54 protein-coding genes, 1 tRNA gene and 1 pseudogene (1 of these 56 only partly in view) are annotated in these 57,273 nt (G+C 59.3%); 33 read left to right on the top strand and 23 right to left on the bottom strand.

From position 1 onward, the window contains the following. A protein-coding gene (locus tag AC1DXW_RS11490) for a glutathione S-transferase family protein (RefSeq protein WP_477752536.1) crosses the window boundary here: on the top strand, positions 1–296 show its 3' end. It extends 337 nt beyond the left edge of the window; only the last 296 of its 633 coding nucleotides appear in the window; its start codon lies off the left edge, out of view; its stop codon occupies positions 294–296. Further along, complete coding sequence (locus tag AC1DXW_RS11485; RefSeq protein ID WP_477752535.1) at positions 293–1,237, top strand: Nudix family hydrolase; 945 nt, start codon at positions 293–295, stop codon at positions 1,235–1,237. The genes AC1DXW_RS11490 and AC1DXW_RS11485 overlap by 4 nt, the downstream gene beginning before the upstream one ends. Positions 1,238–1,354: 117 nt before the next feature. On the opposite strand, the gene AC1DXW_RS11480 is transcribed toward AC1DXW_RS11485, so the two are convergent. The 3 genes from AC1DXW_RS11480 to AC1DXW_RS11470 are packed head-to-tail and all read right to left on the bottom strand — an operon-like array spanning position 1,355 to position 4,938. Continuing rightward, complete coding sequence (locus AC1DXW_RS11480) at positions 1,355–1,936, bottom strand: cob(I)yrinic acid a,c-diamide adenosyltransferase (RefSeq protein ID WP_477752534.1); 582 nt, start codon at positions 1,934–1,936, stop codon at positions 1,355–1,357. 2 nt (positions 1,937–1,938) lie between these two features. After that, positions 1,939–3,975, bottom strand: coding sequence for a sensor histidine kinase (locus AC1DXW_RS11475; RefSeq protein ID WP_477760017.1), 2,037 nt, complete (start codon positions 3,973–3,975; stop codon positions 1,939–1,941). A gap of 45 nt (positions 3,976–4,020) precedes the next feature. After that, complete coding sequence (locus tag AC1DXW_RS11470) at positions 4,021–4,938, bottom strand: putative 2-dehydropantoate 2-reductase (protein ID WP_477760016.1); 918 nt, start codon at positions 4,936–4,938, stop codon at positions 4,021–4,023. A 135-nt stretch (positions 4,939–5,073) separates the two neighbouring features. On the opposite strand from AC1DXW_RS11470, the gene AC1DXW_RS11465 reads away from it, so the two are divergent. Continuing rightward, entirely contained in the window at positions 5,074–5,559 is a 486-nt protein-coding gene (locus tag AC1DXW_RS11465; RefSeq protein WP_007977344.1) for a YajQ family cyclic di-GMP-binding protein, read from the top strand. A gap of 137 nt (positions 5,560–5,696) precedes the next feature. Next, the gene (locus tag AC1DXW_RS11460) at positions 5,697–6,539 is read left to right on the top strand and encodes a mechanosensitive ion channel family protein (protein ID WP_108215091.1); all 843 of its coding nucleotides are present in this window, start codon (positions 5,697–5,699) and stop codon (positions 6,537–6,539) included. Between the two features lie 139 nt (positions 6,540–6,678). Here AC1DXW_RS11460 and AC1DXW_RS11455 read toward each other — a convergent pair whose 3' ends face one another. Continuing rightward, a complete protein-coding gene (locus AC1DXW_RS11455; protein WP_477760015.1) occupies positions 6,679–8,007 on the bottom strand; it encodes an OprD family porin in 1,329 nt (442 codons plus the stop codon). A 913-nt stretch (positions 8,008–8,920) separates the two neighbouring features. Here AC1DXW_RS11455 and AC1DXW_RS11450 point away from each other — a divergent pair. Next, positions 8,921–9,346 (top strand): HIT family protein, encoded by a 426-nt coding sequence (locus tag AC1DXW_RS11450; protein ID WP_477752529.1) that lies wholly within the window; start codon positions 8,921–8,923, stop codon positions 9,344–9,346. Positions 9,347–9,349: 3 nt separating this feature from the next. Continuing rightward, positions 9,350–9,556: a SlyX family protein gene (locus tag AC1DXW_RS11445; protein WP_477752528.1), complete on the top strand. Its 207-nt coding sequence runs from the start codon at positions 9,350–9,352 to the stop codon at positions 9,554–9,556. A 63-nt stretch (positions 9,557–9,619) separates the two neighbouring features. Here the strand turns inward: AC1DXW_RS11445 and AC1DXW_RS11440 are convergent, their stop codons facing one another. Further along, a complete protein-coding gene (locus tag AC1DXW_RS11440) occupies positions 9,620–10,222 on the bottom strand; it encodes a cold-shock protein (protein WP_008052457.1) in 603 nt (200 codons plus the stop codon). A 594-nt stretch (positions 10,223–10,816) separates the two neighbouring features. Here AC1DXW_RS11440 and AC1DXW_RS11435 point away from each other — a divergent pair. The 18 genes from AC1DXW_RS11435 (at position 10,817) to nadA (ending at position 25,233) form a co-directional block, all read left to right on the top strand. Further along, on the top strand, positions 10,817–11,152 hold the full coding sequence (locus AC1DXW_RS11435; RefSeq protein WP_477752526.1) for a ribbon-helix-helix domain-containing protein: 336 nt from the start codon (positions 10,817–10,819) through the stop codon (positions 11,150–11,152). Between the two features lie 135 nt (positions 11,153–11,287). Next, complete coding sequence (locus AC1DXW_RS11430) at positions 11,288–11,509, top strand: FmdB family zinc ribbon protein (protein WP_032829812.1); 222 nt, start codon at positions 11,288–11,290, stop codon at positions 11,507–11,509. A gap of 119 nt (positions 11,510–11,628) precedes the next feature. Next, entirely contained in the window at positions 11,629–13,404 is a 1,776-nt protein-coding gene (gene aspS, locus AC1DXW_RS11425) for an aspartate--tRNA ligase (RefSeq protein WP_477752525.1), read from the top strand. Between the two features lie 128 nt (positions 13,405–13,532). Continuing rightward, complete coding sequence (locus AC1DXW_RS11420) at positions 13,533–14,279, top strand: YebC/PmpR family DNA-binding transcriptional regulator (protein ID WP_046042206.1); 747 nt, start codon at positions 13,533–13,535, stop codon at positions 14,277–14,279. Between the two features lie 140 nt (positions 14,280–14,419). After that, positions 14,420–14,944, top strand: a complete 525-nt coding sequence (gene ruvC, locus AC1DXW_RS11415) for a crossover junction endodeoxyribonuclease RuvC (protein WP_008015799.1) — start codon at positions 14,420–14,422, stop codon at positions 14,942–14,944. Positions 14,945–15,057: 113 nt separating this feature from the next. Next, positions 15,058–15,666: a Holliday junction branch migration protein RuvA gene (gene ruvA, locus AC1DXW_RS11410; protein ID WP_008052450.1), complete on the top strand. Its 609-nt coding sequence runs from the start codon at positions 15,058–15,060 to the stop codon at positions 15,664–15,666. After that, positions 15,667–16,728 (top strand): Holliday junction branch migration DNA helicase RuvB, encoded by a 1,062-nt coding sequence (gene ruvB / locus AC1DXW_RS11405; protein ID WP_008015800.1) that lies wholly within the window; start codon positions 15,667–15,669, stop codon positions 16,726–16,728. Between the two features lie 127 nt (positions 16,729–16,855). Beyond that, positions 16,856–17,323: a tol-pal system-associated acyl-CoA thioesterase gene (gene ybgC, locus AC1DXW_RS11400; protein WP_057713518.1), complete on the top strand. Its 468-nt coding sequence runs from the start codon at positions 16,856–16,858 to the stop codon at positions 17,321–17,323. After that, positions 17,313–18,008 carry a protein TolQ gene (gene tolQ / locus AC1DXW_RS11395; protein ID WP_007897030.1) on the top strand — a complete coding sequence of 232 codons (696 nt, stop codon included), beginning with the start codon at positions 17,313–17,315 and terminating at the stop codon, positions 18,006–18,008. Before ybgC ends, tolQ begins: the two co-directional genes overlap by 11 nt. Positions 18,009–18,031: 23 nt before the next feature. Next, on the top strand, positions 18,032–18,484 hold the full coding sequence (gene tolR, locus AC1DXW_RS11390) for a protein TolR (RefSeq protein ID WP_162135951.1): 453 nt from the start codon (positions 18,032–18,034) through the stop codon (positions 18,482–18,484). Further along, on the top strand, positions 18,484–19,563 hold the full coding sequence (gene tolA / locus AC1DXW_RS11385) for a cell envelope integrity protein TolA (RefSeq protein ID WP_046042213.1): 1,080 nt from the start codon (positions 18,484–18,486) through the stop codon (positions 19,561–19,563). The genes tolR and tolA overlap by 1 nt, the downstream gene beginning before the upstream one ends. A 17-nt stretch (positions 19,564–19,580) precedes the next feature. Further along, positions 19,581–20,861, top strand: coding sequence for a Tol-Pal system beta propeller repeat protein TolB (gene tolB / locus AC1DXW_RS11380; protein WP_167362903.1), 1,281 nt, complete (start codon positions 19,581–19,583; stop codon positions 20,859–20,861). Positions 20,862–20,913: 52 nt separating this feature from the next. After that, positions 20,914–21,411: a peptidoglycan-associated lipoprotein Pal gene (gene pal / locus AC1DXW_RS11375; RefSeq protein WP_003178634.1), complete on the top strand. Its 498-nt coding sequence runs from the start codon at positions 20,914–20,916 to the stop codon at positions 21,409–21,411. Between the two features lie 6 nt (positions 21,412–21,417). Further along, positions 21,418–22,257, top strand: coding sequence for a tol-pal system protein YbgF (ybgF, locus tag AC1DXW_RS11370; RefSeq protein ID WP_477752524.1), 840 nt, complete (start codon positions 21,418–21,420; stop codon positions 22,255–22,257). Between the two features lie 166 nt (positions 22,258–22,423). Next, positions 22,424–23,071, top strand: coding sequence for a 7-carboxy-7-deazaguanine synthase QueE (gene queE / locus AC1DXW_RS11365; RefSeq protein ID WP_150754451.1), 648 nt, complete (start codon positions 22,424–22,426; stop codon positions 23,069–23,071). A gap of 1 nt (position 23,072) precedes the next feature. Next, entirely contained in the window at positions 23,073–23,765 is a 693-nt protein-coding gene (gene queC / locus AC1DXW_RS11360) for a 7-cyano-7-deazaguanine synthase QueC (protein WP_477760014.1), read from the top strand. Positions 23,766–23,828: 63 nt separating this feature from the next. Beyond that, a tRNA-Lys gene (locus AC1DXW_RS11355) sits at positions 23,829–23,904 on the top strand. 270 nt (positions 23,905–24,174) lie between these two features. Further along, on the top strand, positions 24,175–25,233 hold the full coding sequence (nadA, locus tag AC1DXW_RS11350; protein ID WP_007995624.1) for a quinolinate synthase NadA: 1,059 nt from the start codon (positions 24,175–24,177) through the stop codon (positions 25,231–25,233). Positions 25,234–25,330: 97 nt separating this feature from the next. Here nadA and AC1DXW_RS11345 read toward each other — a convergent pair whose 3' ends face one another. The 12 genes from AC1DXW_RS11345 to arcD all read right to left on the bottom strand — a co-directional run bounded on the left by AC1DXW_RS11345 (position 25,331) and on the right by arcD (position 39,943). Continuing rightward, the gene (locus AC1DXW_RS11345) at positions 25,331–25,819 is read right to left on the bottom strand and encodes an RDD family protein (RefSeq protein ID WP_477752523.1); all 489 of its coding nucleotides are present in this window, start codon (positions 25,817–25,819) and stop codon (positions 25,331–25,333) included. Between the two features lie 95 nt (positions 25,820–25,914). Further along, positions 25,915–26,127, bottom strand: coding sequence for a cold-shock protein (locus AC1DXW_RS11340; RefSeq protein ID WP_007931076.1), 213 nt, complete (start codon positions 26,125–26,127; stop codon positions 25,915–25,917). 403 nt (positions 26,128–26,530) lie between these two features. Beyond that, positions 26,531–27,655, bottom strand: coding sequence for a glycine cleavage system aminomethyltransferase GcvT (gene gcvT / locus AC1DXW_RS11335; RefSeq protein WP_477752522.1), 1,125 nt, complete (start codon positions 27,653–27,655; stop codon positions 26,531–26,533). 36 nt (positions 27,656–27,691) lie between these two features. Further along, positions 27,692–29,068 (bottom strand): L-serine ammonia-lyase, encoded by a 1,377-nt coding sequence (locus AC1DXW_RS11330; RefSeq protein ID WP_477760013.1) that lies wholly within the window; start codon positions 29,066–29,068, stop codon positions 27,692–27,694. Between the two features lie 130 nt (positions 29,069–29,198). Beyond that, complete coding sequence (gene gcvP, locus AC1DXW_RS11325) at positions 29,199–32,051, bottom strand: aminomethyl-transferring glycine dehydrogenase (RefSeq protein WP_477752520.1); 2,853 nt, start codon at positions 32,049–32,051, stop codon at positions 29,199–29,201. Between the two features lie 11 nt (positions 32,052–32,062). Continuing rightward, positions 32,063–32,446, bottom strand: coding sequence for a glycine cleavage system protein GcvH (gcvH, locus tag AC1DXW_RS11320; protein WP_007982298.1), 384 nt, complete (start codon positions 32,444–32,446; stop codon positions 32,063–32,065). A 455-nt stretch (positions 32,447–32,901) separates the two neighbouring features. Further along, complete coding sequence (locus AC1DXW_RS11315) at positions 32,902–34,410, bottom strand: sigma-54-dependent transcriptional regulator (RefSeq protein ID WP_477752519.1); 1,509 nt, start codon at positions 34,408–34,410, stop codon at positions 32,902–32,904. Between the two features lie 218 nt (positions 34,411–34,628). After that, positions 34,629–34,991 carry a DUF5064 family protein gene (locus AC1DXW_RS11310; RefSeq protein WP_477752518.1) on the bottom strand — a complete coding sequence of 121 codons (363 nt, stop codon included), beginning with the start codon at positions 34,989–34,991 and terminating at the stop codon, positions 34,629–34,631. A gap of 63 nt (positions 34,992–35,054) precedes the next feature. Next, positions 35,055–35,984, bottom strand: a complete 930-nt coding sequence (gene arcC, locus AC1DXW_RS11305; RefSeq protein WP_477752517.1) for a carbamate kinase — start codon at positions 35,982–35,984, stop codon at positions 35,055–35,057. Between the two features lie 188 nt (positions 35,985–36,172). After that, positions 36,173–37,183 carry an ornithine carbamoyltransferase gene (locus tag AC1DXW_RS11300; RefSeq protein WP_046042231.1) on the bottom strand — a complete coding sequence of 337 codons (1,011 nt, stop codon included), beginning with the start codon at positions 37,181–37,183 and terminating at the stop codon, positions 36,173–36,175. A 24-nt stretch (positions 37,184–37,207) separates the two neighbouring features. After that, positions 37,208–38,464, bottom strand: coding sequence for an arginine deiminase (gene arcA / locus AC1DXW_RS11295; protein WP_477752516.1), 1,257 nt, complete (start codon positions 38,462–38,464; stop codon positions 37,208–37,210). 51 nt (positions 38,465–38,515) lie between these two features. Further along, positions 38,516–39,943, bottom strand: coding sequence for an arginine-ornithine antiporter (arcD, locus tag AC1DXW_RS11290; protein ID WP_477760012.1), 1,428 nt, complete (start codon positions 39,941–39,943; stop codon positions 38,516–38,518). Between the two features lie 440 nt (positions 39,944–40,383). Between arcD and AC1DXW_RS11285 the strand changes: the two genes are divergently transcribed. Next, a complete protein-coding gene (locus AC1DXW_RS11285; protein WP_477752567.1) occupies positions 40,384–40,518 on the top strand; it encodes a hypothetical protein in 135 nt (44 codons plus the stop codon). Then, positions 40,515–41,378, top strand: a complete 864-nt coding sequence (locus tag AC1DXW_RS11280) for a DNA-3-methyladenine glycosylase family protein (protein ID WP_477752514.1) — start codon at positions 40,515–40,517, stop codon at positions 41,376–41,378. The genes AC1DXW_RS11285 and AC1DXW_RS11280 overlap by 4 nt, the downstream gene beginning before the upstream one ends. A gap of 130 nt (positions 41,379–41,508) precedes the next feature. Here the strand turns inward: AC1DXW_RS11280 and AC1DXW_RS11275 are convergent, their stop codons facing one another. From AC1DXW_RS11275 to AC1DXW_RS11265, 3 genes and pseudogenes are all read right to left on the bottom strand, one after another. Next, on the bottom strand, positions 41,509–42,858 hold the full coding sequence (locus AC1DXW_RS11275; RefSeq protein WP_477760011.1) for a CoA transferase: 1,350 nt from the start codon (positions 42,856–42,858) through the stop codon (positions 41,509–41,511). Positions 42,859–43,033: 175 nt separating this feature from the next. Then, entirely contained in the window at positions 43,034–43,789 is a 756-nt protein-coding gene (locus AC1DXW_RS11270; protein ID WP_477752564.1) for a methyl-accepting chemotaxis protein, read from the bottom strand. A gap of 102 nt (positions 43,790–43,891) precedes the next feature. Further along, positions 43,892–44,908, bottom strand: a pseudogene (locus AC1DXW_RS11265) (methyl-accepting chemotaxis protein); the annotation flags it as partial. Positions 44,909–45,531: 623 nt separating this feature from the next. Between AC1DXW_RS11265 and AC1DXW_RS11260 the strand changes: the two are divergent. After that, positions 45,532–46,404, top strand: a complete 873-nt coding sequence (locus AC1DXW_RS11260) for a hypothetical protein (RefSeq protein WP_477752512.1) — start codon at positions 45,532–45,534, stop codon at positions 46,402–46,404. Positions 46,405–46,465: 61 nt separating this feature from the next. Here the strand turns inward: AC1DXW_RS11260 and AC1DXW_RS11255 are convergent, their stop codons facing one another. From AC1DXW_RS11255 to gap, 3 genes are all read right to left on the bottom strand, one after another. Then, complete coding sequence (locus AC1DXW_RS11255; protein WP_477752511.1) at positions 46,466–47,200, bottom strand: hypothetical protein; 735 nt, start codon at positions 47,198–47,200, stop codon at positions 46,466–46,468. 240 nt (positions 47,201–47,440) lie between these two features. Further along, positions 47,441–47,905, bottom strand: coding sequence for a methylglyoxal synthase (locus tag AC1DXW_RS11250; protein WP_218427125.1), 465 nt, complete (start codon positions 47,903–47,905; stop codon positions 47,441–47,443). 88 nt (positions 47,906–47,993) lie between these two features. After that, positions 47,994–48,995 (bottom strand): type I glyceraldehyde-3-phosphate dehydrogenase, encoded by a 1,002-nt coding sequence (gene gap / locus AC1DXW_RS11245; RefSeq protein WP_477752510.1) that lies wholly within the window; start codon positions 48,993–48,995, stop codon positions 47,994–47,996. 220 nt (positions 48,996–49,215) lie between these two features. Between gap and edd the strand changes: the two genes are divergently transcribed. From edd to AC1DXW_RS11215, 6 genes are all read left to right on the top strand, one after another. After that, a complete protein-coding gene (gene edd / locus AC1DXW_RS11240; protein WP_223445794.1) occupies positions 49,216–51,042 on the top strand; it encodes a phosphogluconate dehydratase in 1,827 nt (608 codons plus the stop codon). Continuing rightward, on the top strand, positions 51,039–51,998 hold the full coding sequence (locus AC1DXW_RS11235) for a glucokinase (RefSeq protein ID WP_477752509.1): 960 nt from the start codon (positions 51,039–51,041) through the stop codon (positions 51,996–51,998). The genes edd and AC1DXW_RS11235 overlap by 4 nt, the downstream gene beginning before the upstream one ends. 176 nt (positions 51,999–52,174) lie before the next feature. After that, on the top strand, positions 52,175–52,906 hold the full coding sequence (locus AC1DXW_RS11230) for a response regulator (protein WP_223548771.1): 732 nt from the start codon (positions 52,175–52,177) through the stop codon (positions 52,904–52,906). A 31-nt stretch (positions 52,907–52,937) separates the two neighbouring features. Further along, positions 52,938–54,365 (top strand): ATP-binding protein, encoded by a 1,428-nt coding sequence (locus AC1DXW_RS11225; RefSeq protein ID WP_477755244.1) that lies wholly within the window; start codon positions 52,938–52,940, stop codon positions 54,363–54,365. Positions 54,366–54,562: 197 nt separating this feature from the next. Further along, entirely contained in the window at positions 54,563–55,822 is a 1,260-nt protein-coding gene (locus tag AC1DXW_RS11220) for a D-mannose isomerase (protein ID WP_477755237.1), read from the top strand. Between the two features lie 117 nt (positions 55,823–55,939). Beyond that, complete coding sequence (locus AC1DXW_RS11215) at positions 55,940–57,238, top strand: ABC transporter substrate-binding protein (RefSeq protein ID WP_477755238.1); 1,299 nt, start codon at positions 55,940–55,942, stop codon at positions 57,236–57,238. Positions 57,239–57,273 lie beyond the last annotated feature (35 nt).

Genomic DNA, 57,273 nt, shown 5'->3' with positions numbered 1-57,273 from the left:
TGCCGTTTGACCTGAGTCATGACGCCCCTTTGTCGCCGGTTCCGGCTGACGTTCAGGTCGACATCGAACGCATGTCGGCGCTGTGGGCCGAATGCCGTGCCGCCGCGACCGAAACCGGGCCGTACCTGTTTGGTCATATCAGTCTGGCTGACGTGTTCTTTGCACCGATCGCCGTGCGCCTGCGCACCTATCAGGTGAAGCTGTCTGCCATTGACGAGGCCTACGTCGAAACTCTCTACCAATGGCCGGCGTTCAAGGCGTGGCAGAAGACCGGACTGGAGGAGCTGCAAAAGTGAAACGAGTCCATGTCGCCGCCGCCGTCATCCGCGATGGCAGTGGCCAAATCCTCATCGCCCGTCGTGCCGACTCACAGCACCAGGGCGGCCTGTGGGAGTTTCCAGGCGGCAAGGTCGAGGCCGACGAGTCGGTCGAAACCGCACTGGCCCGCGAACTCCATGAAGAGCTGGGCATCGTGATCGGCGCGGCGCGCCCGCTGATCAAGGTCCGCCACGATTACCCGGACAAGCAGGTGTTGCTGGATGTCTGGGAAGTCTCGGCGTTCACCGGCGAGCCCCACGGCGCCGAAGGCCAGCCACTGGCCTGGGTGGCGCCGCGTGATCTGTCGAGCTACGAGTTTCCGGCGGCCAATCAGCCGATCGTCGCGGCTGCCCGATTGCCATCGCAGTACCTGATTACCCCGGAAGATCTGGAAACCCCGGCGCTGCTGCGTGGTATTCAGAAGGCCATTGCCGGCGGCATCAAGCTGATCCAGTTGCGCGCACCGAACGGTTACGATCCGAAATATCGCGACCTGGCTGTCGATGCGGTGGGCCTGTGTGCCGGCAAGGCTCAGTTGATGATCAAAGGGCCGTTCGAATGGCTGGGCGACTTCCCGTCCGCGGGTTGGCACATTACCTCGGCGCAGCTGCGCAAATACGCAGCGGCTGGCCGACCGCTACCGGCGTCGCGCTGGCTGGCGGCCTCGTGCCATAACGCTGAAGAGCTGGCGCTGGCCGAACAGATGGGGGTGGACTTTGTGACCCTGTCGCCGGTTCAACCTACCCTGACTCATCCTGGCGCCGAACCGTTGGGTTGGGAGCAGGCATCGAGCCTGATCGACGGATTCAGCAAGCCGGTGTTCCTGCTCGGAGGTGTTGGCCCGGCTGAGGTCGAGAAAGCCTGGGCTGCGGGTGCGCAGGGGGTGGCGGGGATTCGGGCGTTTTGGCCTGAGAGTTGATTCTCTAGCGAACCTACTGGCCTCATCGCGAGCAAGCTCGCTCCCACAGTGGATTTGTGGCGCTCACAAAACTTGTGGGAGCGAGCTTGCTCGCGATGAGGACCTTGCAGGCGCCGGCTAAACCTCAGGCTTCGCCGCCGGCTGCCAAAGAATCTCGGCAATTCCCTGACGCTTGGCAATCAGCCGCGCCGCCACAAACAACAGATCCGACAACCGATTGATGTACGCCAGGCCAACCCCGGCCAATGGCTCAATCGCATTCAATTGCTGACACCGCCGCTCGGCACTGCGGGCAAGGCTGCGGCAGACATGAGCCTGGGCAATCAGCGCCGAACCGCCGGGCAAGATGAAATTTTCCAGCGGTCCCAACTCTTCATTCCACACATCGATCGCGGCTTCCAGGCGTTCGATTTCCGCTGCATTCAACGCCTGATACACCGGCATCGCCAGTTCGCCACCGAGGTCGAACAATCGGTGCTGGCAAGGCGCCAAAACATCGATCACTTCCTGAAAGCCTGCAAAGGTGTGCGTTTGCGCCGCCAATCCGGCCAGCAATACGCCCACCTGACTGTTCAGCGTATCGACTTCGCCAATGGCCTCGATCCGCGGGTGATCCTTGGGTACGCGACGGCCATCGCCCAGCCCGGTCTCGCCTTTGTCGCCAGTGCGGGTGTAAATCTTCGACAAACGAAAGCCCATGGTTACCTCGATAGCAGATTGAGTTGTTGCGAGACAGGTGGTGTGCTCGCCAGGGGCAGGCGCAAGGTGAAGCACGTGCCTTGGCCCAGGGTCGATTGCACTTCCATCTGCCCCTTGTGGTTGTTGGTGATGATGAAGTACGACACCGACAGCCCAAGTCCGGTGCCCTGGCCGATCTCCTTGGTGGTGAAGAACGGTTCGAAGGTCCGTTTGCGCACGCTTTCGCTCATGCCGATGCCATTGTCCTCGACCTGAATTTCCGCCCACGGCGGATTCAGCCTGGTGCGCAGAATGATCCGTCCCGGCTCGCTGCCGTCTTCACGCTGGTGAATGGCTTGCGCGGCGTTTTTCAACAGGTTGAGCAGCACTTGCTCCAGTTCGTTGGCGGTGCCGGGGACCGGGCCCAGCGCCGGATCGAACTGGCGAATGATGGCCTGGCCCTTGAAATCGAAGCCGATCGCCAGGTCGAAGTCGTTACTGGCGATCTCCACCGCTTGGTCGATCAGGGCGGGCAGATCGCACGGAGCCATCTGGCGGGTGCTGCGACGGCTGAAGCTGAGCATGTGGGTGACGATTTTGGCGGCCCGGGCACCGGCCTGCTGGATGCCGTCGAGCAACTGCGGCACTTCGCGGTTTTGCAGATACTGATTGACCGTCGTCAGTTCGATGCCGGCCTGTTCGGCCACTTCAAGGTTCTTCGGCAGATCGGGGGACAGGCGTCGGCGAATGTTTTGCACGTTGTGCAGGATTGCACCCAGCGGGTTGTTGATTTCGTGGGCCATGCCGGCGGCAAGGCCACCAACAGAAAGCATTTTCTCCGACTGTACCATCATCTCTTCCAGGGACAGGCGCTGGGTGATGTCGTCGATCCGGATCACTACGCCACGCCCGGCGCCGCCCATCAATGGATAAAAGGTCAGGGCATAGTGGCGGGGCTCGTCATCCTTGAGCCAGGTGACACGTTCGATTTTGGCCACCGTATGCTGCTCGACCGTTTGCTTGAGTTGTGGCAAGAACGGCTTGAGCGGTTCGAAGGCGAGGAAGATGGGCTGGTTCAGGGCTTCGTCGAGGCGCGTACCGGAAAGTGCGCTGGCTTCCTGGTTCCACTGCGTCACGTAAAGCTGTTCATCGAGGGCGATCAGTGCCGACGGCATGGAGTCGATGATGCTGTTGAGGTAGTTCTGGAAGCCGGTGAGCTTTTTCTCGATCTTGCTGCGCACCTGGACTTCAAGCTCCAGTTTGCGGTTGGTGTGCCGGGTTTCTTCCGCCAGACCCTGGGCCTGGTCGTAGGCTGCCTGGGAGTCGTCCCGGGCCCGCTTGAGTTGCTGCTCCCGGGCCTCGATTCGCGAAAGCATGGTGTTGAACGCCTCGGCGAGGCTGCCGATTTCATCGTGGTTTCCTCGCGAAGCACGCAGTGCGTAGTTTTCTTCACGGGTTACCTGCCGGGACAACTCTTCGAGTTGGTGGATCGGCCGGGTAATCAGGCGCTTGATCTGGCGGGCAATGATCAGCCACAGCAGCACGCTGAAGATCAGAATGCCCAGGCTGGCCGTCAGGGTCCCGGTGTAGAACGCCACGGGCAGTTCGCTCGTGGCCACCAACAGCAGGTGCCCTGGTGCAGTGCCGGGGCGGGGCAGGGTGATGACTTGATTGGTGCGAAACTCGGTGGCCTGCCAGTCTTCGATATGCCGGAAACGCTTCGGCAGTTCCAGGTTGTCGCCATGCTGCAATTGCGCCAATTGCTCGCCCTTTGCGTCATACAGGACTGCCGCGCGCAACGGCGAATAGCTGTTGAGTTCGTTTAGCAGGCGCTCGGCGCTTTGTGGTGACTCCAGGGCTTCGGAGGCCAGGCTCGGGTTGGATATCAGCCGGCCGATGGTCTGCAGGGCCTGGGGTGCCATGCTTTCCTGGGAGATGTAGTACGCGGCGCTGATAAAGGTCAGGTTGGCAACCAGCAGGACGGTGACCATCAGTACCAGCAGGGCGGCTAGCAGTTTCTGGCCGACGGGCAGGTTTTCAAGGCGCTGGCGCAATGGCATCGGATTCATCGCTGAAAAGGAACAAGTGGCCAGCGTAGCCGCTGCTCAGTCACTGGGCAATCCAAGGCTTTGCAGGCGAGCGATCAACCTTGACTCAAGCTGATTGAGGTGAGGCAGGTTCAATTGATGACGCCCGGCCACTTTGCAGGCGTAGCCCAACAGGTAGCTGATTTCTGTGCGGCGCTGGTTTGTGACGTCCTGATGCATCGAGGAGTAGTTGTCTGCGGTGGCGTGAATCACCCGTTCGACTTCCTGCTGCAGGTTTTCGGCCGCTGCCGGCTGACCACAACGCTCAAGCAACTCCACCAGTTCGCCGCACAGAGTAGCGACTTCGCAGTGATGTTGCTGCAAACCGCCGTTGCGGCAATCGTGCAGCACCGTCAGCGGATTGATCGCACAGTTAAGGGCGAGTTTGCGCCATAACCTGGTCAGGATTTCGGTGCTCCACTCGTGGGGGATGCCGGCAGCGCTCAGGTCATCGAGCCAGATCGGCGCCACCGGATGGCTCGCATCCCCCAGCCAGGTGAAGCCATGCCCGGCAAACACCACGCGCCAATCGCCATCGCGGAAGGCGCCTTCGGTGCTCGATGCATAGATGCAGCGTGCCTGAGGCACCTGTGCCGCCACCGCGTCCTGACTGCCCAGGCCATTTTGCAGCAGGATCAGTTCGGCACCTGGGGCCAGACGTGGCGCCAGTCGGGCCACCGCGCTTTCGGTATCGTAGGCCTTGCACGCCACCAGCAGGCGGTTGATCGGTTGGGTGCTGTCGGCTGTCTCGGCGGGCACGGCATAGTGTTGCGCCTCGCCGTGTTCCACCAGTGTCAATCCACCGACCGCCTCATAGGCCTGCAGCCTCGCGGTGTCCCGCAGGATCAGCCTCACCGGCACTCCAGTCCGTGCCAGACGTGTCGCCCATAAAGTGCCGAGGCTGCCGGCGCCCAGAACATGCCAGGTGGTAGACATCAGCTTTTTGCTCTGTTTAAGGCGTGCATCGGCAGCTCACAGTGAATGATGGGAAAGACCCGTTATAATCAGCGCGGATTTTAACCGCAAGCCAGGCGTGCTCCATCAGTGCGCCTTTAAATTTGGAGAGATTACATGCCGTCGTTCGACGTGGTATCCGAACTGGACAAACACGAAGTCACCAACGCGGTCGAGAACGCCGTCAAGGAACTCGATCGTCGTTATGACCTGAAAGGCAAAGGCAGCTTCGAGTTCAAGGAAAAAGACCTGACCGTCAACCTGACCGCGGAAGCGGATTTCCAGCTCGAAGCGATGATTGAGATCCTCAAGCTGGCGCTGGTCAAGCGCAAAATCGACGTGCAGTGCCTTGAAGTCAAGGACGCGTTCGCGTCGGGCAAGCTGATGAAACAGGAAGCCGTCCTCAAGGAAGGTATCGACAAGGAACTGGCGAAGAAAATCGTCGCTCACGTCAAAGATGCCAAGCTCAAGGTCCAGGCTGCCATTCAGGGCGAGCAGGTTCGTATTACCGGCAAGAAGCGTGACGACCTGCAAGAAGCCATTGCGGTGCTACGGGCCAAGGAATTCGGTATGCCACTGCAGTTCAACAACTTCCGCGACTGACCCTTGAAAGCGGGAACCTCTTGGCGTTTGCGACGTCGGAGGCCCAAGCAACGGCAGAAACGATTGAGCCCGTCGCGGCTCGATCTTTCTGCCGCTTTTTTTACGCATGCCGGGTAGCCGGAAACAGGAGAGAGTAGATGGACTTAAATGCCGAGGTAGACAATCTGGTCAAGGTATCCCAAACCTGGATCCCGATGATCATGGAATACGGCAGCCGTGTACTGCTGGCGGTCATCACCCTGGCCATCGGCTGGTGGCTGATCAACAAGGTCACGAAAAAGCTCGGCGGCCTGATTGCATTGCGTAATGCCGACCTGGCGCTGCAAGGCTTTATCAGCAGCTTGGCAAACATCATCCTCAAGATCCTGCTGATCGTCAGCGTGGCCTCGATGATCGGCGTGGAAACCACTTCGTTTGTCGCGGCGATTGGTGCGGCAGGCCTGGCCATTGGCTTGGCCTTGCAGGGCAGCTTGGCGAACTTCGCCGGCGGCGTGCTGATTCTGTTGTTCCGCCCGTTTCGTATCGGTGACTGGATCGAGGCTCAGGGTGTCGCCGGTACTGTCGACAGCATCCAGATTTTCCATACCGTACTGCGCACCGGTGACAACAAAACTATCATCGTGCCCAACGGTAATCTGTCGAACGGCATTATCACCAACACCAATCGTCAGCCGACCCGCAAAGTGGTGTTTGATGTAGGCGTCGATTACGAAGCGGACTTGCAGAAAGCCCGAGAAGTGTTGCTGGAACTGGCCAAGGATCCGCGTGTATTGATTGACCCGGCACCTCAGGCAGTCATTTCGACATTGGGTGACAGTTCTATCACTGTCTCCCTGCGTGTCTGGGTGAAGACGGCGGATTATTGGGATGTGATGTTCATGTTCAACGAACTGTCCCGTGATCGTCTGAGAGAGGCCGGCATCGATATTCCATTTCCACAGCGGGTTATTCGCGTGGTTCAGGAGTCGGCGGTGCAGTAAGAGGTGTGCGGTTAGTGCCTGACTTCTTGGTCAGGCATGTACTGCAGAGTCTGTTTGGTTAAATGTTGTACAGCAAACAACGAAAAAGGCCCATCGAAGATGGGCCTTTTTTTGATTACCGCGAACTAACTTTCTGCGATTACAGAATGTTGAGCGGGTAGTCGGTGATCAGGCGGAACTCAGAGATATCGCCTTCGCCTTCGTCAGCATTGGCGGTGTGCCATGCTTGACGGATGCGGAACGACAGATCTTTGGCTGGGCCGGATTGAACGACGTACTTGGCTTCCACGTTGGTTTCGTGGTGTTTGCCGTCTGCACCGTACAGACCGGTGTAGGTGCTGTTCGATGGAGTGTTGGTACCATCGATGTTCCAACCATTCACGTAACGGACCATGAAGCTCAGGCCAGGTACGCCGTACTCGGCCATTTTCAGGTCGTAACGGGCTTGTACCGACTTCTCGCCAGGGGCGTTGAAGTCAGAGTACTGAATGGAGTTGGCGAGGAAGATCGAGTCGCCACCACGGTTGTTGTCACCCACACCGATGTAGTCGAACGGGGTATCGCCGTTGACCTTCTGGAACGCCAGGGTCAGGGTGTGTGCTTTCAGGAACGAGTAAGCAGCGGCCAGGGAGTAGGCGGTGTTGCTGATGTCGCCTGCTTTAGCGTTACCGGTATCCTTGGTGTTGTAGATGTTACCGTCGAAGTTGATCGAGTTATCGCCGCCCAGTGCGAGGGTGTAGTTCGCGTTGGCGTAGTACTGGTTCCAGACGTCTTCGAGCTTGGCACCGTAGAGCGATACGCTCAGGTCCGGGGTAATGCCGTACTTGCCACCGAAGTAGTCGATGGAGTTGGCTGTCACGCCAGCGTAAGTAGCGAACAGTTCGCCGTCACGAGCGTTGCGGTCCTGGCTGGTTGCCGAGTAGAAGTGACCGGCTTCGAGGTCGAGGTCTTTAACTTCGCTGCTCTGCAGCTGGATACCGCTGGCAGTCTGGTGAAGGATACGGGAACCGCCTACAGCGAACACCGGAGAGGTGCTTGGCTGCATGTCGCCGATTTTCAGCTCGGTCTTGGAGATGCGGAACTTGGCGGCAGCGCCGGCTTTGCCCTGGCTGTTGTTGACTTCGCCATCAGAGTCCACGGACATGTTGCCGGAACCTGCATATTTGTCGGAACCGTCCAGCTTAATGGCCAGTTGGCCCCAAGCTTCAACGCCAACACCGATCAGACCTTGGGTGTAGCCCGAGCTGTACATGCCCTGAATGCCCTGGGTCCAGTCTTTGTCATCGACTGCGCCGTTTTTCTTGTTACGGTTGTAGTAGTAGTTGCGAACCAGCAAGTCGAGTTTGCTGTCTTCAACGAAACCTTTGGCTTCGGCCTGGTCGCTTACGAAAGGTGCGGCTACTGCCAACTGAGTACTGGCTGCTGCTGCAACTGCCAGTGCGATCATGCTCCACTTCATCACGCGCATCGTGATTTGCTCCTTTGGTTTTAGAAGAGTACTGCCGTCCCACCTGATTTATTATCTGGGCGGCTCTTTCTTTTTGTGTCGGCGCAAACTTATATCACGCCGACAATGTTGGCGATACTTGCGTATCTAACCTTTCGCCTTCTTTACGACCCTGTCGCAAACAGCGTGGTAGATGTCGCAAATTTTCCGCTCCGACGCAACAGGGCTGACAGCTTTTATGCTGTTTTCTGAGTCTTGGCGCCGGTAAAAAGAGTCCTGGTGAAACGTTTGAATCTCCATCGGGCTACCTTGCCACTGTTTTTTTTGCCTGAGGGCCTCCGCTTCCAGCGGGTGTCACATCAGGCGATGTTGGGTATGAATGCAACAAGCGTGCACAAATTCGAATTTTGTTGCAGCTTTTTTCAAAATGATTGTCTGGCGCTGTAAAAACCTCATGAAACCGGGGGGGCAAGCGCGTTTAGTTTGGGCTTGACGCCTTGCCTGGCATCATGTTGCACCCTTCTGGTCGACTGCCTTACAAACAAAAATGTTACCGGTTCACCCCGCCAGTGAGTAGAAGGCGGATGTCGAAGCACTCAGCGTAGACCCACTGTGCGGTTTTGGTGCAAAAAATTTTTTAACCTTGTAATGAATTCATTCCTGTTGACCGCTTGTCTGGCGCGAACTCTTCGTTGCTAATCAGTCATTTCGGCGTTTTTTGCCGGCTGATCGGTTCTGTAGTGGTGCGCAGCAGCGAAAAATGTCTCATTCGGGGGCGGGGTGTCAGCTTTTCGCAGGCGCTCGTGACCTCTGTGCCAGGTTCGTCGTGAAGCATGCGCCGTTCGCAGGTATGCTGCCGTCCGGTCGTTTGGCGCGCCGTCCCGTCAGGATGGGCGCTAAGCTGAAAAATGATGGCCCGGCGGGAGTACGCGCAGTGTTCGCTTTAGATCCACGACTTCAACAAGACACGTTACCGATTGGGGACTTTCCACTCTGCCGGTTGCTGCTGTCCAATGATTCGAACTATCCCTGGTTCATCCTGGTGCCTCGTCGTGAGGCTATCAGTGAGATATTTCAGTTGGATGTCGCAGACCAGCAGCAGCTTTGGCAGGAGACGACGGCGCTGTCGCAAGCGCTCAAGGACTCGTTCAATGCGGACAAATTGAATGTTGCGGCGCTGGGTAATGTCGTCAGTCAGTTGCACATGCATGTGATTGTGCGCAAGCGCGAAGATGCCGCCTGGCCAGCGCCGGTTTGGGGTAAACATCCGGCAAAATCCTACAGTTCGGAGCAAATCGCCGCCATTCGCGAACGTTTGCGCCTGATATTGACCGATGATTTTACGTTTCTGGAGGGCTGAACCATGATCCTGGAAGAACGCGTTACCGATCTCGAAAGCCGTCTGGCCTTTCAGGATGACACCATCCAGGCATTGAATGATGTACTGGTCGCGCAGCAGCGGGTGGTCGAGCGTCTGCAACTGCAAATGGCTGCGCTGCTCAAGCGGCAGGAGGAAATGGTCGGCCAGTTCGAGTCGTTCGAGGAGGAAGCGCCGCCGCCGCACTATTAAGCAACACGCAGGCATAAAAAAACCGCGGACAGCTCGGCTGTGCGCGGTTTTTTTCGCCTTGAATCAGCGACGTGGCAGTGCGGCGATCACATCTTCGGCTTGCAGGCCCTTGTCACGATTCATGACAGAGAACTCCACGCGCTGGCCTTCTACGAGGACGCGGTGACCTTCACCGCGAATGGCCCGAAAGTGGACGAAGATATCGTCGCCGGAGTCGCGGGAAATGAAACCGAAGCCTTTGGACGTGTTGAACCATTTGACGGTGCCGGTATCGCGGTTGCTCATGTCGTAGCTTGGCGAGGCGGCGGCCGGTGACGATTTGTAGAAGCTGATACCCAGATGCAGGGCAACAGCGATCAGGGCTGCGACCAGGCTGAACAAGACGGCAGGTTGACCGGCGATGACAGGCATCGGTGCGATCAGCGTCAGGGTTTGCAGGACCACACTCAGAACCAGCAGGGCGCTGACCAGGTTTTGCAGTTGGTGGCGTGGACCTTTGTTCCAGTAAGGGATGACAGGTGCAAGCGTGAGGTTGAGCAGGCCGAAAAAGGCCAGGTACAGCGCGTCAGGTTGTTGCAGGTAAGGTAAGGCTTCGGATTGCAGGCTAGGGATGAAGGACAGCAGCAAGGCCGCTGCGCCTATCAACAGATGGACGATTTTCAACATTTTAATTAACTCACGTTAAGACAGCTCACAAGGAAGAGCTGATGGCGCACGGTTCGCTTCAAGATAATAAAGAGGCGTTGGACACGTGCCCGGTATCAGCCTATGCGCCATACCCGGAAAAATAGGCACTGGCGACACGCTGTCTATTTAACAGCAAAGCCGCAGGCTACTCAAATCAGGGCGTCCGGCGGCTCGTTTGAGGCAATTTGCCGTGGGTTGGTCGAAGTTCAAAGGCTGTGATGCGACGGCAGGCTTGCTAGAGAGGTTGGGCGCCTGTTGGATGAAGCTCGTCACCTTTAGGGAGGGGGGTAATCGGTCGATGCAGCCGATTGGCTAAATCTTTCAGTGGGTGTTTCTTAGTGTTCGCGCTCTTCTTTCCTACATCATTCAATCCTGTGTTTCTGAAGGGGGCGTCACTTCACTGCGTGGGAAATTGTCCGGAGTAGGGCGTTTTCCAGGATCTGCCAAGAGTTGTTGGCTTGTCCTACGTCGAAGGTCGGGAAGTCGTCTGGCTATACCTCTGCACCTGCGTTTTTATATGTCGACAGACAGTTGTTCTTAACGAAACCAGGATGGCAAAGGAGTGTCAGCGTTATGGTTTATGAACGGCAAGAAGAGGGGCGATACGGTTCGCACAGGGATGTAAGGGTCGATCCGTTTGTTCGCGAGTTCGATATGGGGTTGGCCCAGCCCTTGTCCCGCTCCGTACGATTGAATGGCTTCGCAACCTGTTTACGGCTTGAACAGGTTTATTGGGATATTTTGGGGGCGATGGCCCGGGCCAATGGTTGCTCGGTCAGTAGTCTGTTATCTCATGTGGATCGCGAAGTTCACTTGCGTCACGGCGGGGTAAGGAACTTCAGTGGATTGGTGCGGGTTGTCTGCGTCGTGCACAGCCTCAAGGAAGGGAGGGGCGTCGTCACGCCCTAGCCTGGGCGACGAAAGCTGCAGAGTGTCGGTCTGTGCAGTCTTACGGCTGCACAGGCCGCATTTAATGGATATAATCCCGCTCTTTGCCGCAAAACCCTGCGTGTGCGGTAGCAATCTGATCGCCGAGACAACTCCATGCCGATGTACGATTATCAATGTGCTTCCTGTGGTCATCAGTTGGAAGCCATTCAAAAGATCAGCGATGCACCGCTGGTCGACTGCCCTGCCTGTCAGGCGCCAGAGCTTAAAAAGTTGCTGTCCATGCCGGGCTTCCGCCTCAGCGGCACGGGTTGGTACGAAACCGATTTCAAGACCGGTTCCAAGAAGAACCTGGCCGGCGGCGACAAAGCTGACTAAGGTCTGGAACCTGAGTTGAACGACACGCGTGCTCTTGCATCACCCGGCGACTTTTTTAAAGGCGGGGCTGCTGTAGGATCTCCACCGAATTTCGAATTACGAGAAGTGAAACCACGACCATGATGCGCAGCCATTATTGCGGCCAACTGAACGAAAGCCTGGACGGCCAGAAAATTACCCTTTGCGGATGGGTCCATCGTCGCCGTGACCACGGTGGGGTGATTTTCCTCGATATCCGTGATCGTGATGGTCTGGCCCAGGTCGTGTTCGATCCGGACCGCGCTGAAACCTTCGCCGCAGCCGATCGCGTGCGCAGCGAGTACGTCGTGAAGATCACCGGCAAGGTTCGCCTGCGTCCGGCCGGTGCGACCAACGCCAACATGGCGTCAGGCATGATCGAAGTGCTGGGCTACGAGCTGGAAGTGCTGAACGAATCGGAAACGCCGCCGTTCCCGTTGAACGAGTTCTCCGACGTCGGCGAAGAAACCCGCCTGCGCTATCGCTTCCTCGACCTGCGTCGCCCGGAAATGGCCGAGAAGCTGCGCCTGCGTTCGCGCATGACCACCAGCATCCGTCGCTTCCTGGACGAGAACGGCTTCCTTGACGTGGAAACGCCGATCCTGACCCGCGCCACCCCTGAAGGTGCGCGTGACTACCTGGTACCGAGCCGCACGCACGCCGGTTCGTTCTTCGCCTTGCCGCAATCGCCGCAGCTGTTCAAGCAACTGCTGATGGTGGCCGGCTTCGATCGTTACTACCAGATCGCCAAGTGCTTCCGTGACGAAGACCTGCGGGCCGACCGTCAGCCGGAATTCACCCAGATCGACATCGAGACCAGCTTCCTCGATGAAAAAGAGATCATGGGCCTGACCGAGCAAATGATCCGCAACCTGTTCAAGGAAGTGCTGGATCTGGAATTCGGCGATTTCCCGCACATGACCTTCGAAGAAGCCATGCGCCGCTACGGTTCCGACAAGCCAGACCTGCGTAACCCGCTGGAACTGGTGGACGTGGCCGATCAGCTCAAGGAAGTCGACTTCAAGGTGTTCAGCGGCCCGGCCAACGACCCGAAATGCCGAATCGCCGCCTTGCGCGTACCTGGCGGGGCAAGCATGCCGCGCAAGCAGATCGACGATTACACCAAGTTTGTCGGTATCTACGGTGCCAAGGGCCTGGCGTACATCAAGGTCAACGAGCGCGCTGCCGGTGTTGACGGTCTGCAATCGCCGATCGTGAAAAACATCCCTGAGGCCAACCTCAACGTGATCCTCGATCGCGTCGGTGCGGTCGACGGCGATATCGTGTTCTTCGGCGCCGACAAGGCGAAGATCGTCAGCGAAGCCCTGGGCGCACTGCGGATCAAGCTGGGCCACGACCTGGACCTGCTGACCTGCAAGTGGGCGCCAATGTGGGTCGTCGACTTCCCGATGTTCGAAGAAAACGACGACGGCAGCTTCACCGCCTTGCACCACCCGTTCACCGCACCGAAGTGCACCCCGCAAGAGCTGGAAGCCAACCCGGCTGGCGCTCTGTCCCGTGCCTACGACATGGTATTGAATGGTACCGAGCTGGGTGGCGGTTCGATCCGTATCCACCGTAAAGAGATGCAGCAGTCGGTGTTCCGTCTGCTGGGCATCAACGAAGCGGAACAGGAAGAGAAATTCGGCTTCCTGCTCGATGCCCTGAAATACGGTGCACCGCCGCACGGTGGTCTGGCCTTCGGCCTGGACCGTCTGGTGATGCTGATGACCGGCGCCCAGTCGATCCGTGAAGTGATCGCCTTCCCGAAAACCCAGAGCGCGGCAGACGTCATGACTCAGGCACCGGGCCAGGTGGATGCCAAGGCATTGCGCGAACTGCACATTCGTCTGCGCGAAACGCCTAAGGCCGAGTAAGGCTGACCTGAAGGGCGCATCTGTGGATGCGCCCTTTCTTTATAGATAGAGCTGTTCAAGATTTTTGTTTGCCGGCCGGCGCAATACAGCGCAGCGGGCAATGTTTCAAAGAGAATTCGGAGCGAGTTATGGCAGGTCATTCCAAGTGGGCGAACATCAAGCACCGCAAAGAACGTCAGGATGCCAAAAAAGGCAAGATTTTCACCAAGTGGATTCGTGAGCTGACTGTCGCGGCCCGCCAGGGCGGCGGTGATCCAGGTTCCAACCCGCGTCTGCGCCTGGCGTTGGACAAGGCCCTTGGCGCGAACATGAGTCGCGACATCATCGATCGGGCAGTCGCCCGTGGTGCCGGTGCCGCCGATACCGACGACATGGTCGAGCTGACCTACGAAGGTTACGGCCCGGGCGGCGTGGCGGTGATGGTCGAATGCATGACCGACAACCGTAATCGCACCGCAGCCGCTGTTCGCCATGCGTTCAGCAAGTGCGGTGGTAACCTGGGGACTGACGGTTCGGTGGCCTATCTGTTCGAACGCAAGGGGCAGATCTCCTTCGCGGCTGGCGTTGACGAAGACGCACTGATGGAAGCGGCCATGGAAGCTGACGCTGATGACGTGGTGACCAACGAAGACGGTTCGATCGACGTTTTCACCTCGTTTGCCGGGTTCTATTCCGTGCGTAACGCACTGGAAGCGGCGGGTTTCAAAGGTGACGACGCGGAAATCGTCATGTTGCCGACCACCAGCGCCGAACTCGATCTGGAAGGCGCCGAGAAAGTCCTCAAGCTGATCGACATGCTCGAGGACCTGGATGACGTGCAAAACGTCTATTCCAACGCGGATATCCCGGAGTCGGTGGCTGCACAGCTCGGTTGATTTGCCTTTTGTAGGAGCGAGCTCGCTCCGGGCGGCGCTCCGACGAAAAACCTGAGAGCGGCGTTCATTCAAGTCAGCCGCGTTATCGTTGACGTCCATCGCGAGCAAGCTCGCTCCTACATTCAAAGCCTGCAGGCGTTATGACTTTAATTCTTGGTATCGACCCCGGTTCGCGCATCACCGGTTATGGTGTGGTTCGCGATACCGGCCGTGGCTGCGAGTATGTGGCTTCCGGCTGCATTCGTACCGGTGCCGGCGAGCTGCATGAGCGACTGCAGATTGTTTATCGCGGGGTGCGGGAGATCATTCAGACTTACCATCCGGTGACCATGGGGATCGAAAAGGTGTTCATGGCCCGTAACGCCGATTCCGCCCTGAAACTGGGGCAGGCCCGTGGCGCCGCGATCGTGGCAGGTGCCGAGGAAAGCCTGGAAATTGCCGAATACACCGCAACCCAGGTCAAGCAGGCGGTCGTAGGCACCGGCGCGGCCAATAAGGAGCAGGTGCAGATGATGGTCATGCACATGCTCAAGCTGACCAGTAAACCGCAGATCGATGCTTCGGACGCCCTGGCCATCGCCATCTGCCATGCTCATACCCGCTCCAGCCTGTTGCCCCATGGTCTGGGCGCAGCACGCAGTCGTGGCGGGCGCCTGCGTCTCTGATAGCATCAGCAATCATTTTTATGGAGTGGGGTGTTTCGCCTGGGTTGTCGGCGGCATTCCCTCGCTCTATCAGTCGCTGGCCCAGAGCTGGCCAACGCTCAAGGATTTGTAACGTGATTGGACGTTTGCGCGGCACCCTGGCTGAGAAGCAGCCTCCGCATCTGATTCTGGATGTAAATGGCCTGGGCTATGAACTTGAAGTGCCCATGACGACCCTTTACCGCTTGCCGTCGGTCGGTGAACCGCTGACCTTGCACACCCATTTGGTCGTGCGCGAAGACGCACAGTTGCTCTATGGTTTTGTCGGCAAGCGTGAGCGCGACTTTTTTCGCGAGTTGATCCGCCTCAATGGTGTCGGGCCGAAACTGGCGCTGGCCTTGATGTCGAGCCTGGAGGTCGACGAACTGGTTCGTTGCGTACAGTCCCAGGACACGTCGGCGCTGACCAAGGTCCCGGGCGTCGGCAAGAAAACCGCCGAACGCTTGCTGGTGGAACTCAAGGATCGCTTCAAGGCCTGGGAAACCGTACCGGCCATGTTCGCCCTGGTGCCGAACCAGCCGGATGGACCGGCCCCGGTGAACACTGCAGAGACTGACGCCGTCAGCGCCTTGATTTCCCTCGGCTACAAGCCCCAGGAAGCGAGCAAGGCGGTGTCTGCGATCAAGGAGAAAGATTTGAGCAGTGAAGACATGATCCGCCGCGCCTTGAAGGGAATGATCTAAGTGATTGAAGCTGATCGTCTGATCGCTGCCACGCACAGCCCGCGTGAGCGCGAAGAAGTCCAGGACCGTGCCATTCGCCCGGTCAGCCTGGCCGAATACATTGGCCAGCCGACCGTTCGCGAGCAGATGGAGTTGTTCATTCAGGCTGCTCGCGGTCGTAACGAATCCCTGGATCACACGCTGATCTTCGGGCCGCCCGGCCTGGGCAAGACCACCCTCGCCAACATCATCGCCCAGGAAATGGGCGTGTCGATCAAGAGCACCTCGGGGCCGGTGCTGGAGCGACCTGGTGACCTGGCGGCGCTGTTGACCAACCTTGAGCCTCACGATGTGCTGTTCATCGATGAAATCCATCGCCTGTCGCCTATCGTTGAAGAGGTGCTGTACCCGGCCATGGAGGATTTCCAGCTCGACATCATGATCGGCGAAGGCCCGGCCGCGCGTTCGATCAAGCTGGATCTGCCGCCGTTCACCCTGGTCGGCGCAACGACGCGGGCGGGGATGCTGACCAACCCGTTGCGAGACCGTTTCGGGATCGTCCAGCGCCTGGAGTTCTACAACAACGCCGACCTGTCGACAATTGTCAGTCGCTCGGCAAGCATCCTTGGTTTGCCGCTGGACCCGGAAGGTGCTTTCGAAATCGCCCGCCGTGCCCGTGGCACTCCACGAATCGCTAACCGTTTGTTGCGCCGGGTGCGCGATTTCGCCGAGGTTCGCGCCAAAGGCCACATCACCAAGCCGATTGCCGACCTGGCGCTGAACCTGCTGGATGTCGACGAGCGTGGCTTCGACCATCAGGACCGGCGTCTGTTGTTGACCATGATCGAGAAGTTCGACGGCGGGCCAGTCGGGGTCGACAGCCTGGCTGCCGCCATCAGCGAAGAACGTCACACCATTGAAGATGTGCTGGAGCCCTATCTGATCCAGCAGGGCTACATCATGCGCACGCCACGGGGGCGAGTGGTGACGCGGCATGCCTACCTGCATTTCGGTTTAAACATTCCGTCACGATTGGGCGAAATGCCCGTGGTAGACGAGTTTCTCGATGCCGCTGACGATTAATTAACATTGCGTGCTGATTTTTTCGGGCAATGTAGGGTCCCAGGACCGTACTTTCACGTGAAAGCCGCAGAACAATGAAAAACAGTTGCCATGCCGGATTGGCAACCTGAGGAGTAAGCACTAGAGTATGCGCGCGCAAAACGGGCTTGAGCCTTTCGCACATCGTTGTCGCGTTTATTACGAGGACACCGATGCGGGGGGCATCGTGTATTACGTTAATTACCTCAAGTTTATGGAACGGGCTCGAACCGAGCGGCTACGAGATCTGGGCTTTGCCCAATCGCAGCTTGCCGGGGAGGACCTGTTGTTCGTCGTGCATTCCAGCGAAGCGCGCTACCACGCGCCGGCGCGACTGGATGACGAACTGCTGGTAAGCGCTGAAGTAATCGAATTGAACCGTGCCAGCCTGCGCTTCAAGCAACAGGTCAGGCGGGCAACGGATAATGCACTGCTCTGCGAAGGGCAGTTTCTGGTGGCCTGTGTGCGCACTGAAAGTTTGAAACCCCGGGCCATTCCCGAAGCTCTACGAGCGGCCTTTGCCGACGTGAGCGGCGCGGGTACACACTCAAAGCAGGAGATAAAGCGTGGAAGCTAACGTCGTCGACCATTCCTCCATGTGGAGCTTGGTCAGCAATGCCAGTATCGTGGTGCAACTGGTAATGCTGATCCTGGTAGCCGCATCGGTGACCTCATGGATCATGATCTTTCAGCGCAGCAACCTGCTGCGCGCCGGTCGACGTGCCCTGGAGAGCTTCGAAGAGCGCTTCTGGTCAGGTATCGACCTGTCCAAGCTGTACCGTCAGGCCGGCAGCAATCCGGACCCTGATTCGGGCGTCGAGCAAATCTTCCGGGCCGGTTTCAAGGAATTCTCCCGTCTGCGCCAGCAGTCAGGCGTTGACCCGGAAGCGGTCATGGAAGGCGTGGCGCGTGCCATGCGCGTTGCCATTTCCCGCGAAGAAGAAAAGCTCGAGCAGAGCCTGCCCTTCCTGGCCACCGTTGGTTCCGTCAGCCCGTACATCGGTCTGTTCGGTACGGTCTGGGGCATCATGAACTCCTTCCGCGGTCTGGCGACCGCCCAACAAGCGACCCTGGCCACTGTGGCCCCGGGTATCGCCGAAGCACTGATCGCCACCGCGATCGGTCTGTTCGCCGCCATTCCAGCCGTTATCGCTTACAACCGTTTTGCTGCTCGCAGTGAAACCCTGCTGGGCCGCTACTACACCTTCGCCGACGAGTTCCAGGCGATCCTGCACCGCAAAGTGCACACCAGCGAAGAATAAGCAGGTAATTTCCAATGGCTTTAATCGCTCGAGCTCGCAAAAAGCGCAAGCCGGTCGCCGAGATGAACGTGGTGCCTTACATCGACGTGATGTTGGTGCTGCTGGTGATCTTCATGGTGACCGCGCCGATGCTCAATCAGGGCGTGAAAGTTGATCTGCCCAAGGTTTCCAGCGAAGCCTTGCCGCAGGACAACAACACCCAGGTCCTGACCATTTCCATCAAATCCGACAAGACCTACTACTGGAACCTTGGCAGCGAAGTCGACACCGAAAAGCAGCAGGATCGGGCCATGACCCTGCCGCAGATGACTGACGCGGTGACCAAGATCATTCGCGTCGGCAACGAAGGCGGCAAGCGTACCCAGGTCTTCATCCGCGGCGACAAGAGTGTCGATTACGGCTCCGTCATGGGGGCCATGGGCGGGTTGCAGAAGGCCGGGGTCGGTAATGTTGGCTTGATTACCGAGGCGCCCTGATGCAGCAACAGCGAGAGCCGTCCGCCTCGGAAAGCTACTTCTGGCCTAGTGTCTGGGCGATTGGCTTGCACGTGCTGGTGTTCGGCATGCTGTTCGTCAGCTTTGCCTTTACCCCGGAACTGCCGCCGGCCAAGCCGATTGTCCAGGCGACCTTGTACCAGCTGAAATCGAAAAGTCGGGCGACCACCCAGACCAATCAGAAGATTGCCGGTGAGGCGCAGAAATCTGCTGCGCGTCAGACCGAAGTCGAGCAGATGGAACAGAAAAAGGTCGAGCAGGAAGCGGTGAAGGCTGCGGAACAAAAGAAAGAAGAGGCGGCTCAAAAGGCCGAAGAAGCCAAGAAGGCCGACGAGGCGAAGAAAGCGGACGAGGCGAAAAAGGCTGATGAAGCCAAAAAAGCCGACGATGCGAAGAAAACCGCGGAAGCCAAGAAGGCAGAAGAGAAACAATTGGCTGATATAGCCAAGAAGAAAGCTGAAGAAGAAGCCAAGAAAGCTGCAGAAGAAGAGGCCAAGAAAGCGGCAGCTGAAGAAGCCAAGAAAAAGATCGTCGAAGACGCGAAGAAGAAAGCCGCGGAAGACGCCAAGAAGAAAGCTGAAGCTGAAGAGGCGAAGAAGAAAGTCGCCGAGGAAGCGAAGAAGAAAGCTACTGCCGATGCTGCGAAGAAGAAATCGCAGGACGCGGCACGTAAATCCGCCGAAGACAAAAAGGCCCAGGCCCTGGCAGATTTGCTTTCCGACACGCCGCAGCGTCAGCAGGCGTTGGCCGATGAGCAGGGCGACGAAGTCGCCGGCAGTTTCGATGACCTGATTCGTGCGCGTGCAGCGGAAGGCTGGGCTCGTCCACCTTCGGCACGCAAAGGCATGACGGTCGTATTGCAAATCGGCATGTTGCCGGACGGTACGGTGACTTCGGTCAGCGTGTCCAAGTCCAGTGGCGACGGTCCGTTTGACGCCTCGGCTGTTGCAGCGGTGAAGAATATTGGACGTTTGACAGAAATGCAGGGAATGAAGCCGAGTGATTTCGCTCCGTATCGTTCATTCAAGATGACATTCACACCTGAGGATCTAGCCTTGTGAGAAACCTTCTTCGAGGAATGCTGGTCGTTATCTGCTGCATGGCAGGGATGGCGATGGCAGATGAGAAAAACATTCTGGTTACCAGTGGCAGCGATCGGGCGACCCCGATCGCCGTAGTACCGTTCGGCTTCCAGGGCGGTAGCGTGCTGCCGGACGACATGGCGGAAATCATCGGTAACGACCTGCGCAACTCGGGTTACTACTCGCCGCTTCCAAAGCAGAACATGATCAGCCAGCCGAGCCAGGCCAGCGAAATCATCTTCCGTGACTTCAAGGCGCTGGGTGCCCAGTACGTCATGGTCGGCAGCATTGTGCCGGCGGGCGGTCGCCTGCAGGTGCAATACGCACTGTTCAACGTCGCCACGGAGCAGCAAGTGCTGACCGGCAGCGTGTCGGGCGGCGTCGATCAGTTACGCGACATGGCGCACTACATCTCTGACCAGTCGTTCGAAAAACTCACGGGTATCAAGGGTGCCTTCTCGACTCGCCTGCTGTACGTAACGGCCGAGCGTTTCTCCGAGAACAACACTCGCTACACCCTGCAACGTTCGGACTACGACGGTGCCCGCGCCGTAACCCTGCTGCAATCGCGCGAGCCGATCCTGTCGCCGCGTTTCGCACCGGATGGCAAGCGCATCGCCTATGTCTCCTTCGAGCAGAAGCGTCCACGCATCTTCATGCAGAACATCGACACCGGTCGCCGTGAGCAGATCACCAACTTCGAAGGCCTGAACGGCGCGCCAGCCTGGTCGCCGGACGGCAATCGCCTGGCGTTCGTGCTGTCCAAAGACGGCAACCCGGACATCTATGTGATGAACCTGGGTTCGCGTCAGATCAGCCGCGTTACCAACGGTCCTGGCATCAACACCGAACCGTTCTGGGGCAAGGATGGCTCGACCATCTACTTCACGTCCGACCGTGGCGGCAAGCCGCAGATCTACAAGACCAGTGCCGGTGGTGGCGGTGCCGAACGCGTGACTTTCGTCGGTAACTACAACGCCAACCCTAAACTGTCGGCTGATGAAAAGACGCTTGTCATGATTCACCGTCAGGATGGCTTCACCAATTTCAAGGTGGCGGCCCAGGATTTGCAGCGCGGTAGTGTAAAAATCCTCACTGATAGCACTCTGGACGAGTCGCCTACTGTCGCGCCCAACGGCACCATGGTAATCTACGCCACCCGCCAGCAGGGCCGGGGAGTCTTGATGCTCGTGTCCATCAATGGACGCGTAAGGCTCCCGCTTCCTACCGCACAAGGCGAAGTCAGAGAACCTTCCTGGTCCCCTTACCTGAACTGACGCGGCGCTATACGTTGTACTTAACACACTGGGGTTCATTAGGAGTTTCACGATGGAAATGCTGAAGTTTGGTAAATTTGCTGCGCTGGCACTGGCCATGGCTGTAGCTGTAGGTTGCTCGTCCAAAGGCGGCGACAATGCCGGTGAAGGCGCGGTAGATCCAAACGCTGGTTACGGCGCAAACACTGGTGCAGTTGACGGCTCCCTGAGCGAAGAAGCTGCACTGCGCGCTATCACCACTTTCTACTTCGAATACGACAGTTCGGACCTGAAGCCAGAAGCCATGCGCGCTCTGGACGTTCACGCCAAAGACCTGAAAGCAAACGGCGCTCGCGTTGTTCTGGAAGGCAACACCGACGAACGTGGTACTCGTGAGTACAACATGGCTCTGGGCGAGCGTCGTGCGAAAGCCGTTCAGCGCTACCTGGTACTGCAAGGCGTTTCCCCAGCTCAGCTGGAACTGGTTTCCTACGGCGAAGAGCGTCCAGTTGCTACCGGCAACGACGAGCAGTCCTGGGCTCAAAACCGTCGCGTCGAACTGCGTAAGTAATTCGTCATGCGAACGTGCCGTCGTGCTGTAACTGTTTTGGCTCTCAGCCTCGCACCGTTTGCGGTGTGGGCTGCGGTTCCTGTGGTCGAGGACAACTCCGGCTATAACAATAGCGGGAACAGTTATCCGCCTGCGGGTTACGGTACGAACGGCGCCTATGCCGGGGGAGGGGTTTCGGCCCCTGTCTCGGCACAGGGCGAGCTGTTCAACCAACTGCAATCAATGCAGCAACAGATCGAGCGCCAGCAAGGTGCGATTGAAGTTCTGCAAAATGATGTAGCGCGCATGAAGCAGGAAAACCTGGAGCGATACCAGGATCTTGATCGGCGCATAGGAACCGGCGTTGCACCAGCCGCGAATCCTCAGAATTCTTCCACCGGTGGTGATTTGAATGCCCCCGGTGCAGCCGCAGGTGCGGCAGCTGGCGCAGCCGCCGCTCAAGCACCTGCCGCAGGTGGCGAGCCGGCAGATCCGGCGAAGGAAAAGCTCTATTACGATGCTGCCTTCGACCTGATCAAGGCCAAGGATTTCGACAAGGCCAGCCAGGCTTTCGCCGCATTCCTGCGCAAATACCCGAACAGCCAGTATGCGGGCAATGCCCAGTACTGGTTGGGCGAAGTGAACCTGGCCAAGGGCGATCTGCAAGGTGCAGGTCAGGCATTTGCCAAGGTTTCGCAGCTGTATCCCAAGCACGCCAAAGTGCCGGACTCGCTGTACAAGCTCGCTGATGTAGAGCGTCGCCTGGGTCATACCGACCGGGTCAAGGGCATTTTGCAGCAGGTGGTTTCCCAATATCCGGGTACTTCCGCTGCTCAATTGGCCCAGCGCGATCTGCAAAAAATGTAAGCCTGCTTGACCCGCTTCAAAGAAACCCGCGCTTGTCGCGGGTTTTTTCGTTAGAATTCACACCCTTTTTCTGAAACACGCTTTTTGGGATCTGCGCATTGCCGGGGTTCCTTGAAGTGCCTGACGGAGGCGGACAGCCTGTTTAGCTGTTACGCCCGTGGCGACTATGCAAGACACATTGAGAATCACCGAAGTTTTCTACTCGTTGCAGGGTGAGACTCGGACTGCCGGGCTGCCCACTGTTTTTGTGCGCCTGACCGGTTGTCCGTTGCGTTGCCAATACTGCGACAGCGCCTACGCGTTCACCGGTGGGACCATCCGCACCCTCGACGATATCCTCGAGCAGGTCGCCGGTTTTCGTCCGCGATACGTCTGTGTCACGGGCGGCGAGCCGCTGGCGCAACCCAACGCCATTCCCTTGCTCAAGCGCCTGTGTGACGCCGGTTACGAAGTGTCACTGGAAACCAGTGGCTCTATCGATATCTCGGCAGTAGATTCCCGGGTCAGTCGCGTTGTCGATCTGAAAACCCCGGGTTCGAAGGAAGCACACCGCAATCGCTACGAAAACATTGAGCTGCTCACGCCCAACGATCAGGTGAAGTTTGTCATCTGCTCGCGGGAGGACTATGACTGGTCCGTTTCCAAGCTGATCCAGTACGGTCTTAACCTGCGTGCCGGCGAAGTCCTGTTCTCGCCAAGTCACCATGATCTCAATGCCCGGGACCTGGCGGACTGGGTGGTGGCGGACAATCTGCCAGTGCGTTTGCAATTGCAGCTGCATAAATATCTATGGAATGACGAGCCGGGGCGCTGAAATGACTGAACAACTGAACACTGCTGAAAAACGTGCGGTCATCCTGCTGTCCGGTGGCCTGGACTCGGCGACCGTCGTGGCCATGGCGCGCGCCGAAGGCTACAGCTGCTACACCATGAGCTTTGACTACGGTCAGYGCTCTCACGCCGAACTGCACGCCGCCGAGCGTGTGGCGCGGGACCTGGGTGTGGTCGAGCACAAGGTGATCGGTCTGAACCTGAACGGCATGGGCGGCTCGGCGCTGACCGACAGCAGCATCGATATTCCGGAAGAGTTGGGTGAGGGCATTCCGGTGACTTACGTGCCTGCGCGTAACACGGTGTTCCTGTCCCTGGCCCTGGGCTGGGCTGAAGTACTCGGCGCACGTGACATCTTCATCGGTGTCAATGCGGTGGATTACTCCGGTTACCCGGACTGCCGTCCCGAGTTCATCGAATCGTTCGAGCGCATGGCCAACCTGGCAACCAAGGCCGGCGTGGAAGGCAATGGCTTCCGCATCCAGGCACCGCTGCAAAACCTCAGCAAGGCGCAGATCGTCCAGGCCGGCGTTAAGCTTGGCGTGGATTATGGTCTGACCGTTTCCTGCTATCAGGCCGACGATAACGGTCGTGCCTGCGGCAAGTGCGACAGCTGCCGACTGCGTGCAGAAGGCTTTGCGGCGGCCGGAATCAGCGATCCAACCCCTTATTTTTGATTTATTTCAAAATAGGTGTTGAATAGTCCTTAAAAATCAGTATTATACGCGCCACCACACAGCGGGTCGTTAGCTCAGTTGGTAGAGCAGTTGGCTTTTAACCAATTGGTCGTAGGTTCGAATCCCACACGACCCACCATTTTTGGCGGTTTAGAAAATCCGGAAGGCCCACGCAAGTGAGGATTTCCGGGTTTTTTTTTGCCCGCGATTCAAGTCAGCCTCGCTGCGGGCTGCTGCGCATGACGCAGGTCAGAATCATCTTTTGCATCCGTCGGATATTCTGTAGCCTTGCGCAGCTTCAACGCTGTCCGTGCCTGATGAATACTCACTTTCCCGGCGGTACCCTGTAGGGTCCGGAGCCGGGTGTATACTCGACTTTCGCGCGAATGCGCCTGCAGGTCTTGCGAACATGACGCAAATTTCCGAACGCCTTCTGGTTCAAGCCCACCTCGACGCCAAGCAGCCCAAGCCGCTGACCGCCGATGAAGAGGCTTATTACCGTGCCGCCATCGCTGCCGAGCTCAAGGCTCAGGACGCGGTGCTGGTGGCCCACTTCTATTGTGACCCTGTCATTCAGGCGCTGGCCGAAGAGACGGGCGGCTGTGTCTCCGACTCGCTGGAGATGGCCCGTTTCGGCAACGCCCATCCGGCCAAGACCGTGGTCGTCGCCGGCGTGAAGTTCATGGGTGAGACCGCCAAGATCCTCAACCCCGAAAAACGCGTGCTGATGCCGACGCTCGAAGCGACCTGTTCGCTCGACCTGGGTTGCCCGGTGGACGAATTTTCCGCGTTCTGCGATCAACACCCGGAACGCACGGTGGTGGTGTACGCCAACACTTCGGCTGCGGTAAAGGCCCGAGCGGATTGGGTGGTGACCTCAAGCTGTGCGCTGGAAATCGTCGAAAGCCTGATGGACAACGGCGAGACCATCATCTGGGGCCCGGACAAGCACCTGGGGACCTACATCCAGCGCCAGACCGGTGCTGACATGCTGCTGTGGGACGGTGCCTGCATCGTTCACGAAGAGTTCAAGTCCAAGCAGCTTGAAGACATGAAGGCGCTGTACCCGGATGCTGCGATCCTGGTGCACCCGGAGTCGCCGACATCGGTGATTGAACTGGCCGATGCCGTGGGCTCCACCAGTCAGTTGATCGCGGCGGCACAGAGCCTGCCGAACAAGACGCTGATCGTGGCGACCGACCGCGGCATCTTCTACAAGATGCAGCAGCTGTGCCCGGACAAGGTCTTTATCGAAGCCCCGACGGCAGGTAACGGCGCGGCGTGCCGCAGTTGTGCGCATTGCCCGTGGATGGCCATGAACACCCTTGAGCGCACGCTCAAGGCGTTGAAGGAAGGGGCGAACGAAATCTTTGTCGACCCGGCGCTGATCCCTCAGGCGATCCGCCCGCTCAAGCGCATGCTCGATTTCACCCAGGCGGCGCGGATGAAGCTGGCCGGTAACGCTTAAAAGCCAGAAAGCAAAAGATCGCAGCCTTCGGCAGCTCCTACAGGTGTAAATGAAACCCTGTAGGAGCTGCCGAAGGCTGCGATCTTTTTTGTGGGCGTTACTTGGTCTTCTTCGGAATCCGCACCAGTTCGGTATTGGAATACATGTCATGCCAGCTGCGTTTCTGTTTGTCGAACAACGACCAGAAGAATCCCAGACCAACACACAGCACCGAAGCAAGCGACACGACAAAGCGCAGCAACGCCTGCCACAGGCTGATGGATGAGCCATCGGCGTTCTGCACGCGGATGCACCAGACCTGCATGCCCAGCGTCTGACCGGACCAGGTCCAGAATTTGGCGAAGAAGCCGAACAGTACGAACAACAGCACCGTCGAGAGCAGGGGATCGCCGTCCAGCGCACCCGCTTCGGTCAGGGTGCGCATCCTTTCTTCGCCGATGATCGCCATCTGGATCATCTTGTAGATGCCGCTGGTGACGATCAGCAGGGCGGTACACAGCAGGAAATCATAGAACATGGCTGCCAGGCGACGACCCAGGCCAGCGGCAGGAAAGTCGCCCTGGGGAGTAAGCAGGTGTTTCGACATGGCAGGCTCTCGGCGAAAAAAGAAGCCATTTTACGGATTTACGTGCACAAAAAAGCCCCTGATGTCAGCATCAGGGGCTTTTTCGTTACAGAAGATTAACCTTCCGCTTGTACTTCGTCAGCCTGCATGCCTTTCTGGCCCTGCACGGCGATGAAAGTCACTTTCTGGCCTTCTTTCAGGCTCTTGAAGCCGTTGCCCTGGATGGCGCGGAAATGCACGAACAGATCCGGACCGCTTTCAGGAGTGATAAAACCAAAACCTTTCTCGTCGTTAAACCACTTGACGGTACCGCTCTGACGTTGGGACATTTCTTATTTCCTTTGACGCAAAAAATTAATGACAGCCTCCTTCTTGTGAAAGAGTACTGGGGCTGGTTGCAGGAGAGTAAGAAGACGTCGAACGGGATGTAGCTAACTTGTAGGCTACTGCCCAGGTCACGATTCCAAGCGACCCATGCAAACACAGTGAACAAACTCTACGCCAACTACGGGAGAAAAAACAAGCCCTGTGAAGGCCCCGTATTTCCTCAGGTTGATGGCAAAGTAAGTCCACTAGCGGGGGCTTATTCCCTGGTCTTGTTCAGTTGTTTTCGATCGTTATAAGCAAAGTTCATAATCGAAGCTTATAGCCAAACGATGCACTGTTATATGGCGGTTGCGTTACACATTAGTGCACCGTTAACGCAACCGCGTTACTTATAGGAACATTCAATCAGCCGCGATAGTAGCGTTGTGGAACAAATGGCATTTTGCTTACAAGCAAAGGCACCTTTTTCCCACGAACGATCGCCCAAACCGGTGTGTCCAGTGCGATATAAGCGCTGTCGACATAACCCATGGCCAGCGGCCCGCCCAGGGTTGGCCCGAAACCGCCGCTGCAGACGCTACCGATGATGTCGCCGGCTTCGTTGACGATCTCGGCGCCTTCACGCACGGGTGTACGTTCCTGTGGTAACAAACCTACACGTTTGCGGTTCACGCCTGCCTGTTGCTGGGCGAATACGGTTTCGGCGCCAGGGAAGCCACCGGCCCGTGCGCCATCAGTGCGACGTGGCTTGGAGATCGCCCACAGCAGGCTTGCCTCGATTGGGGTGGTGTCGGTGTTCATGTCGTGGCCGTACAGGCACAAACCCGCTTCCAGGCGCAGGGAGTCGCGGGCGCCAAGGCCGATGGCGGCCACTTCAGCTTCAGCCAGCAGTGCGCGAGCCAGGGCTTCGGCGTTCGCGGCGGGTACGGAAATTTCGAAACCGTCTTCACCGGTGTAACCCGAACGGCTGACAAAGCAGTCCACGCCCAGCAGCTTCGCGCGGGCGAACTGCATGAAGGTCATCTTCGCAACTGTAGGTGCCAGGCGTGCCAGCACGGTCACTGCAGCCGGGCCTTGCAGGGCGAGCAGGGCGCGCTCTTCGAACAGCGGCTCGATCGTGCACTGGTCGCCAATGTGCTTGCGCAGGTGGGCCAGGTCCTGGTCCTTGCAGGCGGCGTTGACCACCAGGAACAGTTCGTCGTTGCCCAGGTTGGCGACCATCAGGTCGTCGAGAATGCCGCCGGTCGCATTGGTGAACATCGCGTAGCGCTGCATGCCCACCGGCAGGTCGATGATGTCCACCGGCACCAGGGTTTCCAAGGCCTTGGCGGCATTGGCGCCGGTCAGGCGGATCTGGCCCATGTGCGAGACATCGAACAGCCCGGCCTGGTCGCGGGTGTGCTGGTGTTCTTTCATCACGCCCAGCGGGTACTGGACGGGCATGTCGTAGCCGGCGAACGGCACCATGCGCGCGCCGAGTTCGATGTGCAGTGCGTGCAACGGGGTTTTCAACAGTTGTTCGGTGGACATATTCAGCTCCTGAAGAAGGGTGCAGATGAGCGCGCATCAGCACTCGATAATGTTGACCGCCAAACCGCCACGGGCGGTTTCCTTGTATTTGCTTTTCATGTCGGCGCCGGTCTGGCGCATGGTGCGAATGACCTTGTCGAGGGAAACGAAGTGTTGCCCGTCGCCGCGCAGGGCCATGCGCACGGCATTGATGGCCTTGACCGAGSCSATGGCGTTGCGCTCGATGCAAGGCACTTGCACCAGCCCGCCAATCGGGTCGCAGGTCAGTCCGAGGTTGTGTTCCATGCCGATTTCCGCGGCGTTCTCCACTTGTTGCACAGTGCCGCCAAGCACTTCGCACAAGGCACCGGCGGCCATCGAGCAGGCAACGCCGACTTCGCCCTGGCAGCCGACTTCGGCGCCGGAGATGGAGGCGTTTTCCTTGTACAGAATGCCGATGGCTGCGGCGGTCAGCAGGAATCGCACCACGCCGTCGTCATTGGAGCCCGGGATAAAGCGTATGTAGTAGTGCAACACCGCTGGAATGATCCCGGCCGCGCCGTTGGTGGGGGCGGTGACCACGCGCCCGCCATTGGCGTTTTCTTCATTGACCGCCAGGGCGTACAGGTTGACCCAGTCGAGCACGGACAGCGGGTCGCGCAACGACGATTCCGGGTTCTTGCACAACTGCCGATGCAGCGCGGCGGCCCGGCGCTTGACCTTCAGCCCGCCGGGCAGGATGCCTTCATTACGGCATCCGGCGGCGACACAGTCCTGCATCACTTGCCAGATGTTCAGCAGGCCGGCGCGGGTTTCCGCTTCCGGGCGCCAGGCGCTTTCGTTGGTCAGCATCACCTGGCTGATCGACAGCCCGTATTTGACGCAATGACCGAGAAGATCCTTGGCACTTTTGAACGGAAAGGTCAGGGGGGTGGCGTCTTCGACGATGCGATCGGCGCCGGCGGCGTCCTCATCGACCACAAAACCGCCGCCGACCGAGTAGTACTCGCGGCTGCGGACTTGCAGGCCCGCTGCGTCGAAGGCGCGGAAAATCATGCCGTTGGGGTGATACGCCAACGGTTTGCGAATCATCGCCAGGTGTTCTTTCTCGTTGAACGCAATGCTGTGTTCGCCGAGCAGGTTCAAGCGTCCGTTGCTGCGGATTTCTTGCAGGCGCGCGGCGACGGTTTCCGTATCCACGGTGTCCGGGTGTTCACCTTCCAGGCCCAGCAACACAGCCTTGTCACTGCCGTGGCCTTTGCCGGTGGCGCCGAGCGAGCCGTACAGCTCGACCTTGACGCAGGTGGTGGCCGTCAGCAGCCCTTCACGGCGCAGGCCTTCGACGAAACGCGCAGCGGCGCGCATCGGACCGACGGTGTGGGAGCTGGAGGGGCCGATGCCAATCTTGAACAGGTCGAACACGCTTAACGACATGGTGGTTCTCCGGTTTCTTGTTATAGGCGTATCACGGGAGATGCTGTGCGTAGGAGCAGCCTGCGGCAGCTCCTACAGGAGATTTGCGGTGTTCTTGAGTGGGGCGGATGATTGCGCCCCACTCATTGGTTTAAGCGTAGCTTTCGATCGACGGGCAGGCGCAGACCAGGTTGCGGTCGCCGAACACGTTGTCGACGCGACCGACCGGCGGCCAGTACTTGCCTTCGATCAACGACGCAACCGGGTACACCGCCTGCTCACGGCTGTACGGGTGAGACCACTCGCCGACCAGTTCCTTGGCGGTGTGCGGCGCGTTTTTCAGCGGGTTGTCGTCCTTGTCCAGGGTGCCGTTTTCCACTGCGCGGATTTCTTCGCGGATGCGGATCATGGCGTCGCAGAAGCGGTCCAGTTCTTCCTTGGATTCGCTTTCGGTCGGCTCGATCATCAGCGTGCCGGCTACCGGGAACGACATGGTCGGCGCGTGGAAACCGAAGTCGATCAGGCGCTTGGCGACGTCATCGACGCTGATGCCGCTACTGTCTTTCAGTGGGCGCAGGTCGAGGATGCACTCATGCGCCACCAGACCGTTGCTGCCGGTGTACAGAACCGGGTAGTGCTCTTCGAGGCGACGGGAGATGTAGTTGGCATTGAGGATCGCCAGCTGCGAAGCACGCTTGAGGCCCGCGCCACCCATCATACGAATGTACATCCAGGTGATCGGCAGAATGCTCGCGCTGCCGAACGGTGCCGCGCAAACGGCGCCTTCCTTGCGCTCCATCTGTGCGTGGCCCGGCAGGAATGGCGCCAGGTGCGATTTCACACCGATCGGGCCGACGCCCGGGCCGCCACCGCCGTGGGGGATGCAGAAGGTCTTGTGCAGGTTCAGGTGCGAAACGTCGCCGCCGAACTTGCCCGGGGCGCAGAGGCCGACCATGGCATTCATGTTGGCGCCGTCGATGTACACCTGGCCGCCGTTGTCATGAATGATGCCGCAGATTTCGAGGATGCCTTCTTCGAACACACCGTGGGTCGACGGGTAGGTGATCATGAGCGCAGCGAGGTGTTCGCGGTGCTCGATGGCCTTGGCGCGCAGGTCTTCGATGTCGACGTTGCCGCGGGCATCGCAGGCGGTGACGACCACGCGCATGCCGGCCATTTGTGCGGTGGCCGGGTTGGTACCGTGGGCCGACGACGGGATCAGGCAGATGTCGCGACGGTCTTCGCCACGACTCTGGTGGTAGGCACGGATCGCCAGCAGACCTGCGTATTCACCCTGGGAGCCGGCGTTCGGTTGCAGCGAAACCGAGTCATAACCGGTGGCGGCGCAGAGCATCGCTTCCAGCTCGTCGGTCAATTGCTGGTAGCCGGCGCTTTGCTCGGCCGGGGCGAACGGGTGCAGGGCACCGAACTCGGCCCAGGTCACCGGGATCATTTCGCTGGTGGCGTTGAGTTTCATGGTGCACGAACCCAGCGGGATCATGGTGCGGTCCAGCGCTAGGTCCTTGTCCGCCAGTTTGCGCAGGTAACGCATCAGCTCGGTTTCCGAGTGATAGCGGTTGAACACCGGGTGGCTGAGGATCGGCGACTGACGTACCAGCGTGGCCGGGATGGCGCTCTGCACCGAGGCGGCGAGGGCGGCGAAGTCCGGCAGGGCCTTGCCGTCGGACAGCAGGCTCCACAGGGTTTCAACGTCGGCCTGAGTGGTGGTTTCGTCCAGGGACAGGCCCAGGCGCTCACCATCGACCACGCGCAGGTTGATGCGCTGGGCGTGCGCCTTGTCGTGCAGGGCGGCGGTTTGCGCGCCGGTCTTCACGGTCAGGGTGTCGAAGAAGCTCGCTTGCTCGACGCTCAGGCCCAATGCGCTCAAGCCTTTGGCCAGGATCGCAGTCAGGTGATGCACGCGATTGGCGATTTGCGTCAGGCCTTTTGGACCGTGGTACACGGCGTACATGCTGGCGATGTTGGCCAGCAGCACTTGCGCGGTGCAGATGTTGCTGGTGGCTTTCTCGCGACGGATGTGTTGCTCGCGGGTCTGCATGGCCAGGCGCAGGGCCGGGTTGCCGAAACGGTCTACGGAAACACCGACCAGGCGGCCCGGCATGTCACGCTTGAACGCGTCCTTGGTGGAGAAGTACGCCGCGTGCGGGCCACCGAAGCCCAGCGGCACGCCGAAGCGCTGTGCGCTGCCGATGGCCACGTCGGCGCCGAATTCGCCCGGCGCGGTCAGCACGGTGAGGGCCAGCAGGTCGGCAGCCACGGCAACGAGGGCATTGGCGGCGTGGAAGCGTTCGGTCAGCTCGCGGTAATCGAACACGTCACCGTTGCTCGCCGGGTATTGCAGCAGTGCGCCGAAGAACGGCGTCACGTCAGTCAGTTCGCGCTCGTCGCCAACCACCACGTCGATGCCCAGGGGCTCGGCACGGGTGCGCAGTACGTCGAGGGTCTGCGGGTGGCAATGCACGGAGGCGAAGAAGGCGTGGCTGCCCTTGTTCTTGCTCAGGCGTTTGCAGAAGGTCATGGCTTCGGCAGCGGCGGTGGCTTCGTCCAGCAGCGAGGCATTGGCGATCGGCAGGCCGGTGAGGTCGCTGATCAGGGTCTGGAAGTTCAGCAGCGCTTCGAGACGGCCTTGGGAGATTTCTGGCTGGTACGGGGTGTAGGCGGTGTACCAGGCCGGGTTTTCGAGCAGGTTGCGCAGGATCGGCGACGGCGTGTGGGTGCCGTAGTAGCCCTGGCCGATGAAGGTCTTGAACAGCTGGTTTTTAGTCGCGATGGACTTGATCAAGGCCAGGGCATCGGCTTCGCTCAAACCGTCTTCCAGGCCGAGGACGCTGGTGCCCTTGATGCTGTCGGGAATCACGCTGGCGCTCAGGGCTTCCAGGGAGTCGAAGCCGAGGCTGTTGAGCATGGCTTGCTCGTCACCGGCGCGCGGGCCGATGTGACGGGCGATGAATTCGTTGGCGGTGGTCAAATTTATTTGAGTCATGTCGGTGCTCCTCAGGCTTCGGCTTGGGCTTTGATCAGGCGGTCGTAGGCGTCCTGATCCAGCAGTTGGCCGACAGCGGTGGCGTCGCTTGGTTTAAAGCGGAAGAACCAGCCTTCGCCCAGCGGATCTTCGTTGACCAGTTCAGGGCTGCTGTCGAGCGCCGGGTTCACTTCCAGCACTTCGCCGTCCAGCGGCATGTACACGCCGCTGGCAGCCTTTACCGATTCCACGGTGGCGGCTTCGGCGCCTTTGTCGTAGGACTGCAGCTCAGGCAGTTGAACGAAAACCACGTCGCCCAGGGCGTTCTGTGCGAAAGCGGTGATGCCGACTGTGACGCTGCCGTCAGCTTCGGTGCGCAGCCATTCGTGATCTTCAGTAAAACGCAACTCGCTCATGGAAACTCCTAAGGGGCCAGACTCGTCTGGTGGGCGCGATTGAATGCTTGGGCGATGCCCGGGTTATGGGGGAGTACATAGCAAGAACACGGCCAACGTTGTTTTTATTGTTATTTATCAATGATTTAGGTGGTTTTGACAAAGGCTGAAATTCAATCGTTGTAGCGAAATCGATACGGCATATGTCTAGGATGAAAGCCGAGGTGGATCAAAGCCTTGCACAGCCGTGACCGGAGAGGGGTGTAGCGATATCGTTCCGCTGTAGCGCTTTCAGTACAGATGGAGGTCGTTTTTGGCGCGGTTTCATGCTGGACACAAAACCTGTGGGAGCGAGCTTGCTCGCGATAGCGGTGGGTCAGTCACCATCAATGTTGAAGTTCTGACGCCATCGTCGGAACGCCGCCCGGAGCAAGCTCGCTCCCACAGGGATCTGCGGTGGATTGGACATTGAGGCCTCAGGCCTTGCCGGGAATGCCGTACTTGCGCAACCGATGGGCGATCGCCGTGTGGGAGGTTTGCAGGCGGGTCGCCAGTTGCCGGGTCGAGGGATAGCTGATGTAGAGTTTTTCCAGCAGGGTTTTCTCGAACTCGTCCATGGCCTGTTCCAGGCTGTCGACGTCATGGTCGCTCTGGCGCGCTACCGAGGTGCCGGCGATGTCGAGGTCGCCAATGTCCACCAGGCTGCTTTCGCAAATCGCCGCGGCGCGGAAGATCACGTTCTGCAATTGCCGCACGTTGCCCGGCCAGCGGTTGCCCAGCAGCGCCGGATAAGTGCCTGGCGCCAGGCGACAGATCGGGCGCTGGATCTGCGCGCAGGCCTGCTGCATGAAATAGCGGGCCAGCAGCAGGATGTCCTGGCCGCGCTCGCGCAGGGGTGGCACTTCAACGTTGAGGACGTTGAGGCGATAGAACAGGTCTTCGCGGAACAGGCCTTCGCTGACCATTTTTTCCAGGTCGCGGTGGGTCGCGCTGAGGATCCGTACGTTGACCTTGACCTCACGGTCACCGCCGACCCGGCGAAAACTGCCGTCGTTGAGGAAACGCAGCAATTTGGCCTGCAAGTACGGCGACATCTCGCCGATTTCATCGAGAAACACCGTGCCCTGGTTGGCCAGTTCCATCAGTCCTGGCTTACCGCCTCGCTGCGCGCCGGTGAAAGCGCCGGGGGCGTAGCCGAACAGTTCGCTTTCGGCGAGGTTCTCTGGCAATGCCGCGCAATTCAACGCCAGAAACGGTGAACTGTGCCGGGCGCTGATGGCGTGGCAGGCCCGGGCCACCAGTTCCTTGCCGGTGCCGGTTTCGCCCTGGATCAGCAGCGGTGCATCGAGGGCCGCCACCCGCTGGGCGCGCGCCTTGAGGGTGCGGATCACCGGGGACTCGCCGAGCAGTGCGTCGAAACCTTCGGCGTGGTCATGGTGCAGCGCGGAAAGGCGTTCGCCGATGCGGTTCGGTTGATACAGGGTCAGCAGGGCGCCGGCGTCGGTGATCGGTGTGGCGTCGAGCAATAAGGTCTGGCCGTTGACGGTGATTTCCCGCAGCGGCAGGCGAAAGCCGTGTTCGAGCAGGGCGTCGAGCAAGGCCGGGTCGGCAAACAGCTCGGCCACGCTTTCACCGTCCGGTTCGCGGCCGTACAGGGCGATCAGGGCCGGGTTGGCCAGCAGCACCTTGCCGTCGCTGTCCAGTGCCAGCACCGGGTCGGTCATGGCTGCGAGCAACGCGTCGAGCTGTAAGTGACGACGCTGGCCGGGCAGGATGTCGACCACCGTCACCGCTTGTACGCCACGCACGCTGAACAGGGCATCGCGCAGTTCCTCGAGCACTTGCGCGCTCAGGGTCGGGGCGTCGATATAAACATTGGGCGGGACCATTTCCACCGCATCCAGGTTCAGATTGCGCCCGCCGAGCAGGGCCAGGACTTCCTGGGTGATACCGACGCGGTCGATGAAGCTGACGTGGATACGCATGGGGCGGTCTTGGGTTCTGCAGTGCGGAGGGTGGCAAGTATGCCTTGGGGCGGGCTAATGGTGAAATGTGCCGCCGATATTCAGGACGACATTATCCCCTGTGGGAGCGAGCTTGCTCGCGATGGCAGTGTGTCAGTCAACATCAATGTTGGATGACAGGCCGCTATCGCGAGCAAGCTCGCTCCCACAGTGATCGGTGGTGTTCACAGAATCCGGGGTTATTCCAGGTGCTCGGGTTTGACCGGGTCGCCCGATTTCATGTTCAGCTGCACCCGCACATCTTCGAACATGGCGTCGTAATGTTTGTGCACCGAACCGATGTTGCTATGGGTTTTCGGGACACCGTACTTCTCGGCAATCTTGGTGACGTTGCTGGCGAAGTTGTAGGCCATGTCCTTGGGCAGGAAGAACGACTCGCTCATGTCTTTGTTCTGAATGCTGCCGTGCATTTTGAACAGCATCCCTTTGCCTTCCTTGGGATCCTGGCTGACTTCATAGTCGAGGTAGATGTTGTAGCTGACGTCGTCCTTGTTCAGCGCGTGTCGCTCGATGTGCAGGTGACCCGGCTCGAACGTTGCCATTGTTGACTCTCCTTCAAAAGGTCTTGAATCAGGGCAGGCCTCAGGCCGGCCCCGCAGTTTTGTTTACTGATAGCTGATGCCCGGTGTCGCCGTGCCGATGCGTGTGCCGGCCTTGCCCTGGACGATCGCTTCGATGTCCGCGAGCGAGCCGATCACCGCCACTTTTCCAGTATGGCGCGCGAATTCGCAGGCTGCCTGCACCTTCGGTCCCATGGAACCAGCGGCGAAGCCGAGTTTTTCCATTTCGTCGGGGTGGGCCTGGGCGATGGCTTTCTGCGTGGGTTTGCCAAAATCGATGAAGGCGGCGTTGACGTCGGTGGCGATCACCAGCAGATCGGCTTCCAGCTGTTCGGCCAGCAGCGCCGAGCACAGGTCTTTGTCGATGACCGCTTCGACGCCTTCGAGTTTGCCGGGCGAGGTATACATGGTCGGAATGCCGCCGCCGCCGGCGCAGATCACGATGCTGCTTTTTTCCAGCAGCCATTTGATCGGACGGATTTCGAAGATGCGTTTCGGTTTCGGGCTGGCAACCACGCGGCGATATTTGTCGCCGTCCGGGGCAATGGCCCAGCCTTTTTCGGCGGCGAGTTTTTCCGCATCGGCCTTGCTGTAGACCGGGCCGATGGGCTTGGTGGGGTTCTTGAAGGCCGGGTCATTGGCATCGACTTCGACCTGGGTCAGCAAGGTCGCAAAGGGCACTTCGAAGTCCAGCAGGTTGCCCAGTTCCTGTTCGATGATGTAGCCGATCATGCCTTCGGTTTCGGCACCGAGCACGTCCAGCGGGTAAGGGGTGACGGAGGTGTAGGCCGCCGCTTGCAATGACAGCAGGCCGACTTGCGGGCCATTGCCGTGGGCGATGACCAGTTGGTTGCCGGGATGGATCTTGGCGATCTGTTCGGTGGCGATCCGGATGTTGACGCGCTGGTTGTCAGCGGTCATCGGTTCGCCGCGGCGGAGCAGGGCATTACCGCCAAGAGCTACGACGATGCGCATGGTGCAGTCCTTCTAGTAAAAAGGTTGCAGGCACTCTGTCTCCCGGTGGGAACCCGATCAATGTGGGAGCGAGCTTGCTCGCGATGACTCTTTCACATTCAACACATTTGTTGACTGTTACTCCGCTATCGCGAGCAAGCTCGCTCCCACAGGGGGGTATGTTCCGTCAGTGGGAGCCGAGTCAGCCGTTAGAGATCCGCCAGCGTCGACACCAGAATCGCCTTGATGGTATGCATGCGGTTTTCCGCTTGCTCGAAGGCGATGCAGGCCGGCGACTCGAACACGTCATCGGTCACTTCGATGCCGTTCTTCAGGTGCGGGTACTGTTCGGCAATCTGCTTGCCGATCTTGGTATCACTGTTGTGGAACGCCGGCAGGCAGTGCATGAACTTGGTGCGCGGATTGCCGGTGGCTTTCATCAGTTCGGCGTTGACCTGATACGGCAGCAGTTGCTGGATGCGCTCGGCCCAGGCTTCGACCGGCTCGCCCATCGACACCCACACATCGGTATGGATGAAGTCCACGCCCTTGACGGCGGCTTTCGGGTCTTCGGTGAGGGTGATGCGCGCGCCGCTTTCTTCTGCGTATTGCTTGCAGCGAGCCACCAGGTCGTCCGCCGGCCACAGGGCTTTCGGCGCGCAGATGCGCACGTCCATGCCGAGCTTGGCGCCGATCAGCAGCAGCGAGTTGCCCATGTTGTTACGCGCATCGCCGAGATAGGCGTAGCTGATCTCGTGGATCGGCTTGTCGGCGTGTTCGCGCATGGTCAGCACGTCGGCGATCATTTGCGTTGGGTGGTATTCGTCGGTCAGGCCGTTGAACACCGGCACACCGGCGAACTTGGCCAGTTCCTCAACGATTTCCTGCTTGAAGCCACGGTACTCGATGGCATCGTACATGCGCCCGAGCACACGGGCGGTGTCCTTCATGCTTTCCTTGTGGCCGATCTGCGAAGAGTTCGGGTCGATGTAGGTGACGTTGGCGCCCTGGTCATAGGCTGCAACTTCGAACGCACAGCGGGTGCGGGTCGAGGTCTTTTCGAAGATCAGCGCGATGTTGTTGCCCTTGAGATGCTGCTGTTCGGTGCCGGTGTACTTGGCACGCTTGAGGTCGCGGGACAGGTCGAGCAGGTAGCGCAATTCGCGAGGGGTGTGGTGTTCCAGGCTCAGCAGATTGCGGTTATGGATATTGAACGCCATTTTGGATCTCCTAAGGTGAACAGGTTAGTAGTCAATCGGATCGCGGATGATCGGGCAGGTCATGCAATGGCCGCCGCCCCGTCCCCGGCCGAGTTCGCCGGCGCTGATGGTGATGACCTCCACACCGGCCTTGCGCAGCAGGGTGTTGGTGTAGGTGTTGCGGTCATAGCCGATGACCACGCCCGGTTCCACGGCCACTACGTTGTTGCCGTCGTCCCATTGCTCGCGTTCGGCGGCGAAGCTGTTGCCGCCGGTTTCCACCACGCGCAAAGCTTTGAGGTTCAGGGCCTGGGCCACGGTATCGAGGAAGTTGGTTTCTTCGCGACGGATGTCGATGCCACCGGCCTTGCTTTCATCGGGGCGCAGGGTGAAGGCGACAATCTGGTTCACCACTTCCGGGAAGATCGTGACGAGGTCGCGATCGCAGAAGCTGAACACGGTGTCCAGGTGCATCGCCGCGCGGGATTTCGGCAGGCCGGCGACGATCACTTTCTCGACGGCCTTGTTTTTGAACAAGTTCACCGCCAGTTGCGCAATGGCTTGGCGCGACGAGCGTTCGCCCATACCGATCAACACCACGCCGTTGCCGATCGGCATCACATCACCGCCCTCAAGGGTGGCGTTGCCATGGTCTTTGTCCGGGTCGCCGTACCAGATCTGGAAGTCGGCGTTGGTGAACGCGGGGTGGAATTTGTAGATGGCGGTGGTCAGCAGGGTTTCCTGACGGCGCGCCGGCCAGTACATCGGGTTGAGGGTGACGCCACCGTAGATCCAGCAGGTGGTATCGCGGGTGAACTGGGTGTTGGGCAGCGGCGGCAGGATGAAGCTGGAGTTGCCGAGGAAGTCGCGGAACATCTCGATGGCCTTGCCACCGAAACTGGTCGGCAGATCATCGCCCGATACGCCGCCGATCAGGAACTCGGCGATCTTGCGCGGCTCCAGGCTGCGCAGCCACGAGGCGGTTTCGTTGATCAGGCCCAGACCCACCGAGTTGGCGGTGATCTTGCGTTCCAGAATCCAGTCCAGGGCTTCGGGGATGGCGACGATGTCGGTCAGCAGGTTGTGCATTTCCAGCACATCGATGTTGCGTTCGCGCATCTTGGTGACGAAGTCGAAGTGGTCGCGCTTGGCCTGGGCCACCCACAGCACATCATCGAACAGCAGTTCATCGCAGTTGTTCGGGGTCAGCCGCTGATGGGCAAGTCCTGGGGAGCAAACCATGACTTTGCGCAGTTTGCCGGCTTCGGAATGGACGCCGTACTTAACTTTTTCCGTGGTCATTACAGTGATCCTCCAGATGACAAAACAGGGTAGTGCTTCTAGAAACAGGAGCTAAAGGGTCAGGAAACCGTCGTAGAGACCGTAGGCCGCCACCACGGCACCGACGACCACCGCAGCGAAAACCAGCTTCTCGACGTTGGTGAAAACCGGTTTGTTGATTTCCAGCTTGGCCTTGGCGAACAGGATCACGCCGGGGGCGTAGAGCAGGGCAGACAGCAGCAGGTATTTGATGCCGCCGGCGTACAGCAGCCAGATCGCGTAGACCAGGGCCACGGCGCCGATGATGAGATCCTTCTGCCGTTCGCCCGCCGCGCCTTCGTAGCTTTCGCCACGCACCGCCAACAGCAACGCGTAGGCCGCCGACCACAGGTACGGCACCAGGATCATCGAGGTGGCGAGGTAGATCAGCGACAGGTAAGTGCTGGCGGAGAACAGCGTGATGATCAGGAAAATCTGCACCATGGCGTTGGTCAGCCACAGGGCGTTGACCGGTACATGGTTGGCGTTTTCCTTGCGCAAAAACGCCGGCATGGTGTGGTCCCTGGCGGCGGCGAACATGATCTCCGCGCACAGCAGCACCCACGACAGCAACGCCCCCAGCAACGAGATGATCAAACCGACGCTGATCAGCACCGCACCCCAGTGACCGACCACGTGTTCCAGCACGGCGGCCATTGAGGGGTTCTGCAGTTTGGCCAGTTCCGGCTGGGTCATGATCCCCAGCGACAGCACGTTGACCAGCACTAAAAACAGCAGCACGGTGACGAAGCCGATCACAGTGGCCTTACCCACATCGCTGCGCTTTTCCGCCCGGGCCGAAAAGATGCTCGCGCCTTCGATGCCGATGAACACCCACACGGTGACCAGCATCATTTTGCGTACCTGGTCCATCACGCTGCCCAGGTCCGGGTTCTTCAGGCCCCAGATGTCGGCGGTGAAGATGTCCAGTTTGAAGGCGAACAATGCAATCAACATGAACAGCAGCAGCGGCACGATCTTGGCGACGGTGGTCACCAGGTTGATGAACGCTGCTTCCTTTATTCCTCGCAGTACGAGGAAATGTACGGCCCAGAGCAGCACCGAGGCGCCGATCACGGCGGCAGGGGTATTCCCCTCCCCAAATAGCGGAAAGAAGTAGCCGAGCGTGCTGAACAGCAAGACGAAGTAGCCAACGTTGCCCAGCCAGGCACTGATCCAGTACCCCCAAGCGGACGAGAAGCCCATGTAGTCGCCGAAACCGGCCTTGGCGTAGGCGTAAACCCCGCCATCAAGGTCGGGTTTGCGGTTGGCCAGGGTCTGGAACACAAACGCCAGGGTGAGCATGCCGACGGCGGTGATCGCCCAACCAATCAGAATGGCGCCGACATCGGCACTGGCGGCCATGTTTTGTGGCAAGGAAARGATCCCCCCACCAATCATCGAACCCACGACTAACGCAACCAGCGCGCCGAGTTTCAGTTTTCCGGGAGCTTCAGACATTGCATGACTCCAATGCAGGAGAAGAGAGGCAACAGACTAATTCCGTTGACTGCTCAATCAGCTGACTTAGATCACTAAATGAGAGCGTTCCCAGTTTGTTGGCGGAGTGCCATCATTTACAATGTTGCTGCCTGTAATGCCTGTTCTAGAGGCTTTTGCAGATTATTCAAGAACTTTTTAGCATTTGTTTCGAATTATGACGCTAGTTGGTTTTTCAAAATCTGCAAATTTTATTCATGCATTTTTTGTACTGAATTGATGTATTAAAAAGACGTATAAAACAAATGATTATATCGGTGTAAAAATAGCCATTTTGTGCAAGTAAAAAAGAAGCTTGTTGGCGTTATCCAATAAACGTTATTACTCTTCATCAGTTTAGTTGCCGCCCGTTATGTGACGACTTCGCGGCAGTTGCCGCCCCCAAAAATGGAGATGCAACGATGTCGCAATCACCGAACAAGCTTCGCCTGAGCGCGTTGATCGCGTTGGTGGTGGGTTCGATGATTGCTGGCATCGCTCTGGGTTATGCGGGGCTGGCGGCCTATGGCGTGTACAGCGGCTTGTTGAGTCTGTGAAGCTGTTGCTGGCGTACCAGCCACCCTATGACTGGCCGGCGCTGCTCGGGTTTTTGTCGGCGCGGGCGATTGTCGGGTTGGAAACGGTGGTCGACGGTGTGTATTCGCGCAGCATCGGTTTGAACGGTGCTTGCGGTATGTTCTCGATCCAGCCTGGCACCTTGGATGCCCTTGAGTTGACCCTGGATTTTCCTGATCCGGGCGCCGTCCCTGCAATCGTCGCAAGCGTGCGGCGGATGTTTGATCTGGACGCCGACCTGTCCACGATTCACCGGCACCTGGCAGTTGATCCGCTGCTGGCGCGGCTGATTGCCGAGCACCCCGGGCTGCGTGTGCCGGGGGCGTGGGATGGCCTGGAGTTGGCGATCCGCGCGGTACTGGGGCAGCAGATCACGGTGGTGGCGGCGATCAAATTGGCGGGGAAACTGGTGGCGCAGTACGGCACGCCATTCCATTCACGGTTGCCGGGGTTGACCCATGTGTTTCCCGAGGCCAGCGTTTTGGCAGGCGCAGATCTGGCCGCGTTGGGCATGCCGAAAAGCCGAGGCCGGACGTTGTCGGGGGTGGCCCAGGCATTACTCGATGATCCACGGTTGTTCGAGCCCGGTCGGGAGGGAGGCGTAGCGCGGTTATTGGCCTTGCATGGGATTGGCGACTGGACGGCGCAATACATTGCGTTGCGACAGTTGCGGGAGATGGATGGATTTCCCAATGGCGACGTGGGGTTGATCAATGCATTGGCGGCGCTGGAGGGTGGGCCGGTGACGGCGCGGCAGCTTTTGGCGCGAGCCGAAAGCTGGCAGCCTTATCGAGGGTATGCGGCGCAGGTGCTGTGGACTTCGTTGAGTCGGGCGGACTGATCGGGAGCGAGTTTAGTGTTGTCTCCACTGGCGCCATCGCGAGCAGGCTCGCTCCTACATTTGATCGCGGTCGTCCGGGAGAACCCGCTCACCTGTGGGAGCGAGCCTGCTCGCGATAGCTATCTAAAAGTCACCACCACTGTGCGGGATGTGAACCCAATTCCGTGGCCGGAAGCGTCCATTGCAACGGCGTCGCTGTGATCTTCAAAGGAGCGTGCAACCGGTGCGCCGGCCCCCAAGGTGTCTGCTCCACCATCAACCCCAGATCCTGCTCATTTTCCGTATGTAACGCTTCACTCGTCCCTGGCCCATGCTCGATCAACAACTTCGCCGTACGCGCCAACGACAACCGGGCCGATCCCCCCATCCCGCGGCTCAAGCGCTCTGCCAACAACCTGATCGCACTGGCCGCCATCAAATACCCGGTGGCGTGATCGAGGGCCTGGACCGGCAACGGTGTCGGCTTGTCCGCCTGTTTCCAGCGCATGCCCGCTTCGGCAATGCCGCTGCTCATCTGCACCAGGCTGTCGAAGCCCCTTCGGTTTTGCCAGGGGCCGATCCAGCCATAGGCGTTGAGGCAAACATCGATCAGGCCTGGGTTCAGTTGCCGGCGCTCATTCATGCCCAGGCCAAGTCGCTCCAGTGCATCGGCGCGATAACCGTGGAGCAGAATGTCGGCATCCTTGAGCAGGCATTCGAATATGCCGCGGTCGGACCTGTCATTCAGATCAAGACGCGCGCAGCGTTTTCCCAATGTGACTTCCGGCACCACCCCCGGCTCGTTCCAGGTCGGCGGATCGATGCGCAAGACATCAGCGCCCAGGCCGGCCAGAAAGCGGCTGGCGATGGGGCCTGCCAGCACCCGGGTCAAATCCAGCACCTTGATGCCAGACAGTGGCCGGGCCACTGAGCCCGCCCACGGTTTGTCGCTCTGGCCAGGGTGGCTGGTGAAATGAATCAAGGGTTCGGCATTTACCGCCTGGCCTTGAGGATGGGTCTGCCATTGATCCCAGGTGCGCATTTCGGCGGCACAGCCACCGGCATCGACTACCGCCTGCTCCAGCTCGCTTTTCGCCCATCGAGCCACTTTACCGGCCATCGCTGCGCGGTCGGTACAGGCACCGAGCACGCGTTCGGCAGCGGCGCGGTGGTGGGGTGCGTTGGTGTGCAGGCGAATCCAGCCATCGCGGGTGGCGTAGTCACCGGCCACCGCATCCCACAGCGGCGGAACGCTCCAGCCGATCGGGCGAATCGAGGTTGAGAACCAGAAGGACGCCAAACGCCGGTCAACTTCAAGATCGGGCAGGCGTCCGGTTTGTTGGTGCAGCAGTTCGCTGACGACCTGGCCGGCGGCAGCGATGCTGGCGCAGGCCAGATCCGTGACGGCAAACGCCGAGGGCAGGGCGCCGCTGGACGTGAATGGAATCGGATAGTGAGGCAAACCGAGTGCAGCTTGAATGGACGTGAGCAGATCAGTCATCGAAGGGCCCTCCGGAACGAGAGCCAGATCTTAGTCCAAAACATGGCTGGATCATGTGAAACCTTGTGGGAGCGAGCTTGCTCGCGATAGCGGTCTTTCAATCAACATTGATGTTGAATGTAATTCCGTCATCGCGAGCAAGCTCGCTCCCACAGGGGGATCTTCGGTCGGTGCTTTAAACGCGAAACTGATCCATCAACTTCATCTGCTGGGTGGTCAGGGCGTTGAGCTGGCTGCTGATCTGTGCCGATTCGGTGGCCTGGCCGGTCAGGGTTTCGGTGACGGTGCGGATCGCCGAGACGTTGCGGTTGACCTCTTCGGCCACGGCGCTTTGCTGCTCGGCGGCGCTGGCGATTTGCAGGTTCATGTCGCTGATCACGGTGACCGCGTCACTGATCTTGCTCAAGGCCTGGACCGCCTGCTGAATCTGCCCGGCGTTGCTGTGGGCCTGGGTCTGGCTTGAATGCATGGTCGCGACCACGCCGCGGGTGCCGGACTGGATGCGTTCGATCACCAGGCGAATTTCTTCCACCGAATCCTGGGTGCGCTTGGCCAGGTTGCGCACTTCATCGGCCACCACCGCAAAGCCGCGACCGCTCTCGCCGGCACGGGCGGCTTCAATCGCCGCGTTGAGCGCCAGCAGGTTGGTTTGTTCGGCGATGCTGCGAATCACCTCCAGCACCGAACCGATCTGCTCGCTGTTGACCGCGAGGGCTTCGACTTCGGTCACGGCCTTGCTGACCTCTTCGGCCAGTTGATTGATATCGCGGGTGCTGCGCTCGATGATCGACATGCCGTCGCGGGCCGATTGGTCGGCACCCTTGGCAGCGTTGGCCGCGTTCGAGGCGCTGTTGGCGACATCGTGGGCGGTGGCGCTCATCTCGTTGGACGCGGTGGCGACCTGGTCGATTTCGCGGAATTGCACCTGCATGCCTTCGCTGGTCTGGCGGGCGATTTCTGAAGACTGGTCGGCGGTGCCACGGGCATCGGTGATGCTTTGCTTGATCTGCGCGATGGTCGGTTGCAGCTTGTCGAGGAAGCGGTTGAACCAGCTCACCAGTTCGCCCAGTTCGTCCTGCTTGCTGTAGTGCAGGCGCTGGGTCAGGTCGCCGTCGCCACTGGCAATCGCCTTGAGCATTTGTGCCACGCTGTTGATCGGCCGGGTCACGCCCGACGCGGTGAGCCACATCAGCAACAGCCCGAGCAGGCCGGCGATCACCGCCACCGACAGCGCCTTGATCGTGCCGCTTTGCTGGGCATCGTCGAGCACGGCCTGCAGCTTCACCGAGTCGGCCAGCAGCACTTGCCTGGGCAGGTCGATGACCACGGCCCAGGCCTTGGCATCGGCAATCGGACTCACCGGGTACACCGCGCGGATCAGGTCACCTTGCTGGAGAATCTTCGGCGCGCCAGTAGCGAGCAATTGCAGGATGTCCTTGCCATCCGCGCCCAGGGTGTCGCCGATGTTCTTGCCGACTTTACCGGCATCGACACTGTAGGCAGCCAGCACGCCAGTGCCGGAGACGATCAGCATGTGTCCGGCGCTGTTGAACAGCACGCGCTGGGAATCAACCGCCGCCGCTTGCAGGGCATCAAGGGCGATGTCGATACCGACCACGCCGATGGACTTGCCATCCACCAGCAGCGGTACGGAGATGGTGGTCATCAACACTTCCTTGCCGCCGACAGTATCGGCGTAGGGGTCGAGCAGGCAGGTGCGCTGGCTGTCCCGCGGGCAGGTGTACCAGACGTTGTACGGCGTGCCACTGAGGTTCAGGGTGGTTTTGGTCATGTCCTCTTCGACCATGATCGTGTTCAGCGGCTCACCCCCGGCGCGGCTCCAGTAGGTGGCGAAACGGCCGTTCTCGTTAGACTGGCGGGCGGCGTCGTTGGCGAACTCGCTGTCCTTGCCGTCCAGGCCGTTGGGTTCGAACGCCAGCCAGATGCCCAGCACTTTGCCGTTGCGCTCAAAGGCGGTTTTCAGGCTCTGGTTCAACTCTTCACGCAGGGCGCCGGGCGCAAGCTCGCGCTTGGCGGCCAGGGTGCGCATGTCCTTGATCTGGTCCGCGAGGGCGGTCACCACCGTCAGGGTTTCACCGAAGGTCTTCTGCACCCGCACCGCTTGCTCGGCGGCTTTGGCCTGAAGCAGGTCCTGCACACTGGCGGTAAGCATTCTGCTGCTGGAATCGTTGACCAGGTCATCGTTCTGATTGGTCTGGTAAATGTTCATGCCCACTATCAAGGCGACTACACCCAGCAGGCACAGACCGGACAGCAGGACGATTTTCAGGCGAATGGACAGTGAGTCGAACATGAGGCGAACTCGCGAATGGATGAAGTGTTGGCTGTGGGCCGTTGCGGCTCACTCGCTAAATCCATTTAGCGCCGATCAATGCACATCGGCGTGGCGCTGAGGTTACATGAGGGGTAACTCGACGAACGGTAGTGGTTGAACGTTTGCGCAGAAAAATGTGCCGAAAATGGGGGTAAAAATAGGAAAAAGCGCGGAGTCATTTCAGGGCAGTGGCGCCGAAAATGAAATTCACGAAATACATATGTACCGCTTCTCATTCAGGGCAGACCGCTTAAATGCGCAGGCCACCTCGGTGGAACGCTTGCGGAAGTTTTCGCTTCTGGCATCTGACAAAAAATAATGAGAAGGACTTCATGTGTATGACTTGTTTTAAAGGGATCGGGCTTCGCTCGGTGTTGTTGTTTTGGGGGATGTTATTGGCGGCAGGTGCGGCACCTGCGATGTCTTTTCTGAGCTCGGCAGCTGTTTCGGGTATCGCCTCTCAAATTCCCTCGGCGGCAACGGTATTGCCGGACAAACTGAACACCCTCAAGGAAAGTCTGGCTGACGAAACGGATGTGAAGCAATACAGCTTCATGGCGGTGCGGGGACAGGATGTGTGGATCCATGCGAGTGGGACGAAAGGCGGGCCATTGACGCTGGAATACAATCGAAATGGCACATGGGCCGTAATCCCTTGGGGTGTACCCTTTACGGTGTCTGGCTTACAGCCGAATGAGGAAGTTCAGGTTCGTATCTCGAAGAAGCCGTCCGCCCCGTTCGTGGCAGGTGATATCTACAAGCTCGAGTTTGGTTCAGCGCCTTACTACGCCGACAGTCGTGTCCAGGGCGATACCGGTGATCTGCGGCACTACTGGGCGACCACACAGGCCTACAGAGTCTTGAATTGGTCGGTCCGATTGAGGGATTCGACCGGGCAACCGCTCGAAGGTGCTACCGCTACCTTGATATTGAACAAGGGGGCGGGGGCGGATGATGAAAGGTTCGATCTTATAACGGACAGCACTGGTAGCGCTGTGCAAGCCCTTGAGTTGGGCAGGTGTTATGGCCAGTTGAAGTCTGATCCTTTCTGGACCAGCAGTGGCAAGTATCGCTATAAGTGGGAAGTTGAATACAACCTGGGGTATTGGTTGATCCAGGTTCAACGCAAAGAGGATTCGGGGGTGGGAGGTTACAACGTGCGGAACGTTTCATTTGCTCAGATATGCTATCAAAATATGTTGCGTAACTAGGCCTGTTATATTCCCGGTAACGCGGTAGTGCACACCCGCGTTACCGGGCTTTATCAAACGATCAGGCTTCGATGTGTAGCCCCTGCCTTTTTTCAAACGGATATTTTTCAGCGTTTTTATGCAATTGATCCAGCCAGGAGTCTGAATTTCTCAGGTCAAGCGCACCTTTGTTCAGCAATAATCCATAGTCAATCATCTTATGGAAGTTGCGCAGGTCAAGATTCACCTTGCCTTCGAACTGTGGTTTATCCATTTGGACCAGTTCGATTACGAGCTTGGCATGCTTGAGTGTCAGGGTTTGCAAACCTTTGGTCTCGTTCAACAGGGTATTCAATATCTCCTCATCCCTGGCAGTCAGTGTGTCGGGGGGCGAAGTGACTTTCAACTGACCGTCTTCGGCCACGGTGAAGCCCATTACTTTATTGGCCAAGCCAGACCATTTGCTTTGCAGGTCTTTTTTGAAATCGGAGTAAATCCCTTCCATTTTTTTTAGCGTCAAACTTGCGTAGAATTCATGATGCCTAATCATTGAATGTCTGTAGCTTTTTATCCGAGGGGGGAGGTCAGTGAACTCGTTATGTGGTTCGAGCGCATTCAAAAATTCATCCACCTCATTCAGTTTTTCGCTGCTGAGATTTCTAGCTTCACTTTGAGGAGCTCGGAGTTTCTCGATGGTCAACCTTAACCTGTCATTCATTACCGGAATGTCAACTTTCTCAGGCTGGGCTTTTTCCGTGTTCGCTTTCAATGTTTGCGGATACGGAACTTGAAAAGATGCAGCGGCACTTACATTCATGTCAGCTTCTCGTTGTGGGGTTTCATGGTGCTTAACGGCCAAACCCGGTCATGGATGACCTGATAAACACGTAGGAGAAATCCGAGCAGGAAGTAGGTACTTTCAAGTGTGCCGTTGTCGGCTGTTACAGGGCGGCTTGAGGAGACTTCAGGTGATTGCGGCAGTGATTCCGGTCGTGACCAGATCCACAGATTGCCCAGCCAGGCACTCAGGCGCGGCGAACTGCGGGCCGCAGCACATTTACGCGCGACCCTGCAAATAGGTCGCGTAATCGGGAATCCGATGGGTATGCGCCTGATCCATCAACGGGCTGCTGAGCAGGTAGTCGGCGCTGCATTCGTTGCAAGCCACCGGGATGTTCCACACCGCTGCGACCCGCAGCAATGCCTTGATATCCGGGTCGTGGGGCTGGGGTTCGAACGGGTCCCAGAAAAACACCAGCATGTCGACCCGCTGCTCGGCGATTTGCGCGCCGAGTTGTTGGTCGCCGCCCAGTGGCCCGCTGATCATGCTTTGTACCGGCAGGTCGAGGCGTTGTTGCAACAACAAACCCGTGGTGCCGGTGGCGACCAGATCATGCTGGGCCAGTCTGTCTTTTTGCCGTTCGGCCCAGTCCAGCAAGAACACCTTGCAGTGGTCATGGGCAACCAGGGCGATACGCTTGCGCGCCGCCAGGGTCTTTTGTGTAAAGCTGATGCCGATCATGGGGGGCTCCAAGGCATGAACACGATGCTGTGCATTGCACGTATCTGTAGGAGCTGCCTCCGGCAGCTCCTACAGTCGTAAGCTTCGCTTACTCGGCGTTGCACAGCGCCAGGCAGTTATCGAGCATGCGGTTGGAGAAGCCCCACTCGTTGTCATACCACGCCAATACCTTGAGCAGCTTGCCGCTGGCCTTGGTGTGGTTGGCGTCGAAGATCGACGACAGCGGGTTGTGGTTGAAGTCGCTGGAGACCAGCGGCAGGGTGTTGTACCCAAGGATCTTCGAGTGCTGGCTGGCTTCTTTCATCAGCGCATTGACCTCATCGGCCGACGCTTCGCGCTTGAGCTGCACCGTCAGGTCCACCAGCGAAACATTGATCACCGGTACGCGCACCGACATGCCGGTCAATTTGCCCGACAGTTCCGGCAGCACCAGGCCCACCGCTTCGGCAGCACCGGTCTTGCTCGGGATCATGTTCTGGGTGGCCGAACGGGCGCGGTACGGATCGACGTGATAGACGTCGGTCAGGTGCTGATCGTTGGTGTAGGCGTGGATGGTGGTCATCAGACCGCTTTCGATACCCAATTCGCGATGCAACACCTGGGCCACCGGGGCCAGGCAGTTGGTGGTGCACGATGCGTTGGAAATGATCTGGTGCGATTGGCGCAGAATGTCGTGGTTCACCCCGTAAACCACGGTAGCGTCGGCGCCTTTGGCCGGGGCCGAGATGATCACTTTGCGCGCGCCGGCTGTAATATGCGCGGCGGCTTTGGCCCGGTCGGTGAACAGACCGGTGCATTCGAACACCACATCAATTTTTTCCGCGGCCCAAGGCAGCTCGGCCGGGTTGCGGATGGCGCTGACCGAAATGCGGTCGCCGTTGACCGTCAGGCTCTCCAGATCGTGCTGGACATCGGCATCGAACGTGCCGTGAACGGTGTCGTACTTGAGCAGATGAGCATTGATCGCGCTGTCGCCCAGATCGTTGATGGCGACGATCTGCAGATCCTGACGGTAGCCCTGGGTATAGAGTGCACGCAGGACATTACGGCCGATGCGGCCAAAACCATTGATTGCGATTCGAAGAGTCATATTGCGGCGCTACCGTCGTTTTGTTGTTGGAATTACAAGATTATTCGTAAAAAAATAGAAAACAAGCCTTTTTGATGGCAATATTTTGTTCGATCTACAACGAGTGACCTGAATCAACTGGTCCGAATGGTCAAACAAACCGTCTGTCATCCCATCGACACCGGCCTTTGATCAACATAGACAATCAGGTCGCCACATCCGTTAGCCTGGAGTTCTACACATGCATCCCCGCGTCCTTGAGGTCACTGAACGGCTTATCGCCCGCAGCCGCGCCACGCGTGAGGCCTACCTTGCATTGATCCGCGGTGCGGCCAGCGACGGTCCGATGCGCGGCAAGCTGCAATGCGCCAACTTCGCCCACGGCGTGGCCGGTTGCGGCAGCGATGACAAGCACAGCCTGCGGATGATGAACTCCGCCAACATCGCGATAGTTTCGTCATATAACGACATGCTCTCGGCGCACCAGCCGTACGAAGTCTTCCCCGAACTGATCAAGAAAGCCCTGCGCGAGATCGGCTCCGTCGGCCAGTTCGCCGGTGGCACCCCGGCGATGTGCGATGGCGTGACCCAGGGCGAACCGGGCATGGAACTGAGCCTGCCGAGCCGCGAAGTGATCGCGTTGTCCACGGCCGTGGCGCTGTCCCACAACATGTTCGACGGCGCGCTGCTGCTCGGCATCTGCGACAAGATCGTGCCGGGCCTGATGATGGGCGCGCTGCGCTTCGGCCATCTGCCGATGATCTTCGTACCGGGCGGGCCGATGGTCTCGGGCATTTCCAACAAGCAAAAAGCCGACGTGCGCCAGAAGTACGCCGAAGGCAAGGCGACCCGCGAGGAGCTGCTGGAATCGGAAATGAAGTCCTACCACAGCCCTGGCACTTGCACCTTCTACGGCACCGCCAACACCAACCAGTTGTTGATGGAAGTCATGGGCCTGCACCTGCCGGGCGCGTCCTTCGTCAACCCGAATACGCCATTGCGCGACGCCTTGACCCGCGAAGCGGCGCATCAGGTCACGCGTTTGACCAAGCAGAACGGTGACTACATCCCGATTGGTGAAATCGTCGACGAGCGTTCGCTGGTCAACTCGATTGTTGCGCTGCACGCCACCGGCGGCTCGACCAATCACACCTTGCACATGCCGGCCATCGCCATGGCGGCGGGCATTCAGCTGACCTGGCAGGACATGGCCGACCTCTCCGAAGTCGTGCCGACCCTGAGCCACGTCTACCCGAACGGCAAAGCCGACATCAACCACTTCCAGGCGGCGGGCGGCATGTCGTTCCTGATCCGCGAACTGCTGGAAGCCGGATTGCTCCACGAAAACGTCAACACCGTGATGGGCCACGGCCTGAGCCGCTACACCCAGGAACCGTTCCTCGACAATGGCCAGCTGGTGTGGCGCGAAGGCGTGACCGACAGCCTCGATGAAAGCATCCTGCGCCCGGTCGCCCGCGCGTTCTCGGCAGAGGGTGGCCTGCGGGTGATGGAAGGCAACCTCGGTCGTGGCGTGATGAAAGTCTCCGCCGTGGCCGTGGAAAACCAGGTCGTCGAAGCGCCAGCCATGGTGTTCCAGGATCAGCAGGACCTGGCCGATGCCTTCAAGGCCGGTTTGCTGGAGAAGGATTTTGTCGCAGTGATGCGCTTCCAGGGCCCGCGCTCCAACGGCATGCCGGAACTGCACAAGATGACGCCGTTCCTCGGTGTGTTGCAGGATCGCGGCTTCAAGGTGGCACTGGTGACTGACGGGCGCATGTCCGGCGCATCAGGGAAAATCCCGGCGGCCATCCACGTCAGCCCCGAAGCTTATGTCGGCGGCGCTTTGGCGCGGGTGCAAGAGGGCGATATCATCCGCGTCGATGGCGTCAAAGGCACCCTGGAGCTTAAGGTGGACGCCGAAGAATTTGCAGCGCGCACGCCGGCCAAAGGTCTGTTGGGCAACAACATCGGCACCGGTCGCGAGCTGTTCGGTTTCATGCGCATGGCCTTCAGCTCGGCGGAGCAGGGCGCCAGCGCCTTCACTTCTGCCCTGGAGACGCTTAATTGAAACTGGCTTTGGTCGGTGACATCGGTGGGACCAACGCACGTTTCGCGTTGTGGAAAAACCAGCAACTGGAATCGGTCCAAGTGCTGGCGACAGCAGATTTCCCCAGCCCCGAAGAGGCAATCAGCCTCTACCTTAGTGGCCTGGGGCTGGCGCCGGGGGCGATCGGTTCGGTGTGCCTGTCGGTGGCCGGTCCCGTGAGTGGCGATGAATTCAAATTCACCAACAATCACTGGCGCCTGAGCCGCAAGGGCTTTTGCCAGACCTTGCAGGTCGAGCAACTGTTGCTGGTCAACGACTTCTCGGCCATGGCCCTGGGTATGACCCGTTTGCAGCCCGGCGAATTCCGCGTGGTCTGCGAAGGTACGCCGGAGCCGTTGCGCCCGGCGGTGGTGATTGGCCCGGGCACAGGCCTGGGTGTCGGCACCTTGCTCGATCTTGGCGAAGGGCGTTTTGCCGCGTTGCCCGGCGAAGGCGGTCACGTCGATTTGCCGCTGAGCAGTCCACGGGAAACCCAACTCTGGCAGCACATCTTCAACGAAATCGGCCATGTCAGCGCCGAAACAGCCTTGAGTGGCGGTGGCTTGCCCCGCGTCTACCGGGCGATCTGCGCGGTGGACGGGCACACGCCGGTGCTCGACACGCCGGAAGCCATCACCGCTGCCGGGCTGGCGGGCGACCCGATTGCCGTGGAAGTGCTTGAGCAGTTCTGCTGCTGGCTCGGTCGCGTGGCCGGCAACAACGTGCTGACCACCGGCGGGCGTGGTGGCGTGTACATCGTGGGTGGGGTGATTCCGCGGTTTGCCGACTTCTTCCTCGAAAGCGGTTTCGCCCGCTGCTTCGCCGACAAGGGTTGCATGAGCGATTACTTCAAGGGGATTCCGGTGTGGCTGGTGACGGCGCCGTATTCGGGATTGATGGGTGCGGGTGTGGCGCTGGAACAATCCAGCTCCGACTGAAATGCAATCCACTGTGGGAGCGAGCTTGCTCGCGATGGCGTCATTACATTCAACATCTTTGTTGACTGACACTCCGCCATCGCGAGCAAGCTCGCTCCCACAGTTGTTTCTGTGGTGTTTGTATATTTTGCGCATCAGGCATAATCCGCCCAATTCAAACAACAAGGACGCCGCCCGTGAGCTCAGTCAACAAGTCGATTTTGTTGGTCGATGACGATCAAGAGATACGCGAGTTGCTGGACACCTACCTGACCCGCGCCGGTTTCCAGGTGCGTGCCACCGCCGATGGCGCCGGTTTTCGCCAGGCGCTGAACGACGCGCCGGCCGATCTGGTGATCCTTGATGTGATGTTGCCCGACGAAGACGGTTTCAGCCTGTGTCGCTGGATTCGCCAGCATCCACGCCAGGCACAGGTGCCGATCATCATGCTCACCGCCAGTTCCGACGAAGCCGACCGCGTCATCGGCCTGGAACTGGGCGCCGACGATTACCTCGGCAAGCCCTTCAGCCCACGGGAATTGCAGGCGCGGATCAAGGCATTGCTACGCCGTGCGCAGTTCGGTCAGGAGCGCAGTGGCGGTGAGGTGCTGGCCTTCGATGACTGGCGGCTGGACATGGTCAGCCATCGGCTGTTTCACATCGACGGCGAAGAGGTGATTCTCTCGGGCGCCGACTTCGCGCTGCTGAAACTGTTCCTCGATCACCCGCAGGAAATCCTCGACCGCGACACCATCGGCAACGCCACTCGTGGCCGTGAACTGATGCCCCTCGATCGCATCGTCGACATGGCGGTCAGCCGGTTGCGCCAGCGCCTGCGCGACACCGAAAAGCCGCCACGGCTGATCCGCACCGTGCGCGGCAGCGGCTACCAACTGGCAGCCAATGTGGTTGCCAGCAATGGCCACTAAGCTATTGCGCAAGCTCGCCGCCAAGGTGCCGATGCCGCGTTCGCTGCTCGGGCGGATGTTGCTGTTGACCTTGCTGGCGGTGTTGTTCGCCCAAGCGTTGTCGAGCGTGATCTGGGTATCGCAACTGCGTGCCACGCAGCTCGAGGGCCTGGTCACCAGCGCCCGCAGCCTGGCCCATTCGATGACGGCCAGTGTCAGTTATTTTCGTTCGTTGCCAGTGGCGTTTCGGCCCTTGGTGCTCGATCAGTTGCGCAGCATGGGCGGTACCCGGTTCGTGGTGACGCTCAATGACAAACCCCTGGGCATGGAAGTGCTGCCCATCACCCCGCGCAAAGAAGCGGTGCTCAAAGCGGTGGACGAAGTGCTACGCCAGTCCCTCGGTCAGGACGCCGACATCTCGGTGACCTTCGTCAGCCCGGAAGACCTGCGCATCTTCAATGGCGGCCTGAAGCTCGATGAGTTGCCACGCTCATGGGCGCACTACGCGCTGACCCTGGAACCGGTGAACCCGCCGGTACTGGTCACGCAGATCCAGATGGCGCCGGGCGAGTGGCTGTACATCGCCTCGCTTTTGCCCGAGCCCTACACCAGTCTTGAAGAGCAGGGCCTGCCGGCGCAGCAGGTGTGGTTCATCGTCCTGACCAGCAGCTTTTTGCTGTTGTTCATCGGCCTGCTGGTGCACTGGCAGAGTCGTCCGCTCAAGCGCCTGGCGCGGGCGGCGCGGGACCTGTCGTTGGGGGCCGACGTGGAACCGGTGGCCGAAGGCGGGGGTAGCGAAGTGGTCGAGGTCGGGCGCGCCTTCAACACCATGCGCGAGCGCATCAGTCGTTACCTGACCGAGCGCAGCCAGTTGTTCAGCGCGATTTCCCATGATTTGCGCACGCCGATTACCCGACTGCGGTTGCGCGTTGAATTGCTGGAAGATGAGAAGTTGCAAGCCAAGTTCGGCCGCGATCTGGACGAGCTCGAATTGCTGGTCAAGGGCGCGCTGCAATGCGTGAAAGACACCGACATCCACGAGAACATCGAGCCGGTGGATCTCAACCATGTGCTCGATTGTCTAGTGGAACCCTATCTCGCACCGAACGGCAACGGCCGCGTGACCCAGCAGGGGCGGGCGCTGGCGGCGTACCCGGGCAAACCGCTGGCGCTCAAGCGCTGCATCGGCAACCTGATCGACAATGCGTTGAAGTATGGGCAGAACGCGCACCTGCACATCGATGACGACGAAAGCGCGTTCATCCTGCACGTCGATGATGAAGGGCCGGGCGTACCGGAGCAGCGTCTGGAGCAGGTGTTCGAACCGCACTTCCGCCTGGCCGGGCAACAGCAGGGTTATGGGTTGGGGCTGGGGATTGCCCGCAACATTGCCCATAGCCATGGCGGTGAAGTGAGTTTGCAGAATCTGCGTGAAGGCGGGTTGCGGGTGACCCTGCAGTTGCCCCGTTCGGTTGATTGAAAGATCAAAAGATCGTCCGAACGCGGCCCGAGCCTTCGGCAGCTCCTACAGAGATCGGCGTAGGAGCTGCCGCAGGCTGCGATCTTTTGATCTTTCTTTGTCACTGAGTGGTGACAAACCCCACCCCCTTCGTTACAAGCCCGCCTTCGTCCGTTGTTTATGCTGCTCCACAGTCATAACAACAAAAAAGGTACGCCATGGACACCTTCCAACCGGCCTTCAGCAGTTGGCTGAACGCACCTGCCCATCAGCAATGGCTCGCCACCGAAGGCTTGCGCCTGCTGGCCTTCGCCAAGGCTTCGAAGCTGCCTGAAGGCTTCGGCAACCTCGATGGAAAAGGCCGTCTCGCGGCTGATGCGCAAGCCCAGACCATGAACACCGCGCGCATGACCCACAGCTTCGCCATGGCCCATATTCAGGGCTTGCCGGGTTTTGCCGAGCTGGTGGATCACGGCGTTGCGGCGCTGCGCGGGCCGTTGCGTGATGCGGTGCATGGCGGCTGGTTCGCGGCCGCCGAACATCGCGATGGCAACACCGGCAAGAACGCCTACCTGCATGCCTTCGTCGCGCTGGCGGCAAGTTCTGCGGTGGTCGCGCAGCGCCCCGGTGCGCAAGCCTTGCTCGATGATGCGATCGATATCATCGATACCTGTTTCTGGAGCGAAGAAGAAGGCGCGATGCGCGAGACCTTCAATCGCGACTGGAGCGAGGAGGAGGCGTACCGAGGCGCCAACAGCAACATGCACGCCACTGAAGCCTTCCTCGCCCTGGCCGATGTCACTGAAGACAACCGCTGGCTGAGCCGCGCCCAACGGATTGTCGAGCGAGTGATCCATGGTCACGCCGCTGCCAACGATTACCTGGTGATCGAGCATTTCGACCGCGACTGGCAGCCGCTGCGGGACTACAACCACGACAACCCCGCCGACGGCTTCCGCCCGTACGGCACCACCCCGGGCCACGGTTTCGAGTGGGCGCGATTGTTGCTGCACCTCGAAGCTTCGCGGGTGAGAGCAGGGATGCTCACGCCGGGCTGGCTGGTCACCGACGCGCAAAAACTCTTCGAGCACAATTGCCGTCACGGCTGGAGCATCGACGGCGCGCCGGGGATTGTCTACACCCTGGACTGGGACAACAAAGCGGTGGTCCGCCATCGCCTGCACTGGACCCATTGCGAAGCCAGTGCCGCCGCCAGTGCGCTACTCAAACGTACCGGCGATGAGCAGTACGAGCACTGGTACCGACTATTCTGGGAATTTTGTGACAGTCATTTCATCGACCGCTGCGATGGCAGCTGGCATCACGAACTCGACCCGCTGAACCGCCCGAGTGCCGATATCTGGCCCGGCAAACCTGACCTTTACCACGCCTGGCAAGCCGTATTGATTCCGCGCCTGGCGCTGGCGCCGAGCATGGCCACGGCGCTGGTGCAGTTGTCCCAGAGCGGTTCTATGTAACCATGCGGTGACATTCGCGCATCCCTTCGTTACCTGCGAGGGGATATCCCCTGTTTAAACTCCTATGCAGCGCAAGCAATAGACTTGCATGCATAACAACAAGAAAGGTGCTCCTGGATGAATGCGATTTCTCGCCTCGCTACTGTCATTTCTCTCGCTTCCCTGTCTGCGCTCCCCCTCAGTGTTCTTGCCGCTGAATCCAAAGGTTCCGTTGAAGTCGTTCACTGGTGGACCTCCGGTGGTGAAAAAGCAGCAGTCGATGTCCTGAAGGCTCAAGTCGAAAAGGACGGCTTCACCTGGAAGGACGGCGCAGTCGCCGGTGGCGGCGGTTCCACGGCCATGACCGTACTCAAAAGTCGCGCCGTAGCCGGCAACCCGCCGGGCGTCGCGCAAATCAAAGGTCCGGATATCCAGGAGTGGGGTAGCACTGGCCTGCTCAGCACCGACGCGTTGAAAGAAGTATCCAAGTCGGAAAACTGGGATGGCCTGCTGTCGAAGAAAGTCTCCGACACCGTCAAGTACGAAGGCGATTACGTGGCCGTGCCGGTGAACATCCACCGCGTCAACTGGCTGTGGATCAACCCGCAAGTATTCAAGAAAGCCGGGATCGAAAAAGCCCCGACCACCCTCGAAGAATTCTATGCCGCCGGCGACAAGCTCAAAGCCGCCGGCTTCATCGCGCTCGCCCACGGCGGTCAGCCTTGGCAGGACAGCACCGTGTTCGAAGACGTGGTGCTCTCGGTCATGGGCGCCGACGGTTACAAGAAAGCCCTGGTCGACCTGGACCAGAAAACCCTGTCCGGCCCGCAGATGACCCAGTCGTTCGCCGAGCTGAAAAAGATCACCGGCTACATGGACCCGAACCGCGCCGGTCGTGACTGGAACATCGCCGCCGCCGACGTCATCAACGGCAAGGCCGGCATGCAGATGATGGGCGACTGGGCAAAAAGCGAGTGGACTGCGGCGAAGAAAGTCGCCGGCAAGGACTACCAGTGCGTAGCGTTCCCGGGCACTGAAAAAGCCTTCACCTACAACATCGACTCCCTGGCGGTGTTCAAGCTCAAGGCCGATCGCAAAGGCGACATCGCTGCCCAGCAAGACCTGGCCAAGGTCGCATTGGGTACCGACTTCCAGAAAGTCTTCAGCATGAACAAGGGTTCGATCCCGGTGCGTAACGACATGCTGAACGAAATGGACAAGCTCGGCTTCGACGAGTGCGCCCAGAAATCGGCGAAGGACTTTGTCGCGGACGACAAGACCGGCGGCCTGCAACCGAGCATGGCGCACAACATGGCCACCTCCCTGGCCGTGCAGGGCGCGATCTTCGACGTGGTCACCAACTTCATGAACGACAAGGACGCTGACCCGGCCAAGGCCAGCGCCCAACTGGCCTCGGCTGTCAAAGCGGCCCAGTAATCCCTTGGCATCCCCCCTGTAGGAGCTGCCGCAGG

The organism is Pseudomonas sp. P4_C4 (assembly GCF_056402055.1).
Note: the sequence above shows the minus strand (reverse complement) of the source record. Positions and strands in the feature narration are given on the sequence as shown.

Bases quoted from the DNA above. Each gene is read 5' to 3' on its own strand.
- AC1DXW_RS11480 (WP_477752534.1), bottom strand. From the start codon at position 1,936: ATGGGCTTTCGTTTGTCGAAGATTTACACCCGCACTGGCGACAAAGGC.
- AC1DXW_RS11475 (WP_477760017.1), bottom strand. From the start codon at position 3,975: ATGCCATTGCGCCAGCGCCTTGAAAACCTGCCCGTCGGCCAGAAACTG.
- AC1DXW_RS11470 (WP_477760016.1), bottom strand. From the start codon at position 4,938: ATGTCTACCACCTGGCATGTTCTGGGCGCCGGCAGCCTCGGCACTTTA.
- AC1DXW_RS11465 (WP_007977344.1), top strand. From the start codon at position 5,074: ATGCCGTCGTTCGACGTGGTATCCGAACTGGACAAACACGAAGTCACC.
- AC1DXW_RS11460 (WP_108215091.1), top strand. From the start codon at position 5,697: ATGGACTTAAATGCCGAGGTAGACAATCTGGTCAAGGTATCCCAAACC.
- AC1DXW_RS11455 (WP_477760015.1), bottom strand. From the start codon at position 8,007: ATGCGCGTGATGAAGTGGAGCATGATCGCACTGGCAGTTGCAGCAGCA.
- AC1DXW_RS11445 (WP_477752528.1), top strand. From the start codon at position 9,350: ATGATCCTGGAAGAACGCGTTACCGATCTCGAAAGCCGTCTGGCCTTT.
- AC1DXW_RS11440 (WP_008052457.1), bottom strand. From the start codon at position 10,222: ATGTTGAAAATCGTCCATCTGTTGATAGGCGCAGCGGCCTTGCTGCTG.
- AC1DXW_RS11435 (WP_477752526.1), top strand. From the start codon at position 10,817: ATGGTTTATGAACGGCAAGAAGAGGGGCGATACGGTTCGCACAGGGAT.
- AC1DXW_RS11430 (WP_032829812.1), top strand. From the start codon at position 11,288: ATGCCGATGTACGATTATCAATGTGCTTCCTGTGGTCATCAGTTGGAA.
- aspS (WP_477752525.1), top strand. From the start codon at position 11,629: ATGATGCGCAGCCATTATTGCGGCCAACTGAACGAAAGCCTGGACGGC.
- AC1DXW_RS11420 (WP_046042206.1), top strand. From the start codon at position 13,533: ATGGCAGGTCATTCCAAGTGGGCGAACATCAAGCACCGCAAAGAACGT.
- ruvC (WP_008015799.1), top strand. From the start codon at position 14,420: ATGACTTTAATTCTTGGTATCGACCCCGGTTCGCGCATCACCGGTTAT.
- ybgC (WP_057713518.1), top strand. From the start codon at position 16,856: ATGCGCGCGCAAAACGGGCTTGAGCCTTTCGCACATCGTTGTCGCGTT.
- tolA (WP_046042213.1), top strand. From the start codon at position 18,484: ATGCAGCAACAGCGAGAGCCGTCCGCCTCGGAAAGCTACTTCTGGCCT.
- tolB (WP_167362903.1), top strand. From the start codon at position 19,581: ATGCTGGTCGTTATCTGCTGCATGGCAGGGATGGCGATGGCAGATGAG.
- pal (WP_003178634.1), top strand. From the start codon at position 20,914: ATGGAAATGCTGAAGTTTGGTAAATTTGCTGCGCTGGCACTGGCCATG.
- ybgF (WP_477752524.1), top strand. From the start codon at position 21,418: ATGCGAACGTGCCGTCGTGCTGTAACTGTTTTGGCTCTCAGCCTCGCA.
- queE (WP_150754451.1), top strand. From the start codon at position 22,424: ATGCAAGACACATTGAGAATCACCGAAGTTTTCTACTCGTTGCAGGGT.
- nadA (WP_007995624.1), top strand. From the start codon at position 24,175: ATGACGCAAATTTCCGAACGCCTTCTGGTTCAAGCCCACCTCGACGCC.
- AC1DXW_RS11345 (WP_477752523.1), bottom strand. From the start codon at position 25,819: ATGTCGAAACACCTGCTTACTCCCCAGGGCGACTTTCCTGCCGCTGGC.
- AC1DXW_RS11340 (WP_007931076.1), bottom strand. From the start codon at position 26,127: ATGTCCCAACGTCAGAGCGGTACCGTCAAGTGGTTTAACGACGAGAAA.
- gcvT (WP_477752522.1), bottom strand. From the start codon at position 27,655: ATGTCCACCGAACAACTGTTGAAAACCCCGTTGCACGCACTGCACATC.
- gcvP (WP_477752520.1), bottom strand. From the start codon at position 32,051: ATGACTCAAATAAATTTGACCACCGCCAACGAATTCATCGCCCGTCAC.
- gcvH (WP_007982298.1), bottom strand. From the start codon at position 32,446: ATGAGCGAGTTGCGTTTTACTGAAGATCACGAATGGCTGCGCACCGAA.
- AC1DXW_RS11315 (WP_477752519.1), bottom strand. From the start codon at position 34,410: ATGCGTATCCACGTCAGCTTCATCGACCGCGTCGGTATCACCCAGGAA.
- AC1DXW_RS11310 (WP_477752518.1), bottom strand. From the start codon at position 34,991: ATGGCAACGTTCGAGCCGGGTCACCTGCACATCGAGCGACACGCGCTG.
- arcC (WP_477752517.1), bottom strand. From the start codon at position 35,984: ATGCGCATCGTCGTAGCTCTTGGCGGTAATGCCCTGCTCCGCCGCGGC.
- AC1DXW_RS11300 (WP_046042231.1), bottom strand. From the start codon at position 37,183: ATGGCGTTCAATATCCATAACCGCAATCTGCTGAGCCTGGAACACCAC.
- arcA (WP_477752516.1), bottom strand. From the start codon at position 38,464: ATGACCACGGAAAAAGTTAAGTACGGCGTCCATTCCGAAGCCGGCAAA.
- AC1DXW_RS11285 (WP_477752567.1), top strand. From the start codon at position 40,384: ATGTCGCAATCACCGAACAAGCTTCGCCTGAGCGCGTTGATCGCGTTG.
- AC1DXW_RS11275 (WP_477760011.1), bottom strand. From the start codon at position 42,858: ATGACTGATCTGCTCACGTCCATTCAAGCTGCACTCGGTTTGCCTCAC.
- AC1DXW_RS11270 (WP_477752564.1), bottom strand. From the start codon at position 43,789: ATGCAGGTGCAATTCCGCGAAATCGACCAGGTCGCCACCGCGTCCAAC.
- AC1DXW_RS11260 (WP_477752512.1), top strand. From the start codon at position 45,532: ATGACTTGTTTTAAAGGGATCGGGCTTCGCTCGGTGTTGTTGTTTTGG.
- AC1DXW_RS11255 (WP_477752511.1), bottom strand. From the start codon at position 47,200: ATGAATGTAAGTGCCGCTGCATCTTTTCAAGTTCCGTATCCGCAAACA.
- AC1DXW_RS11250 (WP_218427125.1), bottom strand. From the start codon at position 47,905: ATGATCGGCATCAGCTTTACACAAAAGACCCTGGCGGCGCGCAAGCGT.
- gap (WP_477752510.1), bottom strand. From the start codon at position 48,995: ATGACTCTTCGAATCGCAATCAATGGTTTTGGCCGCATCGGCCGTAAT.
- edd (WP_223445794.1), top strand. From the start codon at position 49,216: ATGCATCCCCGCGTCCTTGAGGTCACTGAACGGCTTATCGCCCGCAGC.
- AC1DXW_RS11225 (WP_477755244.1), top strand. From the start codon at position 52,938: ATGCCGCGTTCGCTGCTCGGGCGGATGTTGCTGTTGACCTTGCTGGCG.
- AC1DXW_RS11220 (WP_477755237.1), top strand. From the start codon at position 54,563: ATGGACACCTTCCAACCGGCCTTCAGCAGTTGGCTGAACGCACCTGCC.
- AC1DXW_RS11215 (WP_477755238.1), top strand. From the start codon at position 55,940: ATGAATGCGATTTCTCGCCTCGCTACTGTCATTTCTCTCGCTTCCCTG.